The 54,617-nt window shown below is 70.8% G+C and carries 54 protein-coding genes and 4 tRNA genes; 37 read left to right on the top strand and 21 right to left on the bottom strand.

Annotated elements, in window-relative coordinates; genetic code table 11:
* The first annotated feature begins 195 nt into the window (after positions 1-195).
* Positions 196-1,032, top strand: coding sequence for a protein kinase domain-containing protein (locus tag BMZ82_RS34375; protein ID WP_093781326.1), 837 nt, complete (start codon positions 196-198; stop codon positions 1,030-1,032).
* Positions 1,033-1,919: 887 nt separating this feature from the next.
* Here BMZ82_RS34375 and BMZ82_RS34370 read toward each other — a convergent pair.
* A complete protein-coding gene (locus BMZ82_RS34370; RefSeq protein WP_093781325.1) occupies positions 1,920-2,399 on the bottom strand; it encodes a GntR family transcriptional regulator in 480 nt (159 codons plus the stop codon).
* A gap of 173 nt (positions 2,400-2,572) precedes the next feature.
* On the opposite strand from BMZ82_RS34370, the gene BMZ82_RS34365 reads away from it, so the two are divergent.
* From BMZ82_RS34365 to xerC, 7 genes are all read left to right on the top strand, one after another.
* Complete coding sequence (locus BMZ82_RS34365) at positions 2,573-2,923, top strand: SCO3933 family regulatory protein (RefSeq protein ID WP_093781324.1); 351 nt, start codon at positions 2,573-2,575, stop codon at positions 2,921-2,923.
* 83 nt (positions 2,924-3,006) lie between these two features.
* Positions 3,007-3,132, top strand: coding sequence for a hypothetical protein (locus tag BMZ82_RS42290; protein ID WP_256252264.1), 126 nt, complete (start codon positions 3,007-3,009; stop codon positions 3,130-3,132).
* A complete protein-coding gene (locus BMZ82_RS34360) occupies positions 3,129-4,535 on the top strand; it encodes an FtsK/SpoIIIE domain-containing protein (protein WP_093781323.1) in 1,407 nt (468 codons plus the stop codon). Before BMZ82_RS42290 ends, BMZ82_RS34360 begins: the two co-directional genes overlap by 4 nt.
* A 58-nt stretch (positions 4,536-4,593) precedes the next feature.
* Positions 4,594-5,298 (top strand): DUF2637 domain-containing protein, encoded by a 705-nt coding sequence (locus BMZ82_RS34355; protein ID WP_093781322.1) that lies wholly within the window; start codon positions 4,594-4,596, stop codon positions 5,296-5,298.
* 149 nt (positions 5,299-5,447) lie between these two features.
* Entirely contained in the window at positions 5,448-6,911 is a 1,464-nt protein-coding gene (locus BMZ82_RS34350) for a replication initiator (RefSeq protein ID WP_093781321.1), read from the top strand.
* A complete protein-coding gene (locus tag BMZ82_RS34345) occupies positions 6,908-7,090 on the top strand; it encodes a helix-turn-helix domain-containing protein (RefSeq protein ID WP_093781320.1) in 183 nt (60 codons plus the stop codon). Before BMZ82_RS34350 ends, BMZ82_RS34345 begins: the two co-directional genes overlap by 4 nt.
* Positions 7,090-8,373, top strand: a complete 1,284-nt coding sequence (gene xerC, locus BMZ82_RS34340; RefSeq protein WP_093781319.1) for a site-specific integrase — start codon at positions 7,090-7,092, stop codon at positions 8,371-8,373. The genes BMZ82_RS34345 and xerC overlap by 1 nt, the downstream gene beginning before the upstream one ends.
* 91 nt (positions 8,374-8,464) lie before the next feature.
* On the opposite strand, the gene BMZ82_RS34335 is transcribed toward xerC, so the two are convergent.
* Positions 8,465-8,537, bottom strand: a tRNA-Arg gene (locus BMZ82_RS34335).
* A gap of 192 nt (positions 8,538-8,729) precedes the next feature.
* A tRNA-Ser gene (locus tag BMZ82_RS34330) sits at positions 8,730-8,820 on the bottom strand.
* A gap of 155 nt (positions 8,821-8,975) precedes the next feature.
* Between BMZ82_RS34330 and BMZ82_RS34325 the strand changes: the two genes are divergently transcribed.
* Positions 8,976-9,503 (top strand): SSI family serine proteinase inhibitor, encoded by a 528-nt coding sequence (locus BMZ82_RS34325; RefSeq protein ID WP_093781318.1) that lies wholly within the window; start codon positions 8,976-8,978, stop codon positions 9,501-9,503.
* Positions 9,504-9,805: 302 nt separating this feature from the next.
* Positions 9,806-14,191, top strand: a complete 4,386-nt coding sequence (locus BMZ82_RS34320; protein ID WP_093781317.1) for a PAS domain-containing protein — start codon at positions 9,806-9,808, stop codon at positions 14,189-14,191.
* A 145-nt stretch (positions 14,192-14,336) separates the two neighbouring features.
* Here the strand turns inward: BMZ82_RS34320 and BMZ82_RS34315 are convergent, their stop codons facing one another.
* From BMZ82_RS34315 to BMZ82_RS34290, 6 genes are all read right to left on the bottom strand, one after another.
* The gene (locus BMZ82_RS34315) at positions 14,337-16,022 is read right to left on the bottom strand and encodes a long-chain fatty acid--CoA ligase (RefSeq protein WP_177244798.1); all 1,686 of its coding nucleotides are present in this window, start codon (positions 16,020-16,022) and stop codon (positions 14,337-14,339) included.
* 117 nt (positions 16,023-16,139) lie between these two features.
* Positions 16,140-16,694 (bottom strand): SigE family RNA polymerase sigma factor, encoded by a 555-nt coding sequence (locus BMZ82_RS34310; RefSeq protein ID WP_093781316.1) that lies wholly within the window; start codon positions 16,692-16,694, stop codon positions 16,140-16,142.
* Positions 16,695-16,927: 233 nt separating this feature from the next.
* Positions 16,928-18,097 carry a lipid-transfer protein gene (locus BMZ82_RS34305; protein WP_093781315.1) on the bottom strand — a complete coding sequence of 390 codons (1,170 nt, stop codon included), beginning with the start codon at positions 18,095-18,097 and terminating at the stop codon, positions 16,928-16,930.
* Complete coding sequence (locus tag BMZ82_RS34300; protein ID WP_093781314.1) at positions 18,094-18,555, bottom strand: MaoC/PaaZ C-terminal domain-containing protein; 462 nt, start codon at positions 18,553-18,555, stop codon at positions 18,094-18,096. Before BMZ82_RS34300 ends, BMZ82_RS34305 begins: the two co-directional genes overlap by 4 nt.
* A complete protein-coding gene (locus tag BMZ82_RS34295; protein WP_093781313.1) occupies positions 18,552-19,526 on the bottom strand; it encodes an OB-fold domain-containing protein in 975 nt (324 codons plus the stop codon). Before BMZ82_RS34295 ends, BMZ82_RS34300 begins: the two co-directional genes overlap by 4 nt.
* Positions 19,527-19,797: 271 nt before the next feature.
* Complete coding sequence (locus BMZ82_RS34290) at positions 19,798-20,112, bottom strand: hypothetical protein (RefSeq protein ID WP_093781312.1); 315 nt, start codon at positions 20,110-20,112, stop codon at positions 19,798-19,800.
* Between the two features lie 347 nt (positions 20,113-20,459).
* Here BMZ82_RS34290 and BMZ82_RS34285 point away from each other — a divergent pair, with 347 nt between their 5' ends.
* A complete protein-coding gene (locus BMZ82_RS34285) occupies positions 20,460-21,404 on the top strand; it encodes a bifunctional DNA primase/polymerase (RefSeq protein WP_093781311.1) in 945 nt (314 codons plus the stop codon).
* 114 nt (positions 21,405-21,518) lie between these two features.
* Here BMZ82_RS34285 and BMZ82_RS41055 read toward each other — a convergent pair.
* From BMZ82_RS41055 to BMZ82_RS34275, 3 genes are all read right to left on the bottom strand, one after another.
* Positions 21,519-21,607, bottom strand: a tRNA-Ser gene (locus BMZ82_RS41055).
* 76 nt (positions 21,608-21,683) lie between these two features.
* The gene (locus BMZ82_RS34280) at positions 21,684-22,364 is read right to left on the bottom strand and encodes a YdcF family protein (protein WP_093781310.1); all 681 of its coding nucleotides are present in this window, start codon (positions 22,362-22,364) and stop codon (positions 21,684-21,686) included.
* Positions 22,361-23,167 (bottom strand): GntR family transcriptional regulator, encoded by an 807-nt coding sequence (locus BMZ82_RS34275; protein ID WP_093781309.1) that lies wholly within the window; start codon positions 23,165-23,167, stop codon positions 22,361-22,363. The genes BMZ82_RS34280 and BMZ82_RS34275 overlap by 4 nt, the downstream gene beginning before the upstream one ends.
* Positions 23,168-23,774: 607 nt before the next feature.
* Here BMZ82_RS34275 and BMZ82_RS34270 point away from each other — a divergent pair.
* The 15 genes from BMZ82_RS34270 (at position 23,775) to BMZ82_RS34200 (ending at position 34,673) form a co-directional block, all read left to right on the top strand.
* On the top strand, positions 23,775-24,044 hold the full coding sequence (locus BMZ82_RS34270) for a DUF6284 family protein (RefSeq protein WP_093781308.1): 270 nt from the start codon (positions 23,775-23,777) through the stop codon (positions 24,042-24,044).
* Positions 24,041-24,490 (top strand): Pycsar system effector family protein, encoded by a 450-nt coding sequence (locus BMZ82_RS34265; RefSeq protein WP_093781307.1) that lies wholly within the window; start codon positions 24,041-24,043, stop codon positions 24,488-24,490. The genes BMZ82_RS34270 and BMZ82_RS34265 overlap by 4 nt, the downstream gene beginning before the upstream one ends.
* Positions 24,487-24,771, top strand: coding sequence for a DUF6303 family protein (locus tag BMZ82_RS34260; RefSeq protein ID WP_093781306.1), 285 nt, complete (start codon positions 24,487-24,489; stop codon positions 24,769-24,771). Before BMZ82_RS34265 ends, BMZ82_RS34260 begins: the two co-directional genes overlap by 4 nt.
* A 26-nt stretch (positions 24,772-24,797) precedes the next feature.
* Entirely contained in the window at positions 24,798-25,667 is an 870-nt protein-coding gene (locus BMZ82_RS34255; protein WP_305729230.1) for a protein spdB, read from the top strand.
* Between the two features lie 55 nt (positions 25,668-25,722).
* A complete protein-coding gene (locus BMZ82_RS34250) occupies positions 25,723-26,040 on the top strand; it encodes a hypothetical protein (RefSeq protein WP_093781304.1) in 318 nt (105 codons plus the stop codon).
* Between the two features lie 2 nt (positions 26,041-26,042).
* Positions 26,043-26,213, top strand: coding sequence for a pRL2-8 (locus BMZ82_RS34245; RefSeq protein ID WP_177244797.1), 171 nt, complete (start codon positions 26,043-26,045; stop codon positions 26,211-26,213).
* A gap of 116 nt (positions 26,214-26,329) precedes the next feature.
* Positions 26,330-28,462, top strand: a complete 2,133-nt coding sequence (locus tag BMZ82_RS34240) for an FtsK/SpoIIIE domain-containing protein (RefSeq protein ID WP_093781303.1) — start codon at positions 26,330-26,332, stop codon at positions 28,460-28,462.
* Between the two features lie 248 nt (positions 28,463-28,710).
* On the top strand, positions 28,711-29,019 hold the full coding sequence (locus BMZ82_RS34235; protein ID WP_093781302.1) for a hypothetical protein: 309 nt from the start codon (positions 28,711-28,713) through the stop codon (positions 29,017-29,019).
* Between the two features lie 11 nt (positions 29,020-29,030).
* Positions 29,031-29,468 (top strand): hypothetical protein, encoded by a 438-nt coding sequence (locus BMZ82_RS34230; RefSeq protein WP_093781301.1) that lies wholly within the window; start codon positions 29,031-29,033, stop codon positions 29,466-29,468.
* 87 nt (positions 29,469-29,555) lie between these two features.
* The gene (locus tag BMZ82_RS34225) at positions 29,556-30,281 is read left to right on the top strand and encodes a DNA cytosine methyltransferase (protein ID WP_093781300.1); all 726 of its coding nucleotides are present in this window, start codon (positions 29,556-29,558) and stop codon (positions 30,279-30,281) included.
* A complete protein-coding gene (locus tag BMZ82_RS34220; protein WP_093781299.1) occupies positions 30,278-31,159 on the top strand; it encodes a bifunctional DNA primase/polymerase in 882 nt (293 codons plus the stop codon). The genes BMZ82_RS34225 and BMZ82_RS34220 overlap by 4 nt, the downstream gene beginning before the upstream one ends.
* 65 nt (positions 31,160-31,224) lie before the next feature.
* Positions 31,225-31,497, top strand: coding sequence for a hypothetical protein (locus tag BMZ82_RS34215; protein WP_143098962.1), 273 nt, complete (start codon positions 31,225-31,227; stop codon positions 31,495-31,497).
* Positions 31,497-32,915, top strand: coding sequence for a DNA primase family protein (locus BMZ82_RS34210; protein WP_093781297.1), 1,419 nt, complete (start codon positions 31,497-31,499; stop codon positions 32,913-32,915). Before BMZ82_RS34215 ends, BMZ82_RS34210 begins: the two co-directional genes overlap by 1 nt.
* Positions 32,916-33,025: 110 nt before the next feature.
* On the top strand, positions 33,026-33,211 hold the full coding sequence (locus tag BMZ82_RS34205; protein WP_093781296.1) for a helix-turn-helix transcriptional regulator: 186 nt from the start codon (positions 33,026-33,028) through the stop codon (positions 33,209-33,211).
* Positions 33,212-33,275: 64 nt separating this feature from the next.
* Positions 33,276-34,673, top strand: a complete 1,398-nt coding sequence (locus tag BMZ82_RS34200; RefSeq protein WP_093781295.1) for a tyrosine-type recombinase/integrase — start codon at positions 33,276-33,278, stop codon at positions 34,671-34,673.
* A 139-nt stretch (positions 34,674-34,812) separates the two neighbouring features.
* Here the strand turns inward: BMZ82_RS34200 and BMZ82_RS34195 are convergent.
* A tRNA-Ser gene (locus BMZ82_RS34195) sits at positions 34,813-34,902 on the bottom strand.
* 336 nt (positions 34,903-35,238) lie between these two features.
* Between BMZ82_RS34195 and BMZ82_RS34190 the strand changes: the two genes are divergently transcribed.
* Positions 35,239-35,865, top strand: a complete 627-nt coding sequence (locus tag BMZ82_RS34190; protein WP_093781294.1) for a hypothetical protein — start codon at positions 35,239-35,241, stop codon at positions 35,863-35,865.
* A 93-nt stretch (positions 35,866-35,958) separates the two neighbouring features.
* Here the strand turns inward: BMZ82_RS34190 and BMZ82_RS34185 are convergent, their stop codons facing one another.
* Entirely contained in the window at positions 35,959-37,536 is a 1,578-nt protein-coding gene (locus tag BMZ82_RS34185) for a S1C family serine protease (RefSeq protein ID WP_093781293.1), read from the bottom strand.
* 286 nt (positions 37,537-37,822) lie between these two features.
* On the opposite strand from BMZ82_RS34185, the gene BMZ82_RS34180 reads away from it, so the two are divergent.
* The 3 genes from BMZ82_RS34180 to BMZ82_RS34170 all read left to right on the top strand — a co-directional run bounded on the left by BMZ82_RS34180 (position 37,823) and on the right by BMZ82_RS34170 (position 40,687).
* A complete protein-coding gene (locus BMZ82_RS34180) occupies positions 37,823-38,665 on the top strand; it encodes a glycerophosphodiester phosphodiesterase (protein WP_093781292.1) in 843 nt (280 codons plus the stop codon).
* A gap of 227 nt (positions 38,666-38,892) precedes the next feature.
* Positions 38,893-39,531 (top strand): ATP-binding protein, encoded by a 639-nt coding sequence (locus tag BMZ82_RS34175; protein ID WP_093781291.1) that lies wholly within the window; start codon positions 38,893-38,895, stop codon positions 39,529-39,531.
* A gap of 190 nt (positions 39,532-39,721) precedes the next feature.
* Positions 39,722-40,687, top strand: coding sequence for a DUF5926 family protein (locus BMZ82_RS34170; protein ID WP_093781290.1), 966 nt, complete (start codon positions 39,722-39,724; stop codon positions 40,685-40,687).
* Between the two features lie 277 nt (positions 40,688-40,964).
* Here BMZ82_RS34170 and BMZ82_RS34165 read toward each other — a convergent pair whose 3' ends face one another.
* Positions 40,965-41,606, bottom strand: a complete 642-nt coding sequence (locus tag BMZ82_RS34165; protein WP_093781289.1) for a hypothetical protein — start codon at positions 41,604-41,606, stop codon at positions 40,965-40,967.
* A 56-nt stretch (positions 41,607-41,662) separates the two neighbouring features.
* On the bottom strand, positions 41,663-42,328 hold the full coding sequence (locus BMZ82_RS34160; protein ID WP_093781288.1) for a bifunctional DNA primase/polymerase: 666 nt from the start codon (positions 42,326-42,328) through the stop codon (positions 41,663-41,665).
* Positions 42,329-42,856: 528 nt separating this feature from the next.
* Here BMZ82_RS34160 and BMZ82_RS34155 point away from each other — a divergent pair.
* The gene (locus tag BMZ82_RS34155) at positions 42,857-44,446 is read left to right on the top strand and encodes a PP2C family protein-serine/threonine phosphatase (protein WP_093781287.1); all 1,590 of its coding nucleotides are present in this window, start codon (positions 42,857-42,859) and stop codon (positions 44,444-44,446) included.
* A 136-nt stretch (positions 44,447-44,582) separates the two neighbouring features.
* Positions 44,583-46,070 (top strand): aminopeptidase P family protein, encoded by a 1,488-nt coding sequence (locus BMZ82_RS34150; protein WP_093781328.1) that lies wholly within the window; start codon positions 44,583-44,585, stop codon positions 46,068-46,070.
* Here the strand turns inward: BMZ82_RS34150 and BMZ82_RS34145 are convergent, their stop codons facing one another.
* The 5 genes from BMZ82_RS34145 to BMZ82_RS34130 all read right to left on the bottom strand — a co-directional run bounded on the left by BMZ82_RS34145 (position 46,071) and on the right by BMZ82_RS34130 (position 49,330).
* On the bottom strand, positions 46,071-46,904 hold the full coding sequence (locus BMZ82_RS34145) for a triphosphoribosyl-dephospho-CoA synthase (RefSeq protein ID WP_093781286.1): 834 nt from the start codon (positions 46,902-46,904) through the stop codon (positions 46,071-46,073). It lies immediately after the preceding gene.
* A gap of 203 nt (positions 46,905-47,107) precedes the next feature.
* Positions 47,108-47,269, bottom strand: coding sequence for a hypothetical protein (locus tag BMZ82_RS41050; RefSeq protein ID WP_177244796.1), 162 nt, complete (start codon positions 47,267-47,269; stop codon positions 47,108-47,110).
* A 13-nt stretch (positions 47,270-47,282) separates the two neighbouring features.
* Complete coding sequence (locus tag BMZ82_RS34140; RefSeq protein ID WP_093781285.1) at positions 47,283-48,263, bottom strand: DUF1648 domain-containing protein; 981 nt, start codon at positions 48,261-48,263, stop codon at positions 47,283-47,285.
* The gene (locus tag BMZ82_RS34135) at positions 48,260-48,607 is read right to left on the bottom strand and encodes a GntR family transcriptional regulator (protein ID WP_093781284.1); all 348 of its coding nucleotides are present in this window, start codon (positions 48,605-48,607) and stop codon (positions 48,260-48,262) included. Before BMZ82_RS34135 ends, BMZ82_RS34140 begins: the two co-directional genes overlap by 4 nt.
* 195 nt (positions 48,608-48,802) lie before the next feature.
* Positions 48,803-49,330, bottom strand: coding sequence for an ATP-binding protein (locus BMZ82_RS34130; protein WP_093781283.1), 528 nt, complete (start codon positions 49,328-49,330; stop codon positions 48,803-48,805).
* A gap of 292 nt (positions 49,331-49,622) precedes the next feature.
* Between BMZ82_RS34130 and BMZ82_RS34125 the strand changes: the two genes are divergently transcribed.
* The 5 genes from BMZ82_RS34125 to BMZ82_RS34105 form a co-directional block, all read left to right on the top strand.
* Complete coding sequence (locus tag BMZ82_RS34125; RefSeq protein WP_093781282.1) at positions 49,623-50,495, top strand: hypothetical protein; 873 nt, start codon at positions 49,623-49,625, stop codon at positions 50,493-50,495.
* A gap of 186 nt (positions 50,496-50,681) precedes the next feature.
* A complete protein-coding gene (locus BMZ82_RS34120) occupies positions 50,682-51,443 on the top strand; it encodes a YcnI family copper-binding membrane protein (protein WP_093781327.1) in 762 nt (253 codons plus the stop codon).
* Between the two features lie 158 nt (positions 51,444-51,601).
* Complete coding sequence (locus BMZ82_RS34115; RefSeq protein ID WP_093781281.1) at positions 51,602-52,255, top strand: SCO family protein; 654 nt, start codon at positions 51,602-51,604, stop codon at positions 52,253-52,255.
* Complete coding sequence (locus tag BMZ82_RS34110; RefSeq protein ID WP_093781280.1) at positions 52,252-52,740, top strand: copper chaperone PCu(A)C; 489 nt, start codon at positions 52,252-52,254, stop codon at positions 52,738-52,740. The genes BMZ82_RS34115 and BMZ82_RS34110 overlap by 4 nt, the downstream gene beginning before the upstream one ends.
* Positions 52,741-52,816: 76 nt before the next feature.
* Positions 52,817-54,617, top strand: a 1,801-nt coding sequence (locus BMZ82_RS34105) for a copper resistance protein CopC (RefSeq protein ID WP_107487714.1), incomplete at its 3' end; no start/stop codon positions are given.

Genomic DNA, 54,617 nt, shown 5'->3' with positions numbered 1-54,617 from the left:
GCCGCCTCGGCTCGTGCCATGAAGGCGGCCGGGTTCACGGTCTTCGACGACCTGTGGACCGTGGACGGCACCAACCTCGCGCAGTGCGACTCGGACTGCGGCCGACCCTACGGTCAGGCGTAAGCACCCGACACCAGTGACGCGGCCGGCCTCGACACGTGGACGGCCGCGCTCGCCCGGAAGGAGAAAGAGACCTTGTCCGGCCCAACCCCTGAACTCCCGATCGTGGTGCTCGACGCCCTCATGCCCACCGCACAGCGCATGGTCATCAACCGCCGGGGCTCCACGGTCTGGGAGGTCGAGAGCCACCGGGGCCACTACGCAGTGAAGCTCGGCCATCCGATCGAGGCCACCGACGAGTGGCCCGCCCAGCCCTGGACCGCGCTCGCCCCCGCACGCGAGGGGGCCGTCCTGCATCGCCTCGGCCTCGACACCATCGCCTACGGCGAATGGGAGCACGGCACGTGGAACTTCCAGGCGTGGCACGAAGGGCCAGACCTCCACACGCTGTGGGAGCCGTGCCGTAAGCGAGGCTCGGCCATCAAACCCCAGACCAGCGTGGCCCGGAGGTGCGCCGAAGCCCTCGCCGATCTCCACGTACGAGGCTGGGCTCACGGTGACGTGCAGCCCGCCCACTTCATCATCGGGCCGCAGCGAACCCATCTCATCGACCTCGCCCTGGCCCGGGGCGGGCGGGTACCCGAGGGGTACGACTTCCCGTTCCGCGGTTGTCTCGTCCACTACGAGGCACCGGAGATCGCCCGCAGCGTCCTCGACACCGGAGAAGCCGAACCCACGCAGGAAGCCGACATCTACGCGCTCGGGGCCTCCCTCCTCATCTCCGCCACCGGCTGGCGGGCGGTCGAATACCCGGACGACGCACCTCGCCCCGTGCAGAGAGAAGCAGTGGCCGACGGCCGACGTCGCCCCGTGAAGGTGCCCGGCGAGCTGAGCAAACTCGTCGACGCCATGCTCAGCCACGCACCCGAGGATCGGCCCACCATCTACGAGGTGATCAAAGCCCTGATCTGAACCCGACGCCCCGACTCGGCTCCAACCCGTCTCGCGTCACCCGTGCGCGGACTCCGACAACAAAAGACCGGACCACCCCTCAGCCTGGACAGCATTCCGGGTGGTCCGGTCGCGGAAGCCCTGATCAGGACCCCGGTGCCGATGGTACCGGGGCGGTCGGCGTGCGCAGATTCGGGTGCGGCTGCAACCCCTACTTGCCGCTGTCGAGTTAGAGAGGAGGGCTGTTGAACTTCGGTCATTGGAAGTGCAGTTCTGACCTGAGCCACCGAAAGTCAGCCACGGCGGCGGGAGAGTCGAACGAGCACCCGTCACGTATGTCTCCAGCAACCCCGTTCGGGCCTCAGCCACGCTTTCCGATTGTGAAACGTGGTCAGCCTGACGGCGCGGTCACGCTTGGTCGGGCTCGGCCTGGTCCCGGCCGTGGTCCTGGTCGTCGTCCTGGTGCTCGGGCTGGGCGAGTTACTTCCTGGCTTGGCTGTCTGCCTTGGCGGTGCTGCGCGCTGAGTGGCCGGGGGCCGGCGCAGCGGTGGCGGAGACAGGGAGCGGCGGCGGCCCGTGGCCGCCAGCGCGCGCGGCCCGCGCCAGCGGGCCGCCTTGATCCAGTAAAGAAACTCTGAACAGCACCGCAGGGCAGTGGTCGCGCAACCTGAGAGAGACGGTGCCGTGAGCAAGCCCCGGCGGTTCGAGCAAGCGCGGTACGGAACGACGGCACGGCGGCAAGCGGGGAGCAATGAGCGAGCACATACCGGACACCGAAATGGGGTCAACGAGCATTCACGTAGGCGACACGGATCAGGTAGCCGCACTGATCAAGGAGATGCGGGCCATAGTCGTCCGTCTGGGCAGGGAGACCAGGGAGTTGCGAGAGGAACTAGCCCAGCTCAGGACTACGGCTTCGACCGCTGAGCCTTCAACTCCTCAACCTCACGCCGCAGTTCCTGATGATCAGCACTGAGGGCACGGATCTCGTCACGTAGTGCTGTGAGCAGTTCAGCGAGGGTGGCCCCGGCGGCTTCGGCGTCGTCGGGCCTGCCCTCCATCAGCTCTGCCCGGTCTGGCACCTCGTTCTTGTTCGCCAAGTACCAAGCCGGCGCGGTGTAGTTCGCCGAGAACTCGCCGCCGGCATCGTGGTCTGCGACGAAGCTGCCCCGACCGTGGATCGTGTAGATCAAGCCCTCATCGCGCAGCACGTTGAGCGCGGACCTCATGGTCATGTTGGCCACGCCGAACCGTTCCTGTAGCTCGCGAATGGCCGGCATCTGCTCGCCCGGCTTGATCCGCCCCTGCAAGATGTCGCGCCGAAGCTCGTCGGCAGCGTGCTGATACGGCGGCCGACGGTCCTGCTTGCTCTCTGGCACGGGGCTCATGTCCCAAGAGTAGCGATTCCTAGCACCCCTAGCACACCCCACTGACATAGGTGGCCTATATATCAACAGACATCTAGCTCACACCTCTCACTTGACACTGCTAGGTCAGCTATGTTCAATGGTGATCACGCCCCGCCGCCCGGGTGGAGCGCGATCGAAAGGAATCAACTCCCATGGCACGCATCCGTGTTGGCCTGCTCCCCACTTCGTCGTTCATGGTCGGCACCCTGCCGGTGCCGAAGTACGCGGACCAGGAGAAGACGCAGTTCGCGACCGACCGTGAGACCGGCGCGAAGCTCTACACGCTCACCCTCTTCTTCATGGAGGAGGACCGTGCCGAGGCGCTGAAAATCACCGTTCCGGAGACTGGTCTCCCCAACGGCCTCAAGCCTGGTGTGCCGGTCATGCCGGTGGACCTGTTCGCCACTCCGTGGGCGCGGATCTTCAACGGCTCGCTCTCGGACGGCATCGCCTACCGCGCGGACCGCGTGGACCTGGTCGGCCCCGCTGCCGAGGCGGCGTGAGTGTCAACGCTTCTCGGTCCGGCGCTGAGCGCAGCTACCCGCTGCCTCACGCCGGGCCGGATGCCCGGTTCACCGAATCACTCGTGACCTCGCTGGCGGCCGTGCTCGTCGGCTACGGCTACCCCGGCGTCAGCACCCCGGCGGATCGGGTGGCCCTCGAATCGGCCCTCGCGGCCTTCCTCTACAAGCCGTTGGAGAAGGACAGATGAAGGACCTCAACGACACGGCGGAAGCAGCCTTCAGGTTCGCCTCGCTGATGGTCGGATTGGCCCTGGCCGTACTCGTCGGATGGGCGACCTGGTGGGTAGTCCGCTACCTGCGCGCCGACGCCATGACCCGGCAGTCCATCCGGCAGGCCGTGCGCATCCGGCGAGGCTGGAAGCGGCTCGCGCCGATGCTCAAGCTGTCGGCCACGGACAAGACCCCGACCGCACTCGCGTCGCTGGCGAACCCGGAGGGCAAGCCCATCAGGCCCCGCGTCCTCATACCTGCCTTGAAGGTCGTGCACGACGCGTACGGAGTGATCGCGCGGGCGAACTGCCTGCCCGGTATAGGCCTGCAACAGTTCCAGAAAGCCGCCCCACACCTGGCGGACGCTTGGAGGTGCACGCGGGTCGCGGTCACTCAGGACAAGCCCGGACAGGTCCTCATCCGGGGCGTACGGCTCGATCCGCTGAAGTTCCCCACCGAGCATCTCCCCACGGGTGACGTACCGGACGAGACGGCCCGGTGGGACCTGGGCCTCGACGAGTACGCACAGCCGGTGTCCGTGAACCTCACGCAGGTGCCCGGCGTGACCGTGGCCGGCCTCCCCGGCTTCGGCAAGACCAGCCTGATCAACCGGCTCCTCTCGGACTGGGCACCCTCGCCCGCAGTGCAGTTCGCCTGCGCGGACGGCAAGGTGTCGGCTGCTCACGAGGGCGACTACGCCGACTGGGTCCAACGCATGTTCGCCTTCGTGGGCGATGACCTCGACGAAGCCAACAAGCTGTTCCGGCACCTGGTGGAGCTGCGGCGCGCGCGGTCGGCGTCGGTGCGTCAGGTGCTCGGGGTGAAGTCGATGTGGGACGTCGGCCCGTCCGAGAACTGGCCGCTGGTCGTGCTGATCGTCGACGAAGCCCACACGTACTTCCGCGACCACAAGGGCAGCGACCCACAGACGAAGAAGCTCGCCGCGCTCGCTGCCGAAAACGCCCGGCTCGTGGAAGACCTGGTGAAGAAGGGCCGGTCCGTGGGGCTGCTCACCATCCTCACCACCCAGAAGTCCACCGGCGACGCGATCCCCACCTTCATCCGCGACGTGTGCCCCGTGGGCCTGAGCTTCGCGCAGAAGACCGCCGAAGCCGCCGTGGCCGCGCTCGGCGAGGAGATCCGGGAATGGCCCGACGCCAACCCGATCAACCTCCAGGACCCCACCTATGTCGGCGTCGCGTCCATGAACCACCAGTCACAGCCCGGCTTCACCCGCATCCGCACGCCCTACGTACCCGACGCGGAAGCAGCCCTCGTCGCCGAACAGACGGCGACCCTCACCACCGACCCGTACGCCCTCCTCGAAGCCTTCCTCGGTCTTCCGATGACCGACGTGGACTTCACCAAGCTCGACGCCTGAGCAGCCTGACCTACCGCGCCCGCACGTTCCCGACACTCAGGAGAGGAGGTGAACACCCATGACAGAGGACCGAATCACTCAGCGCACCATCACCGCCGTCATGATCGTCATTGCCGCGCTGGCGTTCGTCTTCTCCTTCGGCAACGTCTGGTCCCTCGCCCTGCGCCTGGGCGTCCCCGGCCCTATCGCACCACTCATCGCTCCGATGGTGGACCTCTCCGTGGTCGGCCTCCTGGTCGCCCTGCGCTATCTCTCCCTGCGCGGCCTGCCCGCCGAACAGATGACGGCCGCCACTCGCCTCATGCACTTCTCCGGACTGCTGACCCTGGCCCTCAACGTCGCAGAACCGATCGTCGCCGGACACTACGGCCGCGCCGCCGTTGACGCGGTGGCCCCCTTGCTCCTCCTCGGCTGGGGCACCGTCGGCCCGCAGCTCCTGCGCGCCTTCCACACCGTTGCGCACCCCGCCGAACCCGCGTCCCTGCCGGACGAGATCGAGTCGAAGCCTGAGACGACTTCCGACGCGTCCTGCCCTGAGCTGCCCCTCACCGTTCCGGCCCCGGCCCCGGCCCCGGTCACTCCTCACGTCGCCCCGGGCCCCGCTTCACCTGCGGTCAAGGTGCCTGAGCCGCTGCTGACCGAAGCCCGCACCATCGCGACGTCCCACCACTCCGAGCACGGCGAACCGATCACGGCAGCCCAGCTCAAGACGCGACTCGGGATCGGCCTCCCCATGGCCACCGCGCTTCACGCCGCTCTGTAGGGCCACACCCTTCCGCCGGCCTCTCCGGCACTTCCCACCACGCCCGCTCCCTGGGCCGACCTGCCATGCCTGCGGGCAGCAGCCCGAGCGCACTGAATCGCTGCTGCCCGCACGCCCACCCTCGTGCCAGAAGGGACACCCCGCCACCCATGCGCCGCCCCCTCGACCTGCGCCACATCATCAGCCCCGGCCTGCGGGACCTGGTCGAACTGGCCAACACCGACGACTTCGACCGCGTGACGGAACAGGTCCGCAACCTTCGCGGCTGCACCAGCCCCGTCAACCTGCACGGCTGGACCGTCACCACCGACCAGACCACCAAGCAAGTGGTCCGCTCCTACCGCTCCGAAGACGAACCCTCCGGCCGACTCCTCACCACCTGCGGCAACCGCCGCGCCTCCCGCTGCCCCGCCTGCTCCCGCCTCTACGCCGCCGACACCTACCACCTGATCAAGGCCGGGCTGTCCGGCGGCAAGAACATCGCCGAAGCCGTCCGCCACCACCCACGCGCCTTCGTCACCCTCACCGCCCCGTCCTTCGGCCCCGTCCACAACCGCCCCACGACCGACGCAGCCAAGCCCCGCCCCTGCGCATGCGGCGAAAGCCACCCCCAGGACGCACCCCAACTCGGCACTCCCCTCCACCCGGCACGCTACGACTACACCGGCGCAGTTCTGTGGAACGCCTACGCCGGGGCGCTGTGGGCACGCTTCACCACTTACCTGCGCCGCGCCCTCGCCGAGCACCTGGGCATGACGCAGAAGGCACTCAACATGGCCCTCCGCGTCTCCTTCGCCAAGGTCGCCGAGTACCAGCAACGCGGCCTGGTCCACTTCCACGCGGTCGTCCGCTTCGACGGTCCCGACGGCCACACCACCTCGCCCCCGGCCTGGGCCACCTTCGACGCCCTCAACGTCGCCGTCGGCCTGGCGGTCGACCGTGCCCGGCTCATCGTCGAGTCGGACGCGGTCGGCGAACGCGTCATCAGGTGGGGCGACCGCTTCAAGGTGGACGAGATCTCCGCCCTCGGAGACGGCGAACTCACAGACGCCAAAGTCGCCGGATACGTCGCCAAGTACGCCACCAAGAACGCCGAAGGCGCGGGCACCGTGGACCGCACCCTCGTGTGCCGCCCTTGCACCGGACGCGGCCACGTACGCGGCCCCGACGGCTTCCACGACCTCTGCGCCGACTGCGACGGCACCGGCCAAGCCGAACCCCTCACCGACCTCCCCATCCAGCAGCACTCACGGCAGATGATCCGCACCGCCTGGGCGCTCGGCCACCTCCCCGAGTTCGCCCACCTCAAGCTCTGGAAGTGGGCCCACATGCTCGGATTCCGCGGCCACTTCTCCAGCAAGTCCCGCGCCTACTCGACCACCCTCGGCGCACTCCGCGACGTACGCCGAGCCTGGCGCACCGCCCAGGCCGAAGCCGCCCGCATCCAGGCCGGCCTTCCGGTCGACGACGAGAACACCACCCTCGTCACCGCCTCCTCGTGGACCTACCTCAGCAGCGGCTACCGCCCCGGCGAAGAACTCCTCGCCGCCCAGGTCCGCCACGAGATCGCTCACTCCCAACGCGCCAAACAAGAAGGGCTGCTGCCTGCATGACGACGGCCGTGCTCACCGTGGACCAGGTCGCCGAGCGTCTTGGCATCAGCCGCTGGAAGGTCCACGACCTCATCCGCTCCCGCGAACTCGCCTCCTTCAAGATCGGCCGCTGCCGCCGTATCAGCGAAGCCGCCGTGGACGCGTACGTATCCCTCCGCACCGAACAGGAAGCCGCTTGATGGCCACGCCGAAGAAGAACCCCAACAACGAGGGCACCATCTACCAGCGCAAGGATGGTCGTTGGGAGGGCAGTGCCTACGTCCTCACGACAGACGGCACCTACAAGCGGCGCAGCGTCTACGGCAAGACCTGGGACGACGCGCACGAGAAGCTGACCAAGCTGAAAGCCGACTCCCTCAACGGTCTCCCGGTCGCCACCAACAAGATGACGATCGCCGAGTACCTGGCGTACTGGCTGACCAACATCGCCATGGGCAAGGTCCGCAGGACCACCTACGTCAACTACGAGTCCCTCGTCCGCAACTACGTCACCCCCGAGTTCGGCCGGAAGAAGCTCGCCCGGCTCACGGCGCGCGACATACGCGCCTTCCTCGCGAAGACGGCCGTCACCTGCCAGTGCTGCGCGCAGGGCAAGGACAAGAAGCGGCCCGAGCACAGGCGGCGCTGCTGCGCCCTCGGCACGTGCTGCAAGAAACTTCCGTCTGACCGGACCGTGCGCTTCCTGCTGGTGATCATGCGTGCCGCTCTCCAGCACGCCGTGCGTGAGGACGAGCTGCCCCGCAACGTGGCCAGGAACGTGGAGCTGAGCATGGGAACGAAGCGCGAGATCGAACCACTCACGGTCAGGGAAGGACGTCAGCTCCTGACTGCGGCCAGGGAAAACCGGCTGTGGGCCGCGTACGAGCTGGCGGTCCGCATCGGCCTGCGGCGCGGGGAGCTGCTCGGGCTGCGGTGGTCGGACGTGGACCTCCTCGAAGGCGTCCTCACCGTGCGGCAGGCCCTTCAGCGAGTCGGCGGAGAGCTGCTGATCGTCGCCCCGAAGACGCAGCGCTCGGCCCGTCGCGTGGCTCTACCGGCCGAGTGCGTGACCGCGCTCCGTGCTCAGCGCGCCCAGCAGATCGCCGACCGGAAGGAAGCTGGCAACAACTGGAAGGGGACGGGGCAGGGGCTCGTCTTCACCACGCGGAATGGAACCCCCATCGAGCCGCGCAATCTGAACCGCTCCTTCGAGGCGCTGTCCATTCGGGCCGGCGTTCGCAAGGTCCGCTTTCACGACCTGCGGCACACCTGCGCGTCGCTCCTCCACGAACAGGGTGCCGACGCTCGCATGATCATGGAAGTCCTCGGCCACAGCTCGATCCGCGTGACCATGGACATCTACACCTTCGTCCGGCTCGACTCGCAGCGCTCGGCGTTCGATCGAGTGGGGGACGCCCTGAGGGGTGACGGCAACGATCCGGACGATGACGACGGCGCGGCCGGTGCCCCGGTAGCCGTCTGATCGGCTCGCAAAGGCGGTTGCCGTCAAACACTGCCGTCAACGCAAAACCCAGAGGCCCTAAGGACTGATCCTTAGGGCCTCTGGTCTGCTGTGCACTCGGCAGGATTCGAACCTGCAACCTTCTGATCCGTAGTCAGATGCTCTATCCGTTAAGCTACGAGTGCTTGTTATTTGGTTTTTCTGTCTTTGCTTGGGGCCCTTCTGGGCCGCTCGCGGCGACAGGAAGAACATTACATGACTGCCGCCGTCATGTGAAATCCGTTTGCCGTACCCCTTGTGAGCTGCGGAAACGGCTCGGAAGGGGGCTGGGACGCGACGAAGCCCCGGTCGGCTTGACCGGGGCTTCGGTGATCGAGCGGAGGCGGAGGGATTTGAACCCTCGATGGGATTGAAGTCCCAAACCGCATTAGCAGTGCGGCGCCATAGACCGGACTAGGCGACGCCTCCAGCACAACCTCTCGCGTGTGCGAGTGGTGCGTGCAGATGATGACACAGTCTCGCGGTGCGTCACCAATCGGCATCCACGGTACTAGGCAGGTGGGCCGTAGGGCAAAGGCGTTGTCGGGGCGGAACGTCGTCGGGGGCGTGGCGTTAGTCCGGTCATGTTCCAGGTCATCCCGTTCCAGGGCATCCCGCTTCGGCGGTTTCGGCGGTTCGCCCTCGCCGCATCCGTCGCGTCCGTCGCCGTGGTCGCCTCGGCGGTCGGCTGGCCCGTCGCCGCGTACGCCGGGGGGGCCGGCCACGGCGTCTCGCTCGCGCCGCCGCCCGTCCGGGAGGAGGACCGGATCTCCGGCGATCATCTGACGGTCACCGTCCGGCAGGCCGGCGTGCGGGGCGACGGGACGTTCGAGGTGTACTGCCACCCGGGGCGCGGCAATCACCCGGACGTGGGACGCGCGTGTCGCGCCGTTGACCGGAACACGCGGTGGGGGCGGGACGCCTTCGCGCCCGTGCCGGACGGCGGCGTCTGCACCATGCGGTACGGCGGACCGGCCACCGCCCATGTCACCGGCCGCTGGGCCGGGCGTCCGGTCGACGCGACGTTCGACCGCAGCAACGGCTGTCAGATCGAGCGGTGGGATCGGTTCGTGCCGTTGCTGCCGGACCTGAGCCCGTCCCTCGCCCACTGACACCCCCCTTGCCCGTCGACACCGTGACTTCGCCGCTCGTGACAGAAGTACCCGTTCCGTAAAAGTCGCGCGAAGGTCCCTCGAAGGCTGAGCAGCCGGTCGTGAGCGGCGACATGCGAGGACGGACGTAGGGACAGACGTAAGGACATACGTTCTGTGTCACTTCGTCGTGCGAGCTGCCTCTCATCCGGCGTCGCCGGCGGCACCCCAGCCCTTAGACTCCCTCGCGTGACACGCTGCGGACCGGTTGGCAAGATGGCCCGAGCGGTGGGCAAGGTGCGGTAACAGGGAGGAAGCGACTCGTGAGCAGCAGGCCATCCCGAGGCGCTGCTCGCCTCGCAGCCATACTCGACGCTCTTCCCGACGCGTTGGTGCTGGTCAACGCCAACGGGACGGTCGTCAACGCGAACACCATCGCGCTCGAGGCCTTCGAGACGCCGGGTACGGCTCTGGTGGGGCGGGGGCTGCTCGATCTGCTGCCGCAGTTCGACTCCAAGCTGATCCCGGGGTCCATGCGGCGGCCCGACCACATGGATCCGCGCGGCCGGACCAAGCCGACGCGGATGGTCGCGCGCCGGACCGACGGGACCGAGTTCCCCGTCGAGGTGACCAGCGCGAACCTCGAGAACGGGCAGCAGGCCTACGACGGCTACGGCTACCCCTCCGCCTCCGACGAGCTGCTGATGCTCGTCGTACGCGACCTGTCCGGCACCGTCGACACCGAGGCCGAGCTGGCGCGTTCGCAGCGGCAGACCGAGATGATCCTGCGGGCCGCGTCCGAGGGCGTCGTAGGGACCGACACCGACGGGCGGATCGTGCTCGTCAATCCGGCCGCCGCCCAGATACTGGGCTATCGGGCGAGTGATCTCGGCGGCAAGGAGCTGCACGACCTCGTGCTGCACTCGCGCGTCGACGGCACGCCGTTCCCGTACGACGAGTCGCCGCTCGCCGACACCCTGCGCTCCGGGCGCAAGCATCGGGTGCGCGGCCAGGTGCTGTGGTCCAAGGGCGGGGAGAAGGTGTCGGTCGATCTGACCACCGCTCCCGTGCGCGACGGCGACCAACTCGTCGGCGCCGTCATGACCTTCACCGACCGGCGGCCCTACGACGCCCTCGCCGAGGAGAAGGAAGCCGTCGAGGCGCTGCACGCGGAGGAGCTGGAGAAGCTCTCCGAGGAGCACGCCTCCGACCTGACCGCGCTGCGCCAGCAGCACGTCACCGAGGTCGAGGAGGCGCGCGAGCGGCACGAGGAGGAGCTCGCGGCGGGCGAAGAGCGCTACGCCTCGCTGGGCGAGCGGGAGAAGGACCGGTACGAGGCGCTCGCCGGGCGGCACGAGCAGTTGCTCACCCTGCTCGGGGACTCCCTGCGCGGTCCCCTGGACGAGCTGCGCCGCGAACTGGCCACGCTCGCCGCGGACGACGCCGGCCAGTTGTGGCCCGAGGCCAACCAGGTGCTCCATCACCTGTCGGCGGGTTACTCGCGGATCACCACGCTCATCGAGAACGTCCTCGGGTACCAGCGGCTCGACACCGGGGTCGAGTCCGTCGTCCGTACGAAGGTGATGCTGGACGCCGTCGTCGCCGCCGGTGTCGACGGGGCCGTCGAGCTCATCGGGCCGGGCCGGGTGCAGTTCGCCGTGCACGCGCCGCCGATCGAGGCCGAGGTCGACGTACGGCTGCTGGCGACCGCGCTCGCGCATCTCGTGGCCGACGTCGCGGGCGTCGACGCCACCGGCAACGCGCCCGTCTCGGCGGGCGGTTACATGGACAACACGGTCGTGGTGGCCGCCGCGCAGCGCGGTGAGGTCGTACGGATCGAGGTGCGCGGGCCGTACGCCGGCGGCGACCCCGTGCACCAGCCGATCGTGCGCGGGATCGTGCGCGCGCACGGGGGCGTGCTCCAGACGCACGAGGTGCCGGGCATGAGCGGCAGTGCGTATGTGCTGGAAGTGCCGTTGGGTGGTGGGGCGGGAGCCGTCGTGGCGCCGGAACCGGCTGCCGCCATGGCGCTGCCCGCCCTCGTCGCGGGTGGGGGCGGCGGGGGTGCGGAACTTCCCGGTGAGCAGGGGGTTGTCGGGGGGCGTCGGCGGGCTCGGCGGTCCTCCGTGGACGCCTTCCTGGAGGGGGACGGTCCGGTTGCCGCCGAGGGCGGCACCGAGGCGGAGGCCGCGGTTCCGACCGGACGGCGACGCAGGCGTGCCGCTTCCGACTCCGGCTCCGACGCCGTGGCCACGGCCTTGGAAGGGACGCCAGGTGGGGTGTCCGCCGGGGGCGACGCGGACGGTGCGGGGCTGCGGCGCGGGCCGTCGGCCGAGATCGCCGTCGTGGGGGCCGAGGCGGGGGCCGGTGTCGGGGGCGACGGTGGGGTGAGCGAGGGCGCGGTCGTCACCGCCGCCGAGCATGCGGCGGGGACCGCGGCCTCGGGTACGGGGCTCGGCGGCACCGTTCCGCCGCAGGGCGTGCCGGTGCCGGGGCCGGGCGGACGGCGGGCCCGCCACGCGCCGGACGGCCAGCAACCCCAACAGCTCCAGCAACCTCAGCAACTCCAGCAGCTTCACCAACCCCAGCAGCTCCAGAACGCGTTGCCGCCCGCGTTGCCCGCGATCGCGAATGCGCTGCCGGCCGCCGCCGACGCCTCGGCGACGGGTGGCGGTACGGAGGAGGAGAGCGGGCAGCCGACGGGTCGCCGTCGGCGGGCGCTGGCCGCCGCCAACGAGCGCGCCGCCGCGCAGGAGGCGGGGCCGCGCGCGGTGTTCGCCCTGCCGCCGGCGGAGGCGGACCGGGTGCCGGAGGCGGCGGGTTCCGGCGGTACGAGCGCCGCCGACCAGGCGCGGGCGGCGGGGCCGATCCCGGCCCAGGGGCACCCTCAGATTCCGGTTCCGGTTCCGGTTGCTGTTCCTGTTCCGACTCAGGGTCCCGTTCCGGTTCCGGCTCAGGGAGCGGTTCCGGGGGCCGTTCCGGTGCCCGCGCAGGCTCCGATTCCCGCCCAGGCGCAGGGCCAGGGCCAGGCTCCGGTTCCGGTTCCGGTTCCGGGTTCCGTCGAGGGCTCGGCGGGCGACCAAGGACGGCACGACGCCGTCCCGCACGACCAGGCCGACGACCACACCCCGCCCCAGCCGCACCCCACGAGCGCGCCCACGGGCCGCCGTCGCCGGGCCGTCGCCCAGCCCGCCGTCCCGGCACAGGCGCAGGCGCAGGCGCAGGCGGCGGAGGTCGTCGAACGGCCCGTCGCCGCCGGTCACGGGCAGCCGCTCCCGGCCGAAGCCGCGCCCGCCCCCGCGCAGCCGACGCCCGGTGGTGGCACCCCACTGCCGCCCGAAGCCGCCGTCGGGCAGCCGCGGGCGGCGCAGCCGTTGCCCGCCGAGGCCGCGGGGAGCCGGCCGGTGGACGCCCACTCGACGCACGGGCGGGCGATCAGCGTGCGGACGCTGGGGCAGGGCGTGCCCTTCACCCGGCAGGCCGCGCAGGTGCAGCAGCCGCAGCCACAACCGCAGCAAGCACTGCCGCTTCACCAAGCCCAGCAGGCACAGCAGGCACAGCAGGCGCAACCGGGGCTGTCGTCGGCGCAGTCCGCCTCGGCCACCCCCGCCCCGAACGCCCCCGGTGGTTCCGGGCGTCGCCGCAAGCTGGGGACTCCGCCCGACCCGGCCACGCGCCCGGAGCAGACGGCCCGCCCGCACCCGTCGGCCGAGCAGCCCGTCGGGGCGCAGGTCCCGCAGGCACCGACAGCACCACAGGCCGCCGCCTCGTCCACTCCCACGCCCGCCTCCGCACCCCTCCCGCACCCCTCCCTCGCCGGTCAGTCGCGGCTCGTGCCCGGTGGGCCGGGGACCGAGGGGGCCGGGCGGTCGTACGCCATAGGGGCCCCGGACGAGAACGCCGCCGAGGGGCCCGAGCCGCTGGACGGGCCCGGAGGGGCCGTCGAGGTGGCGGATCCGCCGCGCCCGCAGCCGCTGGACGACGAGTTGCCGCCGGAGCCGCTCGACAACCCGCGTCGGCTGCTGGTGTGGCCGGCGCCGGACGTCAACACGCAGCAGGCGCTCAGCGACCGTGGCTACCGGCCGGTGATCGTGAACTCGCGCGAGGAGGTCGACGCGCAGATCGCCGCCTTCCCGGCCGCGCTGTTCGTGGACCCGCTGACCGGGCCGATCACCCGGACCGCGCTGCAGTCGCTGCGTACGGCCGCCGTCGCCGCGGAGGTGCCGGTGCTGGTCACGGCCGGGCTCGGGCAGGCGACGCGCGAGGCGGCGTACGGCGCCGACCCCGCCGTCCTGCTGAAGGCGCTCGCGCCGCGCGACAGCGAGCAGCATCCGCCGCGGGTGCTGCTGGTCGAGGAGCACGCCGAGATCGCCCTGGCGCTGACCTCGACGCTGGAGCGGCGCGGGATGCAGGTCGCGCGGGCGGCGAGCGACGCGGACGCCGTCACGCTCGCCGGGCAACTGCGGCCGAACCTCGTCGTGATGGACCTGATGCAGGTGGATCGCCGCCAGTCCGGGATCCTGGACTGGCTGCGGGCGAACGGCCAGCTCAACCGCACCCCGCTGGTCGTCTACACGGCCGCCGTCGACCAGGCGGACCTGCCGCGGCTGGCGTCGGGGGAGACGGTCCTGTTCCTCGCCGAGCGGTCCACCAGCCCCGACGTACAGAGCAGGATCGTGGACCTGCTGGCCCGCATCGGCACCAACTGAGGCCGCTGGTCTCGGGATTGAGGCCGCTGGTCTCGGGCCGGCATCGGGATTCGAGACCAGCCTCGCCGGGCAGGGCGGGTGCCTCACGGCCCCTGCCCGGCATACACACCTGACCGACCGGACGTGAACGACCCGGCCGACGGGATCAGAGCCGCGTGACGTCCAACTCGCCCTCCGCGTACTGCCTGCGCAGCACCTTCTTGTCGAACTTGCCCACGCTCGTCTTCGGGACCGCCTCGATGATCGTCCAGCGCTCCGGGAGCTGCCACTTGGCGATGTTCCCCTCCTCGGCGAGGAAGGCGCGCAGGGCGTCGAAGTCGGCGGTCGCGCCCTCCTTGAGGACGACCGTGGCCAGCGGGCGTTCGCCCCACTTGTCGTCCGGGACGGCGACGACGGCGGCCTCGGCGACGGCCGGGTGGGACATCAGCGCGTTCTCCAGCTCCACCGAGGAGATCCACTCGCCGCCGGACTTGATGACGTCCTTGGCGCGGTCGGTGAGGGTGAGGAAGCCGTCGGGGGAGATGGTGCCGACGTCGCCGGTCTTCAGCCAGCCGTCCTCGCTGAACTTGTCGGCGAGGCGCAGGGGTTCGGTGTCGGGGCCGTTGTAGTAGGAGCCCGCTATCCAGTTGCCGCGGACCTCCAGTTCACCGGCCGACTCGCCGTCCCAGGGGAGGCGTTCGCCGCCGGGGCCAATGAGGCGGCCCTCGACGCCGGCCGGGAAACGGCCCTGGGTGAGGCGGTAGCCGAACTCCTCGTCGGTACCGAGGGCGTGGGCCGGCGGGCGGGCCATGGTGCCGAGCGGGGAGGTCTCCGTCATGCCCCAGGCGTGGCAGATCCGCATACCGAGGTCGTCGAAGGCCCGCATGAGGGACGGCGGGCAGGCCGAGCCGCCGACGCTGACCTGGGTGAGGGACGAGACGTCGCGCGGCCTGGCGGTGAGCTCGGCCAGCAGGCCCCGCCAGATGGTGGGGACGGCCGCCGCGTGGGTCGGCTTCTCCTGCTCGATCATCTCGGCGAGGGGCGCGGGCTGCAGGAAGCGGTCCGGCATCAACATGTTGATGCCGGTCATGAAGGTGGCGTGCGGCAGTCCCCAGGCGTTCACATGGAACTGCGGGACGACCACGAGCGTGGTGTCCTCGTCGGTCAGGCCCATCGACTCGGCCATGTTGACCTGCATGGAGTGCAGGTAGATCGACCGGTGGCTGTAGACGACGCCCTTGGGGTCACCCGTGGTCCCGGAGGTGTAGCACATGGCGGCGGCCTGACGTTCGTCCAGCTCGGGCCAGTCGAACGTGGTCGGCTTGTCCGCGATCAGCTCCTCGTACTCGTGCACGCGCGCGTGAGAGCCGGCGGCGTCGAGGAGGGAGCGGTCGCCGGGACCGGACACCACGATGTGCTCGACCGTGGGCAGCTTCGCCAGCAGCGGCGCGAGCAGCGGGAGCAGCGAGCCGTTGACTATGACGATCTTGTCGGCGGCGTGGTTGACGATCCACACGAGCTGCTCGGCCGGCAGGCGGAGGTTCAGGGTGTGCAGCACCGCGCCCATGGAGGGGATCGCGAAGTACGCCTCCACGTGCTCGGCGTTGTTCCACATCAGTGTGGCGACGCGGTCGTCGCCGCGGACGCCCAGGTCGTCGCGCAGGGCGTGTGCCAACTGCACCGCGCGCGTGCCCGCCTCGGCGAAGCTGCGCCGCTGCGGTTCGCCCTCACCGGTCCAGGTGGTGATCCGGGACCGCCCGTGCACCAGCACACCGTGCTCGAGGATGCGGGTGACGGTCAGCGGTACGTCCTGCATGGTGCTCAGCACGGCGTCCTCCCAGGGCAGCGACATTGCCTACACGGTGGTAGCGGTTGTGCTAAGTCTGCTCACATACCGATGGGTATGTCACTAGGAAGCGGCCCTCGTTTATCCCCCAGGTGACCCTGACCTCACCCTCACCTCACCCTGTCATCGCACGAGCACAAGCTCAGGGTCCTCGCGGAGCTTGCCGAGCGCCCGCGACACCGCCGACTTCACCGTGCCCACCGAGACGCCGAGCACCTCCGCCGTCTGGGCCTCGCTGAGATCCTCGTAGTACCTGAGGACTACCATCGCGCGCTGCCGCGTGGGCAGCTTCGTGATCGCCCGCCACATGGCGTCGTGCAGGGCCTGGTGCTCGGCCGGGTCTTCCGCGCTCGCGACCGGGTCCGGTTCCGGCAGCTCGTCGCACACGTACTCGTCGACCTTGCGCTTGCGCCACTGCGACGTACGGGTGTTGAGCAGGGCCCGGCGGACATAGCCGTCGAGCGCCCGATGGTCCTCGATCCGCTCCCACGCGACGTACGTCTTGGTGAGCGCGGTCTGCAGCAGGTCCTCCGCGTCGCTCGGGTTCGCGGTCAGCGACCGGGCGGTGCGCAGCAGCACCGGCTGACGGGCCCTGACGTACGACGCGAAGGACGGGTACGGGTACGGAGAAGGCCGCGTCATGCCGTTCGAAGCACTGGTGCAGACGGGTGTGGTCATGGCTCCACGCTAGGTTCGGTCGCCGCTCGGGCGGATCGGCCGCAGGTCCCGAAGGGGCGTCCCTCTCAGGTTGTAGGGGCGGTACCCGCCTCACCTCCTGAAGGTGGACGAACGGACGTCGACAACTACGGGATGACCCTTGGGTGACGCCCCTTACAGCCCCGTCGGCTCCTTCGACCCCGTCGGCTCCTTCGACCCCGTCGGCTCCTTCGACCCCGTCGGGCCCCGGTGTCTCATCCGTCCGAGGTCAGGACCACGCCCGAGGTCGGCACGCCCGTCCCCGCCGTCACCAGGGTCCGGCTCGCGCCCGGCACCTGGTTCACGGACGTGCCGCGGAGCTGCCGTACGGCCTCGGCGATGCCGTTCATCCCGTGGAGGTAGGCCTCGCCGAGCTGGCCGCCGTGGGTGTTCAGCGGCAGCCGGTCCGCCGCCACGAAGGCCGCGGCCTCGCCGGGCGCGCAGAACCCGAACTCCTCCAACTGCATCAGCACGAACGGCGTGAAGTGGTCGTACAGGATCCCGACGTCGATGTCGGCCGGCGCCAGCCCGGAGCCGCGCCACAGTTGGCGGGCGACCACCGACATCTCCGGCAGGCCCGTCAGGTCGTCGCGGTAGAAGCTGGTCATCTGCTCCTGGGCGCGCCCGGCGCCCTGGGCCGCCGCGGCGACCACGGCGGGTGGCTGCGGCAGGTCGCGGGCCCGCTCGACCGACGTGACGACCAGCGCCTGGCCGCCGTCCGTCTCCTGGCAGCAGTCCAGCAGCCGCAGCGGCTCGGCGATCCAGCGGGAGGCCGCGTGGTCGGCGAGGGTGATCGGCCGGTCGTGGAAGTACGCCGCCGGGTTCGTCGCCGCGTGCCTGCGGGCGGTGACGGCGACCGGCCCGAAGGCCTCCTCCGGGGTCATACCGAAGGTGTACAGGTACCGCTGCGCCGCCATCGCCACCCAGGAGGCGGGGGTGAGCAGCCCGAACGGCAGGCTCCAGCCGAGCGCTGTCCCCTCCGCCGAGGGCTCGCGGTGCCGCACGCCCGAGCCGAAGCGGCGGCCCGAGCGCTCGTTGAAGGCGCGGTAGCAGACGACGACCTCGGCGACGCCCGTCGCGACGGCGAGCGCCGCCTGCTGCACGGTCGCGCAGGCCGCCCCGCCCCCGTAGTGGACCCGCGAGAAGAACGACAGCTCGCCCATGCCGCAGGCCTGCGCCACGGTGATCTCGGGGTTCGTGTCCATCGTGAACGTCACCAGGCCGTCCACGTCGGCGGGGGCGAGCCCGGCGTCGGCCAGCGCCGCCCGGACCGACTCCACCGCCAGCCGCAGTTCACTGCGCCCCGAGTCCTTGGAGAACTCCGTGGCCCCGACCCCGACGATCGCGGCCCGGCCCCCTAGGGCATCCCGCGCCCGCACACTCACTGCCCACCGCCTTCCGGGACGGCAACCGTTTCCGGGATGGTGACCGTTCCCGGAAGGGTGACCGTTCCCGGAAGGGTGACCGTCACCGTCCCGCTGACGTGCCGACCGATGCCGTTGTCACCGACAACGCGCACCACAACCGTGTCCTCGTCGACCTCGTCACGGATCTCCTCGACCGTGGCCCGCAACACCATCGTGTCGCCGGGGTAGTTGGGCACCCCCAGCCGGATGGCCACCCTGCGGAGCACGGCCGCCGGACCGAAGAGCTCGGTGATGTAGCGGCCCACCAGGCCGTTGGTGGTGAGGATGTTCATGAAGACGTCCGGGGAGCCCTTCGCGCGGGCGGCCTCGGGGTCGTGGTGCACGTCCTGGTAGTCCCGCGAGGCGATCGCGCCGGCGACGATCAGGGTGCGGGTGACCTCGATCTCCAGCGGCGGCAGCACGTCACCCACCTTCACCCCGTCACCCCCCGGAACACGGGGAGCGTCAACTCATCGTCGTAACAACGGAATTCGAGCCGCACCGGCATCCCGATCCGCACCTTGTCGTACGGCACCCCGACCACGTTGCTCACGATCCGCACCCCCTCGGCCAGCTCGACGAGACCGACCGCGTAGGGCGGGTCGAAGGCCGGGAAGCGCGGGTGATGCAGCACGACGTACGAGAACACCGTGCCCTCGCCGCCCGCCTCGACGGTGTCCCACTCCGCCGCACCGCACGCGTTGCAGCCGGGGAGCCAGGGGAAGCGGAGGGTGTCGCAGGCGGTGCAGCGCTGGATGAGGAGGCGGTGGCGCCGGACGCCCTCCCAGAAACCGGCGTTGTCCCGGTTGACGACGGGCCGGGGCCGGAGTTCCCGCGGTTTCTGTTCCTGCGGTTTCTGTTCCTGCGGTATCTGTTCCTGCGGTATCTGTTCCTGCGGTATCTGTTCCTGAGGGGTTCGTCTCTGCCCGGCCGGCGCGTACTTGAGGATGCGGAAGCGGTGGGTGCCGACGAGGGTCTCGCCCACCCGGACGTCCGTCCGGGTCGTGACGAAGTACCCGGTGCCGAGCTTGGTCGTCTTGCGCGGCGAGACCGACTCGATGACGGTGTCGAAGACGACCTCGTCCCCCGGCCGCAGCGGGCGCAGGTACTCCTGCTCGCAGTCGGTCGCGACGACCGAGGTGCAGCCCGCCTCGTCGAGCAGGGCGAGCAGCTCGTCGTAGGCCCGCGCGCGCCCCTGATGACCGCTCAGGCCGCCCATGATCCACGCCTGGAGCATGGTGGGCGGGGCGATCGCGCCGGGGCCGGTGTACGCCGGGTTCCGGTCGGCCATCGCCTCGCACCAGTGCCTGATCATGGGCGCGTTGACGGGGTCACGGCCGGTGCCGGCGACGGCGGCGGGGCGACCCACGTGGGCCTTCAGCCGCGGGTACAGCGGATCGTCGTCCACCGACGCACTCCCTTCAGAACCCTGGACCCTTACCCACTTACCCCCTTACCGGAGCAGATTTCTGACTGTCCGTCAGATCTGACAGCCTGTCAAGGTCGTTACCGCACACGAAGAAACGCCTCGCAGACGAAGAGATGTCTGTCCACGAAAAAACGCCTGCGCGGCGACGCCGAAGCACCGCCGCGCAGACGCGCTGCCACCCCACGAACCACACCCAGTACGGGACTTCGCGGGGGCCCGCGCCGGACGCCGGCCCCCTCAGCTCACCGGATCACCACCACAGCGGGCTGAAGGCGACGGCCACATTGCTGTTGCCCTGGTTGAGCGCCGTGTACGCGGAACCGTTGACCTGCGCGGTATTGCTCTGGTTCGAGGCACCCGAGCCGACCGCATTCTGCTGCGTGGTGGCCGAGTTGCCGCTGTTGTCGTGCCCGACACCGCTGCCGACGATGCTCGAGACACCCGCGTTCGATCCGTCGTCCGCGAAGCCGCCGTTGTCCGCCGCCGCGACGCCGGTGAACAGGGCGGCTGCCAGCGGGAGGGCGGAGACGGCGGCGATGACGCGGGCGGTACGGATGCTTGCCATGTTGTTCCTCCAGAACATTCTGAACATGAAGTACGGCTTGCACCAAGGCAGTTGGCCGACCGCCCCGGCGTTTTCGTGCTCGACGTCGCAAGATCAGAGTTGCCCACGAATCCCCGGCGAACCACCCCGGAAGCCATGATTAGCACGCAAGCGTGATGACAAGTCGATAAACCCCTAGCGCCACTTTTCCTGCCCGTGCCCCCATAACCCCCGGCAACTCGGACACCAGCCCCTCAGCCCCCACAAGAGACGAACCGTTCCAGCACTTTCCCGGCCCCGACGACCCCCGGGCGCGTCGCACCCCCACCCCCCTTCCCCTTTTCGAACACATGTACGACCATAGATACATGGCCACCACCGACCCACACCGGTACCGCCACCCCCGACAGGCCACCGCACTGACCCTCGCCCACGCCCTGTCAGCCGCCGAACACGGCCTGTCGGTCATTCCGCTGTCCCGAACCAAACTCCCGGCCCTACGCTCCCCTCACCACGACGACGACCGGAAACGGGCGGGGCTGGGGCCGGTGGGGCCGGCGGGGGTGCCCTGCCACGGCGAGTGCGGCCGCTTCGGCCACGGTGTGTACGACGCCTCCGCCGACCCGGCCCGCGTCCGCGAGCTGTTCGCCGCCGCGCCCTGGGCCACCGGCTACGGCATCGCCTGCGGCCTGCCCCCGCACCACCTCATCGGCGTCGACCTGGACACCAAGTCGGACACGGACTCCACGGCCGCCCTGCGCGAACTCGCCCTGCGCCACCACTTCACGATCCCGCCCACGATCGTCGTCCGCACCCCGTCCGGCGGCCGCCACCTCTGGCTCACCGGCCCGCCGGACGTCATCGTCCCCAACTCGGCCGGCCGCCTCGCCCCCGGCATCGACATCCGAGGCGCCGGCGGCTACCTGGTCGGCCCCGGCTCCCACACCACCCACGGCACGTATGCCACGACCCCCGGCACCGCCCACCTCACCCCGGCCCCCTGCCCCCACGCCCTCCTCCGCCTCTTGCTCCCACCGCACCGCCCCTACCCCGCACCGCGTGACGCAACCAGGGCGGCCGGGGCACGCGGCCGGGGCCTGCTCCAGTTCGTCCTGGCCGCCCACGAGGGCCAGCGCAACACCCGCCTGTTCTGGGCAGCCTGCCGCGCCTACGAGGCCGGAATCGGCCCGGAACTCACCGAGCACCTGATCGAAGCGGCCACACGAACAGGCCTGACGGCCCAAGAGGCCCGAGCGACGATCACGTCGGCGGCCCGCATGCCCCGAGACCACGGCGCACCTGGGACCACCTAGGACGAAGCCCCGCCCAATCACAGGGTGCCGACGGAAACCCAACCCGCCCAGGTGGCCCCACGACAACGACCCCCGACCGATTACCTGGTCAGGGGCCGTTCATCTGCGGTGCGGTGGGTGTGGGATTTGAACCCACGGTGACATCGCTGCCACGACGGTTTTCAAGACCGTCCGGTTTCACACGGCCAGATGGTCCCTGACCTGCGACTTCAGCCTTCTATGGCGCACCCTGTGGGCCATGTTGGCCAGAGGATGGCCACAAAGGTGGCGACACGCGTGTCACGCGCCCTTGTTGAGGGTGCTCCCGGCACGGGCGGGAACGAGACGACTCGTGAAGCCACGGGACACAAGCCGCTCGTACGCTCGTGTCACATCGGCGGGCACGTCTTGCGGGATCATGAAGCCCTGCGCCGGGTAGATCAACAGACGTTGCAGCGACCCCACAAGCATGTCGATCACAAGGCGCGCGTCCTGAATCGAATCGACGTATTCGGGGAGTGGCATCGGGGTGGAAGCGCTGACGAACTTCACCCCGGGCCACAGCTTCCGGGCGGTGGCATAGGACCGCCGTTCCTCGTACGGCTTGCTGATCAGCAGCACCGAGGACACCTCGATCCCGCGCTCTTCGAGTAGCGAGCGGGACAGGGTGATGTTCTGCCCTGTGTTGCGCGCGTGAGGCTCCACAAGGACGGCGTCCCCCGGGACTCCCAGCTCGATCGCACGGTCCCGGTAGTGCTCGGCCTCACCGCGCGGCATGCGTTCCTGCGTGGTCTTGCTGGTCGCTCCCGTGAACACGATCAACGGCATCATGCCGCGCCGAAACAGGTCCGCCGTCGTGTCGGCCACTCCCAGATCATGGCTTCCCAGCCCGATGCCGACGGAGCACGGACGCGGTTCGTGGTGCATCCGTTGGTAGTCCCAACAAAGTTGGGCGTCCTCCCAGTCGCGTACGGAGATCACGTCAGACCTTTCTTGCCGTTGACCTGCTGGCCAGCGGAATCGGGAACGTCGAACTCGTACTCCCACGCGAAGCGGGAGGCCGCATGAACGCCGACCGCGAACTCAACCACGGTGCCATCTGCCGTGTATGTCGTCCGATGCAGTTCGACAACGGGTTCACCGGCGGGAAGCTGTAGGAGTTTCACCTCGTCGGCCGTCGGCACGCGCGCGAACAGCGCCTCTTTCATGTGGTCGATCTCGTAACCGGCGTCGTAGAGGACGCGGTACCCGCCACCCCGGCCGGCGGGCCCCGGCGTGGGATCGACGATGCGGGTTCCCTCTACGTGTTCGGGACGGTAGTAGCTGGTCAGGGTATGGGTCGGCTGCGTCCCTTCCTTCACCAGCCGGGCCCGTGCGTACACGCCGGACCCAACCGGGACGCCAAGCCCTTCGGCTACGAGGGCGGTCGCTTCGGCGCGGCTCACCGTCTGCGTCTGCTCGTCCCGCTTGTACGCCCGCCCCGACGCCACACGGTCAGCGATGAACGCGACCTCATCGCCGTCGCGCCACTTCGCCTTGTCGTAGCGGGCGATTCCGAGCCGCTTGAGGGGAGTACGCGCGCGCACGACCGTGCCGTGCCCGCGCGACGACGTCACGAGCCCTTCGGCTTCAAGTGCCTTGTAGGCCTGATGGACCGTGGACTTCGAGCCTTCCCCTGCCTCCACAAGCTCTCTGATCTGGGGCAACTGAGCCCCGGGCTTGCGCTCGCCGCTCTTGATCTCCTGCGCGATCCGATCCGCTAGTTCGCGCCACTTGGGTGCCACAGCCGAACTCCCTTCGATGCGATCCAGTGAAACACAGTCCCAGGACTGTTGACAGTCCTGGGACTGTGCGCCATTGTCTTCATCAGCAGCTCGCAGTCCTAGGACAGCGAGTTCGGAGGGTCCTCTTTGGGGTGCTCTGAAGCAAGGGCGGCAACGCTGCAAGACCGCCCGCTAAGGCCCAGGTGAAACAGGGTTTCGGCCCGTACTGGGGAGGTGGCCCGGCGACCGCGAGCAACGGCCGGAGTGTGGGGACTTGGTCCCCCTTGCAGTGATATTCCGTGCCCCTTCGACCTGGGAGTTCCGATGTTTCAACGAACCCTGTGGGTACCGCCGTGATGGACCGGCCGGCGGTACCCGTGCGACACCCGAGCCAGTGAGCGGAACGCACACGCTCACGGCCGAACCGGTCCCCCCCTTCCTGCCATCGCAGCGGCTAGCGCTGCGGCCGGTTGCCTCCCCCGCCCGTCCGACCCGCGCTCCCTGCGCTGGCCGTACGGACGGGGTGGCAGGGAGCCGGAAGCCCTGTCTCCAACGGCGCGCACCCCCGGAGTTCCCGCTCCGGGGGTGCTGTTCGGGCCGTTCACCCTGTGAGAGGAACCACGACCCTATGAACCCCATCGTGACTGTTCAGGACGCTGTTACGGCGTTCGCCGACTGGATTGAGCCGACGGACACCGAGTTGGACGCGATCGAGCTGGAGTACCCCGTCATCCTGGCGGAGGTCGACCTGCTGGACGCGCAGATCACGGCCATGGACCGCCCCGCGAACGAGCTCGACGCCCGCCGCATCCGCCGGGCCCGGAACAAGGTGCTGGCGGCCCGGCGGGACCTGGCCAACGGCCCGGCCGCCGTGATGCTGCCCGGCGGTGCCGCATGAGCACCCCGACGCAGAAGCTGACGGCCGCGCACGCCGAGGTGAAGGCGGAGATCGCGCGGACGGACAACAAGACGGGCCTGTTGCTGGCGTTCGTCGGCGCGGTCCTGGCCGGCGCGTGGACCGTCGCCCGCTCCCTGCCCCTGAACGTCCCCGCGTACATCGCGGGCGGTCTGGGCGTGGGACTGCTGATCGGGGCGGCGGGTCTGCTGCTGCGGTCGGTGCGTCCGAACCTGCGCGGCCGGCACGGCTTCCCGCTGTGGGCCACCCTCACCCCGGAAGAGATCACCACCACCGTCAACGGCGGTGACCTCGCCGCCGACGTCGCCGGACTGTCCCGCTTGGCGGTCGCGAAGTTCACCAGCCTGCGCCGCGCGGTCGACCTCACCTACGCCGGCGGCGCACTGCTCATCCTCGCCGCCCTCCTCACGGCAGGGGGCGCGGCATGAGTGTGCGCACGCATACGGCGGTCCTGTCCGTGTCGCCCGCGACCGGCACGTGGCGGGTGTTCGTGACGGTGCCGAAGACCGTCGGCCCGTGGCCCGAGCACGTGATCGGCACCCGGCAGATCCCGGTGCCCGCCGCCCGCACGGCGGCTCTCGCCCTGCTGGGTTACGAGGGCGTCGAGGGTGCCGAGTGGCAGTGGTGCGAAGACACCACCGACCACGGCGGGCCGGTTCGTCTGCTCGCCGGCCTCGCGGTGCGGGAGCGGGCGGGGGGTGTGGCATGAGCGCCAAGACTTGGTGGTCCGGCGTGGTGCGGGCCAAGACCGTGTTGCCCGCTGTCGCGATGACGGCGGTGTCCATGGTGCTGACCCTGGCCGTGGTCGTGATGTGGCTCGGGGACTCGATGCCCAAGGGCGTCGCCCTGGTCGTCGGCCTCGGTCTGGACGGCGGCTGGCTGGCCACCCTCGCCTACGAACGCCGCTTGGCCGCGCAGGGCGACCACAACTGGTGGGTGACCGGGGTCGGCTGGGGCTTCGGTGCCGCCGCGACCGGCGTCCTGGTCGCCCACGCGGTGGGGGAGGACTCCCCCGGCGCATGGCTGGCCGTGGCCTGGCTGCCGATCGCGGCGAAGGCGTTGTGGCTGGTGCACGGGCTGTGGGAGCGCACCGCGCTCACCGCGTCCGCTCTCGGAGCGATCCGGGGCATCCAGCAGGAAGCCCGCGACGAAGCCGCCGTGGCCCGTGCCCGGCTGAGGGCGCGGGCCGCGACCGAGGAGACCCGGCTGACGGCCGTGACGGGGGCCGGGGCACGCGTCGCACGCGTACAGGCCAAGACCGCCGCGACCCTCGCCGAAGCGTGGTCGACGCTGGAGGCGGCGCGGCAGGGTGCGGACACGGGCAGGGCGCTGACCAGCGTGACGACCCGCGTCACACCCGGCGTCACACCCGGCGTCACACCCTGCTGGGAGCTCCCCGTCTGGGGTCCCGTGGAGGCGGTCCCGGCCCTCGCCCTCGTGCCGCCGCCCGTGCTCACCGACGACGAGTTGGACGCGTTGGTCGACGAGATCCGGCACAGCGAGACGCCCGCCCTGTCCTACCGCGAGATGGCCGCCCGCTTCCGCGCGGCGGGCCACTCCGCGTCCGAGGGCCGCCTGCGCGACGCCTGGAAGCGCGTCGCGTGACCCGGGCTCCCCGCTCCCACTCCGACCGCTCCGACGTCCTGAGGAGTACCTGACCATGGGCAAGCCCGACACCCGCCGCCTGGACCGCGAGATCCAGCAAGCGACCCGCAAGCTCGACGCGGTCCGCAACCAGGAGATGTGGCCCCTGACCGGTGCCGAACGCCGCGCCGTGATCGGCGCGATGGCCGGCGGCTCCTACCGCGTCGCCCGGGGCAAGAGCCCCGGCCGCGCCGAACGGAAGCTCGACACGATGTGGGAGTCGGTCCAGACCCGGCTGATCGCCGAGATCACCGCGTTGCAGATGGAGCGGCAGCGGATCGTGAACGAGGCCGCCGCCGCCAAGGCCGCCAAGAAGTCGACGGGGTGGTGGTGAGCATGCCCGCGACGCCCACGCCCCCGGGCCAGTGCCCGCAGTGCTGGCAGCACGCCTACGACCGGCGCATCCACCGCAAGCTCGGGCCCCGGGAGGACTGCCCGCCCTGCGTGGACCACATGCTCAACGGCTGCCCCTACCTCGTGCCCAAGAAGAAGTCGAGCTGGTGGTGACACCCGCCCCCGCTCCGTGAACCACCCGCCGGGACGGCCGCCCCCGCCGTCCCGGCCCCTCACCCTTCTGCCTGCCCTTGCCTGCCCCCGCCGTGGGGTGCTGAGGAGACTTCCGCATGTCCGAGAACGTCGTTCGCCTGCACAAGGACACCGACCCGCCCGCCGAACCGGCCACCGCCACGGTGACCACGCTGACCGTGGTCCCCGACCCGGCACCGCCCGCCCCCGTGCCGTTGTGGGTGCGCTCCGGACGCGCCGTCAGGACGGCGCTCACGCACGAGACCACGAAGACCGTCGCCCGCACGGTCGCCCGCCACACCCTCTACGTAGTCGGCGGGGGCCGGATCGTGGCCCGCCGTACGTGGGACGGTCGTACCGCCGCCCGTTACGAGCGCTACATGCGTGCGGCGGAAGCCGCGGGGAACATGGAGGCGGCCGCCGAGTGGGAGGAGCGCGGGCAGCGTTTCCGCGAGGCCCGCCACCGCCGCCGCATGGACCTCCTCCACTCCCCGGTCGACGCCGCCAAGGGCGTGCTGGTCGGGACGGGGATGGGGATCGGATCGCTGGTCGCGCTCGGGGTCGTGCTCGCCATCGCGAACAAGGACGTCACCGACGTCGTCACCCCGGTCATGGCCGTCATCGAGTTCATCCGCCTGCTCATCACCATCGTGTCCGTGGTGTGGGGGCCGCTGGTCACCCTGGGCCCGTTCCTCGTCCTGCTCGCGCTGTGGGCGGTCGGTCAGCATCAGCAGGCCGCACCCGCATGGGCTCTTCCCGCCGCCGTCCGCAGCGGCGAGGGCGAGCCGATCACGCCCTCGATCGTGGTCAAGGCCCTGCGCGACCTGGGGGTGCCCGCGCTGCGCAACGCCATCAAGGAGATGGGCGACGCCGGCGCGTCGATGCTCTCGCCGATCGTGATCGCCGGATGTGGCGTCGAGGTCGACGTCACCCTCCCGTCTGGGGTGTCGACGAACGAGGTGCAGCAGCGCCGCCGCAAACTCGCCGAGAACCTGGCCCGGCACGAGCACGAAGTGTTCATCACCATCCCGACCGCCGCCCGCACGGTCCGGCTGTGGGTCGCCGACTCCGGAGCCCTGGACGAGCCGATCGGCCCGTCCCCGCTGGTCACCGACGACACCATGACCGCCGACTACGCCAAGGGCCGCGCCCCCTGGGGACAGGACCTGCGCGGCGACGCCGCAGCCCTCAGCCTCTACCAACGCCACCTGCTCATCACCGGGCTGTCGAACCAGGGCAAGACCGTCGCCCTGCGCTCGCTCGCCCTGTGGGTCGCGCTCGACCGGTCGGTGCAGTTCCTGATGGGCGACCTCAAGGGCGTCGGCGACTGGGCCATGTTCGACGGACTCGCCTCGACCCTGATCCAGGGGCCGACGGACGAGCACGTCATGCAGGTCACCGAGATGGTCGAGGGCGCGGTCGAGGAGATGAACCGCCGGATCCAGGCCCCGCCCGGCACTACGTTCGCGCCGCTGATCGTGGTGGTCGACGAGGCCCAGGTGGCGTTCATGTGCCCGGCCGTCGACGAGGACAAGCGGCCCTACGGCGGATCCAAGGCCACCTCCCGCTACTTCATGGCCGTCCGCAAGATCCACAACCAGGGCCGGGCCGTCAACGTCCTGATGTGGCAGGGCACCCAGGACCCCACCGACCAGAACCTCCCCAAGCTCGTCCGCGAAGGTGCCCACACCCGGGCGTCGCTCGCGCTGGGCACCGAACAGCAGGCCCGGATGGCTTTGGGGGACAAAGCCGTCGACGGCGGGGCCGCACCGAACATGCTCCGCCCCGGCCTGGACAAGGGAACGCTGGTCGTCGCCTCCGACGGCATCAAGATCCCCGCCGGACAGGCGTCCATCACCGTGCGCACGCACTACATCGACGACGACGCCGCCAAGGCCATCACCGCCCGGGCCAAGGCCCTGCGCGACGGCGTCACCACCCTCCACGCCATCGACCGGAGCGAAGACCGCGACCCCCTCGCCGACATCGCCGCCGTCCTCGGAGACGCCCCCCGCGTCCTCACCGCCGACGTCCTCAAGCGCCTCGCGCTCCTCAACGAGGACGCCTACGGCGGCTGGACCAACAGCGACCTCAAGCGCGTCCTGGACGACGCGGGGGCTGAGCCCTACAAGTCCGACGGCCGCATGCACGTCGGCCGCGACCGCGTCCTGCGCGCCCTTGCCAACCGCGACGGCAACGGCGACGGCGAGGGTTCCGCTTCCGCCGCCTGAGGCAGGGAAGCGACCCCCTTCCGGGTCAGGGAGGCAGGGAGAACTCCCTCACCCCCTCCCTGACCCGCCTCCCTCGCTCTGACCTGCACGAATGATCGTCCAGGGAGGCAGGGAAGCGCACAGGTCAACACCCTTGAAACCCCCTCTAGAAGCCTTCCCGAAGGGGGCGTCTCCACCTCCCTGGCCTGTTGCCGGGAGGGATTCCGCATAGCCCTCGCATCCACCCGCGCGCCCTCGAAGGAGGACTCATGCGCCGCTCCGACCCGCCCGGAATCATCGCCCCTCACATCCCCGCCGACGCCTACCACCGCGCCCAGGCCACCGGCCAGCCCATCGTGATCGTCGTCCACACCACCGACCACCACGACCGCCCCCTCAGCGCGTACCTGTACCCGCTCGCCGTCGCCACGGCCGGCGCGATCGGGGTGTTCGCCACCGTCGCCGCGCTCCTCGCGCTGCTCGACTTCGCCGTCCACACCGCCCTCGCCATCGCCGCCGCCACCAGCCCCCTCAGCATCGGCGGCATCACCCTCAAGCTCTTCGACTCCAAACGCTGAAAGGAACTGCCGTGTTCGAGATCCGGATCATCTGCGACTACGCCGACGTCGACCGCCTGACCAACACCCTGAGCGGCACATTCATCACCGGGCGGGCCGTCGTCCGTCCCGCCCGCGACGGCAAGCGTGCCCGCGTCTACCTCGACGCCGAACAGCGCGAGATCTGGCCCGACCCCGAGCAGGCCTACACCGGCGCGCCGAACGTGCGCAGCGAGCTGACGTGGCTGTCCGAGCGTGAGCCGCACGAGCGCGACCGCGTGTGGTGGCTGCGCCGCGCCGCCGCCACCGACCGCATGGCCTGCGGACTGTCCCCCGACGGCATCGCCACCGAGGAACAGGCCCTCAACGTGGCATGCCGCCTGATGAGCCTCGACCGCGCGGCCCTCGTCTGCGCCCCCCGCGCCTACACCCGCCAGCAGTACGCCCACTGGATCGCCGACCAGCAGTAGCTACGCCAAGGGCGACCCCCCTCTCGCCAAAGAACCGGGGCCGCCCTTGTCCACCTGCCACGAACTGACCTGTGGAGGTCTCCCAGCATGACCCAACTCACCCTCTTCCGGCGAGTGCGCGACCGACGGCCGCGCCTGCTGGATCTGTTCTCGTGCGCCGGCGGGGCCGCCATGGGCTACCACCGCTCGGGGTTCGAAGTGGACGGCTGCGACGTCGCCGACCGCCCGAACTACCCCTTCCCCTGCCACCACGGCGACGCCCTCGCCCACCTCGCCACCCTGATCACGTCCGGCGAGATCGAGCGGTACTCGTTCGTCCACGCCTCCCCGCCGTGCCAGCACGGATGCGCGCTCACCGTCGGCACCAACGCCTCGCAAGGGTGGGGCCGCACCCACGTCGACCTGGTCGCCCCGACACGCGCGCTGCTCGACCGGACCGGCCTGCCGTACGTGATCGAGCAGCCCAACGGCCGCGCGATGATCCGCAAAGACCTCACCCTGTGCGGCGAGATGTTCGGTCTCGGGGTCATCCGGCACCGCAACTTCGAGCTGGGCGGCTGGACGATCGAGCGGCCGACGCACGTCCCGCACCGTGGACGGGTGCGCGGATGGCGGCACGGCCGTTTCCACGACGGGCCGTACGTCGCCGCGTACGGCAACGGCGGCGGCAAACCGACCGTCCCCGAACTCCAGACCGCCATGGGCATCACGTGGACCGACGTGCGCGAGGAACTCACCGAAGCGATCCCGCCCGCCTACACCGAGCACATCGGCCGTCAGTTCCTCGCGCTGGAAGGGAGGGCAGCCGCATGACCGCGACACCCACGCTCCTGCGCACGGCGCTGGCGCTGGCGGCGGCGGGCGTGCCGGTGCTGCCGCTACGAGCGGGCAAGCTCCCGTTCGGCAACTGCCGTACCTGCAAGGCAAGTTACTGCGGGGACCGGCCGAACATGAAGAACCCCGGCCCCTGCCACTGCCCCGACGTCTGCCACGCATGGGCCGCAGCCACCACCGACACCCGCATCCTCACCTCCCCGCTCTGGGAGGCGGCATGGCGACGGGCCGAAGCCGTCGCCTACCACCCCGGCGGTGCCGGGGTGACCGTGGTCGACCTCGACACCCCCGCCGCCGTCGCATGGGCCAGAGAGACCCTGCCCGCGACCCGGACCGTGCCCACCACGCGCGGCGAACACTGGCTCTACCAGGGCGTGATGCGGTCGGCAAACGGCGTCCGGCCCGGGGTCGACGTCAAGTCGCTCATGCAGTACGCCCGCTGGCTCGGACCCGGCACCGGCCGCATGACCGCACTGCCGCCCGCCGTGCGCGCCCTGGTCGTGAAGGAAGACGCCACCCCCGCCCCGGCAGGCTTGGCCTCTTCTCCCGTCCCGGCCCGCGCCCCATGGAGCCGCAGCGTGGCCACCGGCTGCCGACACACCGAACGCTACGTCCGCACCGGACTCGAACGCGGCCTCACCCTCGTATCCGCCCGCACCGAATCCGGCGCAGGCTCACAAGCCTTCGGCGTCGCCCGCTTCCTCGCCGCCCAGCACGCCCAGTGCCCCGGCCCGTGCGCGCTCGACGCGATCGGGGAGGAGATCGTGACCGCCGCCGTCGCCGTCGGGGTTCCGGAGGACTACGCCCGCCGCGCGGTCGCCAACGGCCTCCAGACGCCCTCAGGGCGTGCGGCATGAACAAACCATCGCCTAATCCCGCAAATGACCCTCAGGACGCCGTGCAGGGCGCGCAGGGGGTGAGCGTGGGCGTGCTGAAAGTCGCCGCCCGTCAGGGCGTCCGTAATGCCCTTCGCTCCAACCCGCCGCAGGGCGACGGCCGTTACCCCGTCGCATGGCTGGAGATCCGCCCCCCGCGCAGGTCCGGAGGCACGCCCACGGCGACCTCGCAGTGCCTGTGCGGCTGGGACCGAAGCGCCGTCGGCCACACCCGCGTACTCGCCCTGATCGAGGCACACACCGCCCACCGAGACGCCTGCCCGCTGCGCCACCCCCAGGAAGGCAGGGCCGCCGCGTGATGGACGCCCGCACCACCGACAGCGAGGAACTGCCCGCGCCGTCCAACCCGTTGGCCGTCGCCCGCCGTCTCCTGCCGGACTGGCAGACCGAGGACGGACAGCTCGTGTGCCGGCGCTGGCGCGCATCCTGGATGCGCTGGACCGGTACCTGTTGGCGCGAGCTGGACGAAGCTCAGATCCGCGCCGCCATGTACACACGCCTTGAGCACACCGTGTACAGCGCTCCCGGCAAGGACGGGCAACCGGAACAGCGGGAGTGGGCACCGACGAAGCAGAAGATCAGCAACCTTCTGGACGCGCTCGGGGCCATCACCCTGCTGCCCACCGACACCGACGCCCCCACCTGGCTCGACACCGACGGCCAGGGCGAGGACGACGGAGGGCCGATCGTGGCGTGCGAAAACGGCCTGCTGAGGATCCGGGACCGCGCGCTTCTCCCTCATGGGCCAGGGTTCTTCAACCTCGTGTCCGTGCCCTTCGCCTACGACCCCACCGCCACCGCACCGACGTGGGAACGCTTCCTGGCCCAGCTCTGGCCCGACGACCCCGACAGCATCCAGGCACTTCAGGAGTGGTTCGGCTACGTGCTGTCCGGCCGGACCGACCAGCAGAAGATCCTGCTGATCGTCGGACCGTCCCGCTCGGGCAAGGGCACCATCGCCCGCGTCCTCAAAGAGCTGGTCGGCAAGGAGAATCTCGCCGGCCCCACCCTTGCCGGACTCGGCACCAACTTCGGCCTCGCCACCCTGGTCGGCAAGCCGCTCGCGGTCATCTCCGACGCCCGTCTGTCCGGCAACGACAGCAGCCAAGTCGTCGAACGGCTCCTGACCATCTCCGGTGAGGACACCATCGACGTCGACCGCAAGTACCGCGAGCAGTGGACCGGTCGACTGCCCACCCGGCTGATGCTGCTGTCCAACGAACTGCCGCACTTCGGCGACTCTTCCGGGGTCATCGCCAAACGGTTCGTGCTGCTCAACATGCGGGTGTCGTGGCTGGGCAAGGAAGACACCTCCCTCACCGACCGCCTCGCGGCCGAGATGCCCGGCATCCTCAACTGGGCCCTCGACGGACTCGCCCGTCTCCAGCGCACCGGCCGGATCACGGAACCGAAGTCCAGCCGCGAAGCGGTCACCACCATGCAGGACACCGCCTCCCCCACCAGCGCGTTCGTCCGAGAACGCTGCACCACCGGACCCACGTGCAGCGTGCCCGTGGACACCTTGTGGAACGTCTGGCGCGAGTGGGCCGAGGACAACGGCGTCCGCCCCGGCACCAAGCAAGTGTTCGGCCGCAACCTGCTCTCCGTCGTCCCCCCGCTCAACCGCACCCGCCCCCGCGACGCCTACAACCGGCAGGTGGCCACCTACACCGGAATCACGGTGAACGCGTCCGAACCACATCTGCCTGAGTCGTGACTCATCGCGACTCAAGCCCCCACCAACCCGCTCTGAGTCGCGATGAGTCACGACTCAGAGCAATGTGTTCAGAACCCCATCACCGCGCTACCCCCGCGCTGAGGAGTGCCATGTCTCGCCCCAAGCTGCTGAAACTCCCCGAGGTTCTCGAAGAGATCGACATGAGCCGTGCCGCCTTCTACCGCATGCGGGCACGTGGGAAGGCACCGAAGCTCATCAAGTTGCCCAACGGGCAGATCCGTTGCCGCCGTCACGACCTGGACACCTGGCTGAACGGCTGCCAGGACGCGGCCTGATCCCACCCCGCACACCACCCGAGGGGCCCGCCGTCCGGTGGGCCCCTCGGTATGAGGAGAGCACTTGAAGACCTACAACGTGCGGATCTGGGGCATCCGGAAGCGCGCCAGCAAGTCGGCCCCCTTCCAACTCCGTTGGCTGGTCAACGGAGAGGTGTTCCAGGAACCGTTCACGACTCGGACGCTGGCTGACGCGCGACGGGCCCAACTGCTCACCGCGACCAAGAACGGCGAGCCGTTCGACGTGGCCACCGGGGTACCGATCGCAGAGATGCGTGAGGCGTCCTCGCCTACCTGGTACGAGCACGCATGCGCGTACGCCGTGATGAAGTGGCCGGGGGCGGCGGGCAAGCACCGCGCGAGCGTGGCCGAGACGTTGTCGGCGGTGACGGCGCACCTGGTCTCGACTCAGCGAGGCGTACCTGACCGTGTTGTACTCCGGCGCGCGCTCCGGACGTACGCCTTCCAATGCCGGATCGATCCGGAGAGCGGCGAGCCTGTCTCCCGCAAGGACAGTGAGGAACTGCCGCGAGAGGTCGAGACCGCGCTCGACTGGGTGGCGTCGCACTCATTGAAGATGGTCGACGTAGCGGAGTCCGACGTACTGCGCGGCGTCCTGCGCGTCCTGTCCAAGAGGCTGAACGGTGACCCGGCCGCCGACAACACGGTGCGGCGCAAGCACTCGGTGCTGAGCAACTCGTTCAAGTACGCCATCGAGCGCGACCTTCTGGCGGTCAACCCGCTGAAGCGAATCGACTGGACCCCGCCGGCCACCTCTGACGAGGTGGACTTCCAGTTCGTCCCCGGCCCTGCCCAGGTCGCAGAGCTGCTTGAGGCCGTACAAGAGACGGGTACCCGAGGGGGCCACCTCCACGGGTTCTTCGCGTGCATGTACTACGCCGCGATGCGTCCCTCGGAGGTCGCCAACCTGAAGCGGTCCGCCTGCAAGTTGCCTGATCAGGGGTGGGGCGAGCTGGTGTTGTCCAAGAGCCGCCCCGAGGTCGGGAGCGGATGGACCGACGACGGCAAGCCCTACGAGGAACGGGGCCTGAAGAGGCGGGCCCGCAATGCGACGCGCCCCGTCCCGATCCCCCCGGCGCTGGTCAGTCTGCTGCGGGCGCACCTGGACACGTACGGGACGGCACCGGACGGACGGCTTTTCCGGGGTATCCGGGGCGGACGGGTGCCGTCGACCGAGTACGCCGAAGTCTGGAAGGCGGCGCGCGAGCTGGCACTCAACGCCGAAGATCTGGAGACGCCCTATGCCGATGTGCCGTACTCACTGCGGCACGCGGGGGTCTCCCTGTGGATCAAAGCCGGGGTCGATCCGGTGGAGGTGGCGCGCCGTGCCGGGCACAGTCCGGCCGTCCTGTGGAAGTTCTACGCGAAGATCCTGCGCGGCCACCAAGACGCATCCAACAGCATGATTGACGCCGCCTTGGCCGACGAGACGGACGCCTGAGCGGCGCGGCCAGTGGCCACAGGTTGGCCACACGCGCTGATCAACGCCGGGATACCGGCGAGTCAGGGTGAGACAAGGTGAACGCAGAAGGGGTGTCTCCCCTGGGAGACACCCCTTCTGACCAGCACGTTCACTGACCTGGCGGTGGGTGTGGGATTTGAACCCACGGTGACATCGCTGCCACGACGGTTTTCAAGACCGTTCCCTTAGGCCGCTCGGGCAACCCACCTGCGCCCCGGCCCACCTGGGGTGGAGCGGGTACAGCGTACCGGGCGCGGGCGCTGCTCGGGGGGCGTGGCCCACACGGGGACCACTGGCCTGTCTCCGTGTGCCGTCGTTGTTGGCGGAGTTGGCCTGGCCTCTGCCGTGATGAGGGCGCGTGGCTGCGAGCGGCAACCCCAGGGCCATGGACTCGGGATGTTCATGTCACAAATCGGTGACAGCGTTGTCTTAGAGCGAGGGGCGAGGCAGCCGTTCGGGTTCTGGACGCCTCATAGTGATCGAATACGCGCTGAGGTACCGACCCCTCAGGCCCAACCAACCGAGCTCTCAGGGGATTTGACGCATGATCCGCAACCGTCGCAAGGCCTTCCTCGTCTCCGCCGCGTTCCTGGGAGGGACGCTGCTGATGACGGCGTGCAGCCAGGGCGACGACGCCGCCGACAGTTCCTCCGGCAAGGCCGACGCGTCCGCTACGGCGAGCCAGTCCGGTGCCCCCGCGGATGTCAGCGCCAGCACCAGCACCAGTGCCACCCCCGCGTCCACCCCGGTCTCCGGTTCCGGGGGCACGTCCGGCGGTGGCAGCACTCCCGCCTCCGGGAGCACGTCCGGCGGCAGTGGCTCGGCCGGTTCCGGGAGCACGTCCGACGCCGGCAAGACCGCCGTCGAGGGCCTCGACAAGGGCAAGGGTGTCAGCGGCACCTGGTACGGCATCGTGCGGTACGTGGCGCCCGGCAAGTACCTGGTCGACGGTCCCGCGTCCCAGGGCTCCGGCGGTGAGCAGCAGGCCTTCTACCTCGCCGAGGACACCGTGATCCTGGGCGGCGGCCAGATCTGCGGCACCGCCGGCTCGAAGGTGGACGCCCCGTGCGAGGAGGCCGACCTGGAGAAGGCCGCCAAGAAGGGTGTGGAGGCCGAGGTCGTCGTCAAGAACGGCATCGCCACCAAGATCACCGACGGTGCGATTCGCTAGTCCCGTACTGCGCGACGAGCAGAGGCGGTCTGCCGGAAGCCACGCTTCCGGCAGGCCGCCTCACTTCGAGCACGAGTGGCGTCGGACCGAGGGTCAGCTATCGCCCTTGCGGGAGGCGAGGGTGAGGTCGACGGTGTGGGACTTGCCGCCGCGCTCGTAGGTGATCGTGACCTTGTCGCCGGGCTTGTGGGTCCAGATCTCGCCGATGAGGGTCCGGCCGCTGTCGATCACCATGTCGTCGAGCTTGGTGATGACGTCGCCGGGCTTGAGGCCGGCCTGGTCGGCGGGGCCGCCCGACTCGATCGGGGAGGCGCTGCCCGAGACCGGCTCGGTGATCTTCGCGCCGCCCGTCGTGTCCTCCAGCGAGACGGACGCGCCGATCTTGGCGTACACCGGCTGACCGGTCTTGATCAGTTGCTGGGCGACGTACTTGGCCTGGTTGATCGGGATGGCGAAGCCGAGGCCGATCGAGCCGGACTGGCTGGTGCCGCCCAGGCCTCCGCCGCCGGTGGACTGGATCGCGGAGTTGATGCCGATGACGTTGCCCGAGGCGTCCAGCAGCGGGCCGCCGGAGTTGCCCGGGTTGATCGAGGCGTCCGTCTGCAGGGCGCTCATGTAGGAGGACGTGCTGCTCGTACCGTCGGAGGAGGCCACCGGGCGGTTCTTGGCGCTGATGATGCCCGTCGTCACCGTGTTGGACAGGCCGAAGGGCGCGCCGATCGCGATCGTCGAGTCGCCGACCGCGACCTTGTCGGAGTCGCCGAGGGTGAGGGGCTTCAGGTCCGAGGGGGCGTTCTTGAGCTTGATGACGGCGACGTCGTAGCCCTGGGCGTGGCCGACGACCTCGGCGTCGTACTTCTTGCCGTCCGGGAAGGTGGCCGTCACCTTGCCGCCGTCGACCGCGTCCGCGACGACGTGGTTGTTGGTGATGATGTGGCCCTGGGTGTCGAAGACGAAGCCGGTGCCGGTGCCGCCCTCGCCGTTGCTGGACTCGGCCTCGATGGTGACCGTGCTGGGCAGCGCCTTGGCGGCGACCCCGGCGACCGTGCCCGGGTCGCGCTTGACCGCGCCGCCGCTGGTGGAGGCGGTGACGGTCGTCGAGCCGTTGTTGTCGTCGTTCTTGGCGAGGGTGTAGCCGAGGCCGCCGCCCAGACCGCCCGCGACCAGCGCGGCGATCAGGATCGCGGCGACCAGGCCGCCGCGGCCACCGCCGGACTTGGGCGCGGGCTGCTGGTAGGCGGCCCCCCAGACGGTCCCGCTCCCACTCCCACTCCCGTCGGAACCGCCCGCCCCGCCCGCCCCGCCCGCCGCGAAGTCCGCGTGGCCGGCGGTGCCGTACACGTGCGTGCCCGCGCCCGGGTCGGCGTACAGCGGTGTGGCCGGGGGCTGGTTCGGCCAGTCGTCCACGGGGGCGGCCGGGGAGCCCTGCGGCGGCGAGGAGGGCGGCTGCGCGGCGGTCGGCGGCGGCCAGTCGCCGTCGACCGGGGCCGCCGGTGCTCCCTGGGGCACGGTGGGCGGCGGCCAGCCGCTCTCGGGCGCGCCCGCCGCGGCGGCCTGGGCGGCTTCCGACGCCTGCGGGGAGGCCGAGGGAGACTCCACCGGCACGGGGGGTGCGGACGGGGCCGGGGGTACCTGAGTGCCCTCGCTCTTGCCCTCGTTCTCGGTGCTCACAGCTCTTCTCCTCGATCCACGGCTGTTGTCGTCGGTCGCACTTTGTCGCACGCCTTGTCATCTTGTCGTCGACCCGGCGCGCTGAAGCTGTGCAGGGTGCAGGGGTGCAGGTGCATTTGCATTTTCTGTACGTCCCAGCTTTTCCCACAGGCCGTCAGAGCACCATAAGCGGTGGCTGTGGGTCCACGGCCATTCCTTATATGGGTCATTACGCACAATAAGTGCGCATCCTCGAAACATCTCAGGGGGTTCTCAGACGACCCGGCGCCGGTGGCACGATGACGCGGTGACCCACGCACGGCAGCACCATATTCAAGTCGTCGCTCACCGCGGGGCCTCCGAGGAGGCTCCCGAGCACACTCTGGCCGCGTACAAGAAGGCGATCGAGGACGGTGCGGACGCCCTCGAGTGCGACGTACGACTGACCGCCGACGGCCACCTCGTCTGTGTACACGACCGTCGCGTCAACCGTACGTCCAACGGCCGCGGGGCCGTCTCCGCCCTGGAACTCGCCGATCTCGCGACGCTGGACTTCGGCTCCTGGAAGACCCGGGAGGCACGCGAGGCCTGGCACGCGCGCGTGGAGGATCCCGACTGGGAGGTGCGGCCCGAGGACCGCGCGGAGACCTCCGTACTGACCCTGGAACGGCTGCTGGAGCTCGTCTCCGACGCGGGACGCCGGGTGGAGCTGGCGATCGAGACCAAGCATCCGACGCGCTGGGCCGGACAGGTGGAGGAGCGGCTGCTCGTGCTCCTGAAGCGGTTCGGGCTGGACGCGCCCGCCTCGGCGGCCGAGTCCCCGGTGCGGATCATGAGCTTCTCGGCCCGCTCGCTGCATCGCGTGCGTGCCGCCGCGCCCACGATGCCGACGGTCTACCTGATGCAGTTCGTCTCACCCCGGCTGCGCGACGGACGGCTGCCCGCGGGGGTGGAGATCGCCGGCCCCTCGATCCGGATCGTGCGCAACCACCCGGCGTACATCGAGCGCCTGAAGCGGGCCGGTCACCGGGTGCACGTGTGGACCGTGAACGAACCGGAGGACGTCGACCTCTGCGTCGAGCTGGGCGTCGACGCCATCATCACCAACCGCCCGCGCGCGGTGCTGCGACAACTGGGCCGGCCCCTCTAGAGACGGCCCCAGGAGCCGATGCCTAGGGCATCCCCCTTAAGACCGTCCGTGGAGGCGGTGCCTGGACCGTCCCAACAACACCTCAAGTCTCACGCGTACCTCTTGACCCCCACAGTGCGGCCACAGCATCCTCCAATCTCGGCCACACCGGCACAATCAAGCCACTCGCTGACAAGCCCCTCACAGGGAGTGCACCGGCGCGTTCGGTCCGTGTTCGACGATTCCGAATGCGTCACGGCACCCGCGTTGGCCGGTTTCCGGTACAGGCCAATGGGGCATCCACACCGTGGCGTGGGGCGAAGGAGGTCTCGGGGGTGGCGTTGGTGGTGGCACAGGAGGTGCCCGCGTCGTCGAGCATGGCCGTATCCCATGGCCCTGCGGGCGTGGGGCATGCGAGACACCGGATGCGTGATCAGTTGCGCAGCGGCGGAGTGTCGGAATCGGTCATCGACGACGCCGTACTGATCCTTTCCGAACTTTTGAGCAATGCGTGCAAGCACGGCAGGCCCTTGGGCGACGCTCTCGTCGGGGACGGCGACGTCCGGGCTGCGTGGCGGGTCGATCCGAGCGGCCGGCTGGTGGTCGAGGTGACCGACGGCGGTGGCCCGACCCGTCCGGCACCGGCCACGCCCTCCGTCACCGCGCACGGCGGCCGCGGGCTCAACATCATCACGGCGCTGGCCGCCGACTGGGGCGTGCGGGACGACGCCCGCGGCGAGGTCACGGTGTGGGTCGTCGTCCACGCGGACGTGTACGACCCCGACGCCGGCTGTCGCCGCGACGACTTCGCGTCCCGGGTCGCGGCCCCGTCGGTGGCGTCGATGCCCGGCCTGGACTTCGCGGACGCGTTCGACGACCTGGACTAGACCCGGACTGGATCTGGACCGGGCACGCACCGGGCATGCACCGGGCCTGGAGCAGACCGTGACCGGGCCTGGACCGGGCATCGGCTGGGCCGCCGGCCGGACCCGGGTTGTCCACAGGTTCCGGTGACGGAGCGTGCGAACGGCTAGGCTCCCGCCCGTACCAGACGAGCCGTACCCGGGAGACAGCCAGATGGCCAAGAAGCGACCCCAGACGAAGGCCGGACGGCCGCAGCTCACCGATGGCGAGGTCCCGGTCGTCGGCGCGCGGGAGCCCTGCCCGTGCGGCAGTGGCCGCCGCTACAAGGCCTGCCACGGCCGGGCCGCCGCGCATGCCGCGACCGAGCTGGTGCAGCGCCCCTTCGAGGGCCTGCCGGGCGAGGGCGACTGGGTGGCGCTGCGTGAGCTGGTGCCCGCCGCCACGGTCGAACTGCACCTGAAGTCGGGCCTGCCCGAGGGCGTCCCGTCCGTCACACTCGCCACGGTGCTGCCGATGGCCTGGCCCGCCCTGCGCCGCGACGACGGCTCGGTGCTTCTCGGCCTGCAGAACGACACGCCGTCCGGCGACATCAGCCGCGACCTGGCGGACACCCTGCGTCGGGCCCTGGAGGCGGAGCCCGGCACCCCGGTGCAGGCCCGCCGCGCCCCCGCCGACGGTCCGCGGATGCAGGATCTACTCGATCCCGAAGGCGCGTTCGAGCCAGTTGTGCACAGCGGCTTCGAGTTCTGGGTGCCGGACCCGCAGAACGCCGCGCCCGAGGTGGCCGCCTCCCTGGAGCGGGCCAACGCGGCGGCGATCCCGACCGTGAAGCTGACCGGTGTGGACGCCGCGTACTGGTGTGAGACGCCGGACAAGAACCACCTGCGCTGGGTCATGCCGTACCCGGAGGAGCAGCTTCTGGACGCCCTCGCGCGACTGCACGTGGCGGGCGGTTCGAGCCTCGGCGAGGGCACGCGGCTGGTGGGTTCCTTCCGGGCGCACGGCCTGACGGTGCCCGTCTGGGACCTGCCGTCCGCGGTCACCGCGGACGACGTGGAGAAGCCGGCCGCCGAGTTCGCCGAGCGCCTCGCCACCGCCCTGGCCTCGGACGAAGCGCTCACGGCCGACGAGCGGCGCGCGCGTGGCGGCCTGACGAACCGACAGGTCACGCTGAGCTGACGCACAGGGTCCGCACCCGGCCGCACTGACCGACCGGTCAGTACTCCGGGCACCGGCGGTCCGCGTGACTCCGCTCACAACTGCCGTCTGCGCAAGGCGAGTCGACGCCAGAAGCGTCGATTCGCCGGTGTCCGGAAAGCCGATGGAAACAGGAGATCGAATTTGCGTAGCGCCGATCTCTTGTTACCGTTCGAGTAGCCCGGTTGCTGGTGCATCCCCCGTCGCCAGCAACCGGGCCTCTCTGTGCGCGGCTCCGTTCACGCGGTGCGCGGGCACGTCAACTGCCCGTGTCCGCCCGGGAGTTGCTCCCGGAGCGCAGCAGCAGCGGCCCGTCGTCGGTCGCTCGGGCAAACTCCGCGACCGCCGTGTACGCCGCCAGCTCCCCCCGGGTCCGCTCGTGGGGCGTCTCGCAGGATTCCGGCTCGTCCTCGGCGCCCACCACGCAGCTCGTCCGCACCGTGCGCCCCGCGGGCCCCATGAGGCTCAGGAAGGCGTCTACGGCGCGTCCGGTGGCGTTGCGGTAGTAGGTGCGCGCCCAGGTGTCCTCGCCCTGGGACAGCACACAGGTCTGCGCCTCCACACCGTCCGGCGAGGTGAGCTCGGGGCCGCAGCGCGCGGCGGTCGCCGGCCCCAGCCCGAGCAGCAGCGGGGACCGGGAGGGGACGACGGGGGGCGCCTTGGGATCGGGGTCCGTGTCCGTATCGCCGTCGGCACGCGCGTCGGCCGCACCGTCGGCACGCGCGTCGGCGTAGTCGGTGAGTGGGGAGGCGTGCGGGGAGACGTGCGGGAAGGCGTGTGGGCCGGCCGCTCGGGTCGCCGTGCGGCCTTCGTCGCCGGCCGGCCCCGCGGACGCCATGGCCAGAGGCAGTGCAATCGCGCCTGCCACGGCGCCCCCGAGGGCGAGGAGACGAAGGTTCATGTAGCGGAAGATAGAGGGCGAACCGGGGCGTCCCGTCCGGCGCGCGCCCGACACCCCTACAACTCGGGGGCGCTCACACCCGTACGAGTGAGGGCGTCGACGACGGCGTCCACCACGGCCTCGACGTCGGGCACCCAGGGGGAGGCCGAGCCGGGCAGCGGTGCGCGCTCCCACCAGATGTCGCCGCGGCCGGTCTCGGACGGGGGCAGTGTGATGTAGCCGCCCTCGCCGTGGAAGCGCAGGGAGCCGGGCACGAAGTCCTTGGCGTAGAGCAGCTCGCCCAACTGCTCCATCGTGTACGGCCGGACGAGGAGGAACCAGCGGGTGGGCGAGGCCACGACCGGGCCGAGGCGCATGCCCTGCGCGTCGAGCGCCACGAGCGCGCGCGCGGCCGCGAGGGCGGGGAGGCTGACCGCGCAGGGCGCCGGGCCCCCGGTGGCCAGGACGATGGGCGCGGCCGGCCGGTTGCTCCACCACCAGCGCACCATGCGCCCGTCGGTGGTGGCCGCGAGCAGGCCGGGGTCGAAGGGGTGAGCACCGGGGACCGTGCACTCCGGGTCGGGGCAACTGCAGCGCGACGTGCTCCGCTGGTCGGCCATCACACCCGGGAGGACGGGCCACTGCCATTCGGTCGCGAAGGTCAGGGCCGAGTCCATCAACTCGGTCCGGCCGTCACTACGCTTGGACAGGAGCCTGCGTCGCTTTCCGAGGATCTCGCGCATGAGCGCTCGTTCCTTTCCGTTGCACCGCTGGCAACACCGTGGGCCACATCACATCGTGTGTCGATCACTTCACTGTGCGTACCTTTTGGCGCATCACACCCCTGTCCGAGACAAGGGGAACCCCTCAGGGTCGAGCGGTGACTGCTTCCGCGGTCACTCCGTCCGACTCGCGTCCATCTCACTCATGCTTTGGGCGTGGCGTGGGGTGGCGAAGTCTGGCGTTTGACGTCGCGCGTATTTCTCTCCGCCTCCGCCACGGGAGGATGGGGCACGGTCGTCGATGACTATGACGCCCGGGCCGGTCACCAGGTTCCGGGATGCTCCCCTGAGCTCCCCACGACCCCTGGCCCTTACCGAGTACGTACCCATCACGACCGCTGTGACGCTCCGTGGAGCAAGGCCAGTCGACCGCAATCAACCGTTACCCGAGGCAGTTTTAAGCCAACTTTGCCATTTCGCAAGGGAGCCGGAAGAAGCGTGCGCGATTCCCCCGAAGACCCCACGGACACCAGTAATCCCAGCAGGACAATGCTGGACATCCCATCACGAGTGCGTGTACATGTGGAGACACCGCTAGCGGCGCAGAATGACATGGGGGTTTGCGATGCTTTTGAGCAATACGCTCCGGTCCGAGAGCCGGACGCCATGAACGCCCCTCACCCTCCGAAAGTGGCTGGAATCGATTCAACGGTTCCCTCGCCCGCACACACTGTCGCGCCCGCGCCCGCCACCCCGGGCACCCCGACGGTCCCCGCGGCCTCACCCGGCCCCTCCGGTACCCCCGATGCCTCTGACGCCGCCGACGCCTCCGGTCCGTCCGGCGCCTCCGGCGCAGCCGTGCCGGGAGCGCTTCTGACGGACCGGCTCGCCGGCTGGGTCTCGGACCTCACGACCCTCCACGAACTCACCGAACGCCTCGCCCGCACGGACGCGCTGACGGCCGCTCTGACGGAACTGCTGCAGGCCGGAGCCGCCCTGGTGGGCGCGCGGCGCGGGCTCGTCGTCCTCGAACCCGCCGACCGGCTCGGTCCTGACACCACCATCGGCCTGGGTCTCGGCCGCGCCGACCTCGGCCACATCGAGACCGTCCCGCGCAGCGCCCTGGCCTTCGGCCGGATCCTCGACGGACTGCCCGGCGGCGAGGGGGAGATCGCCGAGCCCGACCTGCTCGCCGAGGACGGCCTCGACCCCCGCCACCGCGAGGTGGCCGCCCGCCTCGGCTACGCCGCCAGCTACGCGCTGCCCCTGGAGACGGACGGCGCGTCCGGCCGTATGGGCGCCGCCGTATGGCTCTACGACGAGCCCGCCGAGCCGGGCGAGCGCCAGCGCCACCTGGTCGGCCTGTACGTCCGGTACGCCGCCGAGCACCTGGCCCGGCTCCTGGAGATCGAGCGCACACGCGCGTGCATGAAGACGATGGCCGAGGAGCTGCTGCCGTCCCGGCTGCCGCGCGTGCCCGGCGTCCAGCTCGCCGCCCGGCACCGCACCGGCCCGCGCGGGGGCGGCGACTGGTACGACGCGCTGCCGCTGCCGGACGCCGCGCTGGGCCTCGCCGTGGGCTCCGTCACCGGGTCCGGGCCGAGCGCCGTCGCCGCGATGGGCCGGCTGCGCGCCTCCCTGCGGGCGTACGCCGTGATGGAGGGCGAGGACCCGGTCGCCGTCCTGTCCGACCTGGAGCTGCTGCTGCGCCTCACCGAGCCCGCCCGCTCCGCGACCGCCCTGTTCGCCTACTGCGAACCCGCCCTGCGCAAGATCACCCTGGCCGGTGCCGGGCACTGCCCGCCGCTGCTGGTCGGCGAGCGGCGCACGGAGTTCGTCGAGACCTCCGTCTCCGCGCCGCTGGGCATGCTGGCCTGCTGGGAGGCGCCGAGCGTGGAGCTGGAGGCCGAGCCCGGCGAGACGGTCCTGCTCTACACCGACGGCCTGCTGCACCGCACCGGCGACCCCGCCGACCGCGCCTTCGCGCGGCTGCACGCGGCCGCCGCCGGGGTGCCGAAGCCGCTGCGGCACGACCCGGGCGCGATCGCCGACCACGTGCTGCGCACGGTGCTGCCCGACGGGCCGGCCGACCAGGACAGCGACGAGGACGTGGTGCTGCTGGCGGCCCGCTTCGACTGAGGCCCCGGCGACAGCGGCCGTAACGGGCCGTTCGCCCGTGACAGGCCTTCGGCCGTAACAGGTCCTTCGCCCCTGGACCCCCTTACGTACGACCGTACGATGGAGGGGGTCCAGTGCCGTATCGAGGAGGATGACCGTGGCCGACGAGCTCACCCCGGCTGTGCCGGACGACGCTGCCACCGCAGCGGTCCCGGAGACCGAGTCCGAGGAGCCCATCAAGAAGCGGAAGAACGGCCTGTACCCGGGCGTGTCCGACGAGCTGGCCGAGAACATGAAGTCCGGCTGGGCCGACACGGAGCTGCACGACCTGCGGCCGATCGCCCAGGCCGCCGAGACCGCCGCCCGCCGCGCCGCGCTCTCCGCGCGCTTCCCGGGCGAGCGTCTGGTGATCCCCGCGGGCAACCTGAAGACCCGCTCGAACGACACGGAGTACGCCTTCCGCGCGTCGGTCGAGTACGCGTACCTGACCGGCAACCAGACCGAGGACGGCGTGCTCGTCCTGGAGCCGGTGGCCGACGGCCACAAGGCGACGATCTACCTGCTGCCGCGCTCCGACCGCGAGAACGGCGAGTTCTGGCTGTCCGGGCAGGGCGAGCTGTGGGTCGGCCGCCGGCACTCGCTCGCCGAGGCGGCGCAACTGCACGGCATCCCGGCCGCCGACGTGCGCGAGCTGGCGGCCACGCTGCGCGAGGCCACCGGCCCGGTGCGGGTCGTGCGCGGCTACGACGCGGCCATCGAGGCGGCCCTGACCGACAAGGTCACCGCCGAGCGCGACGCCGAGCTGCGCGTCTTCCTCTCCGAGGCCCGCCTCGTCAAGGACGAGTTCGAGATCGGCGAGCTGCAGAAGGCCGTCGACTCGACGGTCCGCGGCTTCGAGGACGTCGTCCGCGTGCTCGACAAGGCGCAGGCGACCTCCGAGCGCTACATCGAGGGCACGTTCTTCCTCCGCGCGCGGGTGGAGGGCAACGACGTCGGCTACGGCACCATCGCCGCCGCCGGCCCGCACGCCTGCACGCTGCACTGGGTGCGCAACGACGGCCCGGTCCGCGCCGGCGACCTGCTGCTGCTGGACGCGGGCGTCGAGACGCACACGTACTACACCGCCGACGTCACGCGCACGCTGCCGATCGACGGCCGCTTCACCGAGATCCAGAAGAAGATCTACGACGCCGTGTACGACGCCCAGGAGGCCGGTATCGCGGCCGTCGCGCCGGGCGGCAAGTACCGCGACTTCCACGACGCCGCGCAGCGCGTGCTGGCCGAGCGGATCGTCGAGTGGGGCCTGGTCGAGGGGCCGGTCGAGCGCGTGCTGGAGCTCGGCCTGCAGCGCCGCTGGACGCTGCACGGCACCGGTCACATGCTCGGCATGGACGTCCACGACTGCGCCGCCGCGCGCGTGGAGTCGTACGTCGACGGCACGCTGGAGCCGGGCATGGTGCTGACCGTCGAGCCCGGACTGTACTTCCAGGCCGACGACCTGACGGTGCCGCAGGAGTACCGGGGGATCGGCGTCCGCATCGAGGACGACATCCTCGTCACGGAGGACGGCAACCGGAACCTCAGCGCTGCGCTGCCTCGGCAGTCGGACGAGGTGGAGTCCTGGATGGCTTCCCTGAAGGGCTGACTAGCCGACGGACTGACGGGCCGGCCTCGGGAGGGCGTCCACGAACAGGGCGCCTGCCAGGAGGCCGGCGCTGCCGCGGGGGCTCCACGCGCGCGTGTGGAGGTCGGTGTCGAGGTCGGCGAGGGCCTTGCGGCCCGCCGGGGTCGCCGTGCCGCCCGCCTCCAGGACGGTGCGGGCACCGGCCTGTACGTGGCGCAGGCCCAGCGGGCCTGCGGTGTGCAGGAGTTCGGTGTCCTGGAGCGTGGACATCACGGTGAGCAGGGCGTCGAGCCGGGCGTCGGGTTCGTCCGCGCCGGCCGAGCGGGCCGCGCCGAGCGCGTCCAGGGCCCGTCGTACGTGCGGGAATCCGGCGCGGGCCTCGCCGCGGGCGCCGGCCGCGCCGTACTTCGCCGAGACGGTCGCGCCCCGCGAGGGCCGGCGTGGGGCGCCCCGGTCGGGGTGGGCGGCGATCCGCTTGGCGGTCGCGGCGACCTCGACGCCCCGCGCGCGGGGTTCGAGGGCGGCCGCCGCGACGAGCAGGCCGAGCGTCCACAGCGCGCCCCGGTGCCCGCCGCCGGCGAGGCCCACCGAGTGCTCGGTGCAGCGCCCGATCGCGCCGAGTTCCGCGCGGAGCCGGGGCGTGGGCTCACCGGTGCGGCGGGCGGCCGCGGCCATCGCCGCGAGGCCGGGCGCGAGCGCCTTGGCCGACCAGCGCAGCCCGCAGTGGTCCCTGCGGGTGACGCGGGCGGCCAGGTCACGGGGGTCGGGCAGGCCCGGCTTGGGAGCCAGCGCCAGTTGACCGGTCAGCGCGGCCACCGCGACCTGCGCGAGCTCCTCGTCCACCCGAGTCGTCATGACTGCGCCCCTGACGGGGTGTCGCTGGGCGCACCGCCGACCGCGACCGTGCCACCGGCCACCACGAGGGCGCGCCGCCGGGTGCTGCTGGGGTCCTGGTGAATTCCCGTCATGAACGCGACGGTATGAACACCACCAGTGCACGGCATGAGGGAACGCTGAGAGCAGCCTGTGAGCCGACCGGGCAACACCCTGAAAGCCCCTCAGACGGCGATCAGGGGCGCGTCCTTGGGCACTTGAGCATCAAATGACGAGGGGGTGGGGGTTGGGGTGGGGGGGCTGCTCCCGGGCGCCGGCGTCTCCGGGGTGTGCGCCTCGCGCAGGGGGGCGCACCAGGCCCACGGCATCGGTTTCTCCTGCGTCAAGCCGACGGTTCCTTCACCCTGTGTGCCGGGCGCTCAAGGAGTTCAGAAGGGCGGCTCCTCGTTCGGCGTCGTCCACGCTCACTGCGAATTCCCTGCCCTTCGAGGGGTGGATGACCAAACACTCGCCGCCGCGCAGCAGCACAGTGGTTCCCAGTCCGCTCAGTCGGTAGCCCCAGCCGCCGACCTGGGCGGGCGTGCGGCTCTCGACGCGTGCCGACTCGACGTCCTCGGCGGCCCAGCGCCGTGTGGGCCAGCCCAAGGGGCCGAAGGCAACGACCAGCCCCCGCTCGCTGACCCGCACCTGCACCGAGGAGCAGCCGAGGACGAGCACGCTAGCGAGGGCGAACGGCGTGGCCGCCAGCAGGAACGGAAGGTCCGTCAGGCCCGCGAGCGCCGCCACGCCGACGGCGATCGCGAGCAGCCCGGTCAGTGCGGCGAGCGCTTGAAGCCAGGAGTTCGACGTGCGTGCGAGCCATACGACCCGTTGCCCGGCGGGAATGTCCAGGGTCGGGACGTCCGCCTCGGGCCGGGGCTCGGCCGGTGCCCGGCGCGCGGCCAGCAGGCCGAACGCCCCAACCGTCGCCGCCACGACGAGCGTGCCCACGACCCCGCTCGTCACCGATCCCGCTTCATGCCAGTCCGCGCGGTCCAGATTCGCCCGTACGATCGATGCCTGCCCGCCGAGCAGCGTCACACCGCCGAACCCGAGGCTCGCGACCGCCCACCCCGGCACCGCGCCACCGGCCCACGTCCGGCGCAACGTCAGCATGACGACGACTGCCAGAACACCCCAGATCAGCGCGGGGAACATTGCGGCGGCCCAGAGCGGCATGGAGCCGTCGGGCCGGCCCGAGCCTGCGCCCCAGTGGGTCGCCAGCCGGTCCGGGAGCCGGCCGCTCGCGGCCAACGGCAGCCCCACCAACAGCGCCAGGACGCCGACGCCCCAGCCGACGGCGCCCCACACCGCCCCGCTCCTACGCGCCTGGTCGGTCACGAGATCCCCCTGATCATGTCGATGAGGTCGTCCTTGCCGTAGCCGAGGTGCGCCGCTTCGGTCACCAGGTCGCGTACGCGGTCCAGCAGGACGGAGCGCTGGTCAGCCCCGTCGGCCACCGTCACGCCCCGACCGCGCCGGAACTCCAGCACCCCTTCGTCGCGCAGTGCGCGAAGACCCCGTAAAACCGTGTTGACGTTCACGTCCAGGGCCTGGGAAAGGTCTCGGGCCGGGGGAAGGCGGTCTCCCGGCCCGCACTCGCCCTCGGCGATGGCGCGCCGGATCGCGCCGGCAACCTGCTCGTGCAGGGGGCGACTGTCCGCGGTGTTCAGTCTCAACAGCATGGTGCTAGTGACGCTAGCACCAAGTGATTTAAGTGGGGAGAGAGGTTTTGAGACGAACGTCGATGTCGGTGAGCGGCAGCTCCCGCGGTCGGGCTCGCCGGTGGAGGAGAGTTGAGCTCGCGTCGCCGCAAGCTTGGGCGGCGACCCGGCCGGGGACCGGGCGGGGCTCACCACACCCGGCCACCGCCGTCGCCGCTACACCGCCATCAGCGGCGCGTCCTTGCGCCACTTGAGCATCTTGTCGAAGCTCACCACCGCGCCGCCGAACCCCGGCTTGTTGCCGATGTGGACGTGGTCGGCGAGTTCCCGGATGAGGTAGAGGCCGCGGCCGTGCTCGGCGTCGGTGGCTGTGCCTGTACCTGTGCCTGTGCCTGTGCCTGTGCCTGTGCCTGTGCCTGTGCCTGTGCCTGTGCCTGTGCCTGTGCGGACCGGGGCTGGGGCGGGGCGTCCGCCGCGGAAGCCCGGGCCCGAGTCGGCGACCTCGATGCGGCACTTCTCGCCGTCGAGGTACGCGGTGACGCGGTACGCCTCCGAACAGCCGCCGTGCGCGGTGTCCCCGCCGTGCTCGACGGCGTTGGCGCAGGCCTCACTCAGGGCGACGGAGAGGTCGTAACTGACGTCGGGATCGACGCCCGCCGTCTCCATGGTGCCGAGCAGCAGGCGCCGGGCGAGCGGAACGCTCGCGGCTTCGCGCCGGAGATGGAGTGACCACCAGATGCTCATGCTCCAGCCTCCTGGCCGCGGCTCGACATACCGATACGTATTGCCGCCCATGGCCGTGCGTAAGCACGAATTCCGCGTGATGCCGCCCATGTGGGGGATGCACGCAGGCTCAGAATCGGTGTATGTGGGACCCAGGAGCACCAGTCGTACCGGTCCCACCAGTTCTGATCAGCCCCAATCAGAATGGATGAGAACTCATCAGTCAGGCACAGAAGGTGATCTTCCGCATCACAAGGAACCTTGTGGACCTGCCGTATGACCGCGGTAAGGCCAGTGCGATGATGAGCCCGCCATGACTGCCCCCCAAGGTGAGCGCTCGGGACGCGATCTACGGCTGCTGCGGGCCACGATGTTCGCCGCGGTCTGCGTCGTGCTGGCCGCCGCCGGGCACACCATGGCCTCCTGCGCCACGGTTCCGCTGTGGACGCTGGGCGCGGGATTCCTGGGCGCCCTCGCGGTCGTGGTGCCGCTCGCCGGACGCGCGCGTTCCCTGCCGGGCATCGCGGCGCTCCTCGCACTCGGCCAGACCGTGCTGCACACGCTGTTCGGACTCGGCCAGCACACCACCTCGGCCGCCGTCTCCGCCACATCCGTCTCCGACGCCACGCTCGTCGAACGGGCCGCCCGGCTGGTGTGCGGGGCCTCGGCGGCGGTGATCAGCCCCGCCCAGGCCCAGAAGTTGCTCGTCGACGCGCGGCTCTACCCCCAGGCCGGTGCCGGCACCGACATGAGCGGGATGAACGGCATGGGTGGCATGAGCGGGATGGGGGGTGGGACGGGCGGGATCGGCTCGCACCATCCGGCGGACGCCCTGTCCACCGCCGACTCGTCGATGTCCCTGCTGCCGTCCCTGCCCATGCTGCTCGGTCACGTCCTCGCCGCCCTCGCCGCCGGATGGCTGCTGCGGCGCGGCGACACGGCCCTACTGCGGCTGCTCGCCCTGTCGGCGCACGGCGTCGCCGAGAGGGCGCTCGTACGATCCCTGCGCGGGGCGCTCGCACTGGTGCGCGCCCTGCTCGCGGGGCTGCCCGCCGCGCCCGGTGCGGGACCGCGCGTCCCGCACCCCGCCCCGGACGCACCCGCCGTACCCCGCACCACCGCACTTCAGCACTCGGTGATCAGACGAGGCCCACCGGCCGTAGCCGCTCTCGTCCTCGCTGCCTGACGCGACACGACCAGCACTCCACCTCACGGGGGGGGACGGCCGTCGTCGTGCGGCACGCGCGCGTGCGCACCGCCATCACCACCGTGCACACGCCTCTCCTCACCCGCAGAACTCGCTGCGTCAATGCATCAATGCATCGCTGAATTTCCGATTCTCTGAATCACTGAGAGTGGAGTGCTCGCCGTCATGAAGACCTCTCGTATCGCCTCCCGCGTCGCCGCCACCGCCGCCGTCGCCGGCTGTGCCGTCCTCGTCCTCTCCTCGCCCGCCCTCGCGCACGTCAGCGTCGCCGCCGAGGGCACCGCCGCCAAGGGCGGCTACGCGGTCGTCGACTTCAAGGTCCCCAACGAGCGGGACGACGCCTCGACCACCAAGCTCGAGGTCAACTTCCCGACCGACCACCCGCTGGCCTCCGCGATGCCGGAGCCGATCAACGGCTGGAAGATCGACGTCACCAAGGCGAAGCTCGCCAAGCCCATCACGGTGCACGGCAAGCAGATCTCCGAGGCCGTCTCCAAGATCACCTGGACCGCCACCGGCAAGGGCATCGAGACCGGCTACTTCCAGAAGTTCCCGGTCTCCGTCGGCGCGCTGCCCGAGGACGCCGACGAACTCGTCTTCAAGGCGATCCAGACGTACTCCAACAAGGAGGTCGTGCGCTGGATCGAGGTCCAGGAGGACGGCGCGGAGGAGCCGGAGAACCCGGCCCCGGTGCTGACCCTGGCCGCCGCCTCCGAGGGCGGCCACCACGGCACGAGCGCCGAGGACGTCTCCGACACCTCCGACGACGCCAAGGCGACCGCCGCGACGACCGAGACCGCCTCCGACTCCGACGGCGGCAGTGACACCACCGCCCGGGTCCTCGGCGTGGTCGGCATCGTCGTCGGCGCCGCCGGTGTGGCGTACGGCGTGCTCGCCGGCCGCCGTCGGACGACGACCGAAGCCTGATCCGTCGCACCCCGATCCGCACCCTGCTCGACCGCCGCGCGCGCACCGGGACCCCGGCCCCTACGCCCCTTCACCCCTCCGTACCTCGGGGTCTGTGGGACCCCCGGGCCGCAGGACCCCGGTGCGCGCCGGATTTAATACATCTGGGACATTCCTCTATGCGCAAGAAGACGTTCGCCGTGGCCGCGCTGCTCGCCGCCGCCACCCTCACCCTCTCCGCCTGCGGCAGCGGCGACAGTGACGGCGGCAGCGCCGTCGCCGTCGTCTCCGGGGACACCTCGCAGCAGGCCGCGACCGTGCTCGACCAGCCCTTCACCAAGCCCGACCTGGTCCTCACCGACACCCAGGGCAAGCCGTACGACCTCCGCAAGGAGACCGCCGGCCACCCCACGCTGATCTACTTCGGCTACACCAACTGCCCGGACGTCTGCCCGCTGACGATGAGCAACATCGCCGTCGCCAAGAAGCAGTTGCCCAAGGCCGAACAGGACGAACTGCGCATCGTGTTCGTCACCACCGACCCGGACCGTGACACCCCGGCCGCGCTCGGCAAGTGGCTCAAGGGCATCGACCCCCAGGTCGTCGGCCTGTCGGGGAAGTTCGCCACCATCCAGGCCGCCGCCCGCACCCTCGGCATCTCCGTCGAGGCGCCGCACAAGGACAAGAACGGCAAGATCGTCTCCACCCACGGCACCCAGGTCGTCGCCTTCTCCCCGAAGACGAACGGGGGATACCTCCTGTACGGCGAGGAGGCCACGGTCGACGACTACACCAAGGACCTCCCCAAGATCGTCAAGGGCGAGAACCCGTGAGGCACCCCGTGCGGACCACCGCCCTGACCACCGCGGTGACCAGCGCCGTGATCGCCGGCTCCGTGCTCCTGACCGGCTGCGGTCCGGGTTCCGGCGGCACCTCCGGCGGCAAGGCGGAACTGTCCGTCGAGTCCGCCTACATACCGCAGCCCGTCTCCGACACCATGGCCGCCGGTTTCCTCACCATCGTCAACAAGGGCGGTACGAAGGTCGAGCTGACCTCCGTGACCAGTACGGCGGCGGGCAGCGTCACCCTCCATGAGACCGTCGGGTCGTCGATGCAGGAGGTCAAGGCCCTCGATGTGCCCGCACACGGTCAACTCGTGTTCAAGAGCGGCGGGAACCATCTGATGTTGGAGAAGCTGAAGAGCAAGCCGGTGCAGGGCGAGACGGTCACCGTCGAGCTGCACTTCGCCACATCCGACCCCGTCAAGGTCGAGATTCCGGTGGAGTCCGCCACGTACAACCCGAAGACCGGCAACTGACCACTCACAACAGACCACAGACCACAGACCACAGACCACAGACGACTGACCCCTGACCCTTGAGGGAGGGACCACCTTGACGCAGACCATCGCCCCCCGCGTCCGAATGCTCGTGCTGCTGTTCCTGGCGGTCACCGGCGCGCTGCTCGCCGGCGCCGGGCCCGCCTCCGCGCACGCCGCGCTGACCGGCAGCGACCCCACGCAGGGGGTGGTGGTCGACAAGGCGCCCACCCAGGTGACGCTGACCTTCTCCGAGACCGTCTCGCTGAACGACGACTCACTGCGCGTCCTCGACCCCAAGGGCACCCGCGTCGACAACGGCAAGCCCGCCGGCACGAGCGGCACGTCGTACGCGGTGCAACTGCACTCGGGGCTGCCCAACGGCACCTACACGGTGACCTACCAGGTGGTGTCCGCCGACAGCCATCCCGTCGCCGGCGCCTACACCTTCTCCATCGGATCGCCCTCCAAGACCAGCGTCTCGGTGTCCGACCAGGGGGCCGGCGGCGGAGTCGTCGGCTGGCTCTACGGCTTCGGGCGGTACATGTCGTACGCCGGGTTCATCGTGCTGGTCGGCGGGGCCGCCTTCGTACTGGCCTGCTGGCAGCGCGGCTCCGGGGTGCGGGCCGTGCAGCGGCTCGTCGTCTCCGGCTGGGTCGCGATGACCGCGGCCACCCTGTTCCTGCTGCTCCTGCGCGGCTCCTACACCAGCTCGGGCAAGGTCGGCGACGTCTTCGACCTCGACCTCCTCGGGCAGGTCCTCCAGACCAAGACCGGCGCGGCCATGGTCTCCCGGCTGCTGCTCCTCGCCGCGGCGGCCCTGTTCATCGCCGTGCTCTTCGGCGCGTACGACAAGCGTGAGGCCGAGGAGAAGCGGGACCTGACCTTCGGGCTCGCGATCGGCGGCACCGTCGTCGCCGCCGGGCTCGCGGCGAGCTGGGCCATGGCCGAGCACGCCTCGACCGGCCTGCAGCCCGGCATCGCGATGCCGGTCGACGTACTGCACCTGCTGGCGGTCGCGACCTGGCTCGGCGGACTCACCGCGCTCCTCGTCGCGCTGTACCGGGCACCCGCCGACCTGCCCGTCGAGGGCTCGGCCGTCCGCCGCTTCTCCCAGGTCGCCTTCGGCAGCGTCCTCACCGTGGTCGCCACCGGCGTCTACCAGTCCTGGCGTCAGCTCGGCTCCTGGTCCGCCTTCACGGACACCCGCTACGGACAACTGCTGCTCATCAAGATCGGGCTCGTGGCACTGCTCGTCGGCATCGCCTGGATCTCCCGACGCTGGACAGCCCAACTGGCGGATACGACGTCCAAGGCGACGGCAGCGACCTCCGCACCCGAGGACTCCACACTCGAGTCCGCACCCGAGGCAGTGTCTGAGACGGCGTCCGAGGCGACGTCCGAGACGGTGTCCAAGGCGACGTCCGAGACGGTGTCCAAGACGGCTTCCGAGGCCGCGCCCGAGAAGGAGCGCGTCACGGCAGGGGCGGCAGCGGCGACCGGGACCAGCGACGCCGGCACGGCAGCCTCCGGCGACACCGAGAGCGGTTCCAACGCCGCCGACTCCGGCTCCGGCTCCGGGGGCAAGAGCTCCGGGGGCAAGAGCTCCGGGGGCAAGAGCTCCGGGGGCAAGAGCTCCGGGGGCAAGAGCTCCGGGGGCAAGAATCGGGCCGCGCAGCTCGCCCGGCAGCAGGCCGCCGTCGACGCCACCCGGCAGAAGCGGCTGCGGGACTCCGACCCGGGCCGCTTCGGCCTGCGCCGCTCGGTCCTCGCCGAGGCCGGCGTCGCCGTCGTCCTGCTCGCCGTCACCACCGTCCTGACGTCGACCGAACCCGGCCGCACGGAGCAGGACGCCGCCAAGGCCAACAAGTCCTCCG

This window comes from Streptomyces sp. yr375 (assembly GCF_900110755.1).
In the GTDB taxonomy this organism is placed as follows: Bacteria; Actinomycetota; Actinomycetes; order Streptomycetales; family Streptomycetaceae; genus Streptomyces.
The sequence above is the reverse complement of the archived record's forward strand: the minus strand, read 5'-3'. Positions and strand labels throughout refer to the sequence as shown.

What these genes read in the sequence shown, in the direction of transcription:
- BMZ82_RS34290 (WP_093781312.1), bottom strand. Translation starts at nt 20,112, where the DNA reads ATGGCAAGCATCCGTACCGCCCGCGTCATCGCCGCCGTCTCCGCCCTC.
- BMZ82_RS34170 (WP_093781290.1), top strand. Translation starts at nt 39,722, where the DNA reads ATGGCCAAGAAGCGACCCCAGACGAAGGCCGGACGGCCGCAGCTCACC.
- BMZ82_RS34270 (WP_093781308.1), top strand. Translation starts at nt 23,775, where the DNA reads ATGAACCCCATCGTGACTGTTCAGGACGCTGTTACGGCGTTCGCCGAC.
- BMZ82_RS34225 (WP_093781300.1), top strand. Translation starts at nt 29,556, where the DNA reads ATGACCCAACTCACCCTCTTCCGGCGAGTGCGCGACCGACGGCCGCGC.
- BMZ82_RS34210 (WP_093781297.1), top strand. Translation starts at nt 31,497, where the DNA reads ATGGACGCCCGCACCACCGACAGCGAGGAACTGCCCGCGCCGTCCAAC.
- BMZ82_RS34160 (WP_093781288.1), bottom strand. Translation starts at nt 42,328, where the DNA reads ATGCGCGAGATCCTCGGAAAGCGACGCAGGCTCCTGTCCAAGCGTAGT.
- BMZ82_RS34165 (WP_093781289.1), bottom strand. Translation starts at nt 41,606, where the DNA reads ATGAACCTTCGTCTCCTCGCCCTCGGGGGCGCCGTGGCAGGCGCGATT.
- BMZ82_RS34265 (WP_093781307.1), top strand. Translation starts at nt 24,041, where the DNA reads ATGAGCACCCCGACGCAGAAGCTGACGGCCGCGCACGCCGAGGTGAAG.
- BMZ82_RS34235 (WP_093781302.1), top strand. Translation starts at nt 28,711, where the DNA reads ATGCGCCGCTCCGACCCGCCCGGAATCATCGCCCCTCACATCCCCGCC.
- xerC (WP_093781319.1), top strand. Translation starts at nt 7,090, where the DNA reads ATGGCCACGCCGAAGAAGAACCCCAACAACGAGGGCACCATCTACCAG.
- BMZ82_RS34285 (WP_093781311.1), top strand. Translation starts at nt 20,460, where the DNA reads ATGGCCACCACCGACCCACACCGGTACCGCCACCCCCGACAGGCCACC.
- BMZ82_RS34365 (WP_093781324.1), top strand. Translation starts at nt 2,573, where the DNA reads ATGGCACGCATCCGTGTTGGCCTGCTCCCCACTTCGTCGTTCATGGTC.
- BMZ82_RS34260 (WP_093781306.1), top strand. Translation starts at nt 24,487, where the DNA reads ATGAGTGTGCGCACGCATACGGCGGTCCTGTCCGTGTCGCCCGCGACC.
- BMZ82_RS34245 (WP_177244797.1), top strand. Translation starts at nt 26,043, where the DNA reads ATGCCCGCGACGCCCACGCCCCCGGGCCAGTGCCCGCAGTGCTGGCAG.
- BMZ82_RS34345 (WP_093781320.1), top strand. Translation starts at nt 6,908, where the DNA reads ATGACGACGGCCGTGCTCACCGTGGACCAGGTCGCCGAGCGTCTTGGC.
- BMZ82_RS34155 (WP_093781287.1), top strand. Translation starts at nt 42,857, where the DNA reads ATGCTGGACATCCCATCACGAGTGCGTGTACATGTGGAGACACCGCTA.
- BMZ82_RS34315 (WP_177244798.1), bottom strand. Translation starts at nt 16,022, where the DNA reads ATGTCGCTGCCCTGGGAGGACGCCGTGCTGAGCACCATGCAGGACGTA.
- BMZ82_RS34125 (WP_093781282.1), top strand. Translation starts at nt 49,623, where the DNA reads ATGACTGCCCCCCAAGGTGAGCGCTCGGGACGCGATCTACGGCTGCTG.
- BMZ82_RS34325 (WP_093781318.1), top strand. Translation starts at nt 8,976, where the DNA reads ATGTTCCAGGTCATCCCGTTCCAGGGCATCCCGCTTCGGCGGTTTCGG.
- BMZ82_RS34120 (WP_093781327.1), top strand. Translation starts at nt 50,682, where the DNA reads ATGAAGACCTCTCGTATCGCCTCCCGCGTCGCCGCCACCGCCGCCGTC.
- BMZ82_RS34145 (WP_093781286.1), bottom strand. Translation starts at nt 46,904, where the DNA reads ATGACGACTCGGGTGGACGAGGAGCTCGCGCAGGTCGCGGTGGCCGCG.
- BMZ82_RS34175 (WP_093781291.1), top strand. Translation starts at nt 38,893, where the DNA reads ATGCGTCACGGCACCCGCGTTGGCCGGTTTCCGGTACAGGCCAATGGG.
- BMZ82_RS34355 (WP_093781322.1), top strand. Translation starts at nt 4,594, where the DNA reads ATGACAGAGGACCGAATCACTCAGCGCACCATCACCGCCGTCATGATC.
- BMZ82_RS34130 (WP_093781283.1), bottom strand. Translation starts at nt 49,330, where the DNA reads ATGAGCATCTGGTGGTCACTCCATCTCCGGCGCGAAGCCGCGAGCGTT.
- BMZ82_RS34190 (WP_093781294.1), top strand. Translation starts at nt 35,239, where the DNA reads ATGATCCGCAACCGTCGCAAGGCCTTCCTCGTCTCCGCCGCGTTCCTG.
- BMZ82_RS34370 (WP_093781325.1), bottom strand. Translation starts at nt 2,399, where the DNA reads ATGAGCCCCGTGCCAGAGAGCAAGCAGGACCGTCGGCCGCCGTATCAG.
- BMZ82_RS34205 (WP_093781296.1), top strand. Translation starts at nt 33,026, where the DNA reads ATGTCTCGCCCCAAGCTGCTGAAACTCCCCGAGGTTCTCGAAGAGATC.
- BMZ82_RS34360 (WP_093781323.1), top strand. Translation starts at nt 3,129, where the DNA reads ATGAAGGACCTCAACGACACGGCGGAAGCAGCCTTCAGGTTCGCCTCG.
- BMZ82_RS34220 (WP_093781299.1), top strand. Translation starts at nt 30,278, where the DNA reads ATGACCGCGACACCCACGCTCCTGCGCACGGCGCTGGCGCTGGCGGCG.
- BMZ82_RS34250 (WP_093781304.1), top strand. Translation starts at nt 25,723, where the DNA reads ATGGGCAAGCCCGACACCCGCCGCCTGGACCGCGAGATCCAGCAAGCG.
- BMZ82_RS34135 (WP_093781284.1), bottom strand. Translation starts at nt 48,607, where the DNA reads ATGCTGTTGAGACTGAACACCGCGGACAGTCGCCCCCTGCACGAGCAG.
- BMZ82_RS34115 (WP_093781281.1), top strand. Translation starts at nt 51,602, where the DNA reads ATGCGCAAGAAGACGTTCGCCGTGGCCGCGCTGCTCGCCGCCGCCACC.
- BMZ82_RS34350 (WP_093781321.1), top strand. Translation starts at nt 5,448, where the DNA reads ATGCGCCGCCCCCTCGACCTGCGCCACATCATCAGCCCCGGCCTGCGG.
- BMZ82_RS34240 (WP_093781303.1), top strand. Translation starts at nt 26,330, where the DNA reads ATGTCCGAGAACGTCGTTCGCCTGCACAAGGACACCGACCCGCCCGCC.
- BMZ82_RS34310 (WP_093781316.1), bottom strand. Translation starts at nt 16,694, where the DNA reads ATGACCACACCCGTCTGCACCAGTGCTTCGAACGGCATGACGCGGCCT.